58 protein-coding genes and 6 pseudogenes (2 of these 64 only partly in view) are annotated in these 54,716 nt (G+C 61.4%); 32 read left to right on the top strand and 32 right to left on the bottom strand.

Annotated features, from left to right (window positions below):
- From RHE_RS13055 to RHE_RS13040, 4 genes are all read left to right on the top strand, one after another.
- Positions 1–429, top strand: the 3' portion of a protein-coding gene (locus tag RHE_RS13055) for an NmrA/HSCARG family protein (RefSeq protein ID WP_011425805.1). The gene continues 453 nt to the left of window position 1, outside the view; the window shows 429 of its 882 coding nt (coding positions 454–882); its start codon lies off the left edge, out of view; the stop codon is at positions 427–429.
- A gap of 151 nt (positions 430–580) precedes the next feature.
- Positions 581–1,381 (top strand): class I SAM-dependent methyltransferase, encoded by an 801-nt coding sequence (locus tag RHE_RS13050; protein ID WP_011425804.1) that lies wholly within the window; start codon positions 581–583, stop codon positions 1,379–1,381.
- Between the two features lie 208 nt (positions 1,382–1,589).
- Positions 1,590–3,101 carry a DUF1800 domain-containing protein gene (locus RHE_RS13045; protein ID WP_011425803.1) on the top strand — a complete coding sequence of 504 codons (1,512 nt, stop codon included), beginning with the start codon at positions 1,590–1,592 and terminating at the stop codon, positions 3,099–3,101.
- Between the two features lie 10 nt (positions 3,102–3,111).
- Positions 3,112–4,284 (top strand): DUF1501 domain-containing protein, encoded by a 1,173-nt coding sequence (locus RHE_RS13040; RefSeq protein ID WP_011425802.1) that lies wholly within the window; start codon positions 3,112–3,114, stop codon positions 4,282–4,284.
- Between the two features lie 285 nt (positions 4,285–4,569).
- Here the strand turns inward: RHE_RS13040 and RHE_RS13035 are convergent, their stop codons facing one another.
- Positions 4,570–5,154 carry a hypothetical protein gene (locus RHE_RS13035; protein WP_011425801.1) on the bottom strand — a complete coding sequence of 195 codons (585 nt, stop codon included), beginning with the start codon at positions 5,152–5,154 and terminating at the stop codon, positions 4,570–4,572.
- 18 nt (positions 5,155–5,172) lie between these two features.
- Entirely contained in the window at positions 5,173–5,559 is a 387-nt protein-coding gene (locus tag RHE_RS13030; RefSeq protein ID WP_011425800.1) for an acyl-CoA thioesterase, read from the bottom strand.
- A 272-nt stretch (positions 5,560–5,831) separates the two neighbouring features.
- Between RHE_RS13030 and RHE_RS13025 the strand changes: the two genes are divergently transcribed.
- The 3 genes from RHE_RS13025 to RHE_RS13015 all read left to right on the top strand — a co-directional run bounded on the left by RHE_RS13025 (position 5,832) and on the right by RHE_RS13015 (position 9,600).
- Complete coding sequence (locus RHE_RS13025; protein ID WP_042118649.1) at positions 5,832–7,652, top strand: methyl-accepting chemotaxis protein; 1,821 nt, start codon at positions 5,832–5,834, stop codon at positions 7,650–7,652.
- A gap of 151 nt (positions 7,653–7,803) precedes the next feature.
- Positions 7,804–9,126, top strand: a complete 1,323-nt coding sequence (locus RHE_RS13020) for an extensin-like domain-containing protein (protein WP_011425798.1) — start codon at positions 7,804–7,806, stop codon at positions 9,124–9,126.
- Positions 9,127–9,252: 126 nt separating this feature from the next.
- Positions 9,253–9,600, top strand: coding sequence for a CAP-Gly domain-containing protein (locus RHE_RS13015; RefSeq protein ID WP_042118646.1), 348 nt, complete (start codon positions 9,253–9,255; stop codon positions 9,598–9,600).
- A 92-nt stretch (positions 9,601–9,692) separates the two neighbouring features.
- On the opposite strand, the pseudogene RHE_RS13010 reads toward RHE_RS13015, so the two are convergent.
- A pseudogene (locus RHE_RS13010) lies at positions 9,693–10,207 on the bottom strand (class I SAM-dependent methyltransferase); the annotation flags it as partial.
- Between the two features lie 246 nt (positions 10,208–10,453).
- On the opposite strand from RHE_RS13010, the gene RHE_RS13005 reads away from it, so the two are divergent.
- Both RHE_RS13005 and RHE_RS13000 read left to right on the top strand, forming a co-directional pair.
- The gene (locus RHE_RS13005) at positions 10,454–10,849 is read left to right on the top strand and encodes an Ohr family peroxiredoxin (RefSeq protein ID WP_011425797.1); all 396 of its coding nucleotides are present in this window, start codon (positions 10,454–10,456) and stop codon (positions 10,847–10,849) included.
- Positions 10,850–10,950: 101 nt separating this feature from the next.
- Positions 10,951–11,988, top strand: coding sequence for a DUF3095 family protein (locus RHE_RS13000; protein WP_011425796.1), 1,038 nt, complete (start codon positions 10,951–10,953; stop codon positions 11,986–11,988).
- A gap of 23 nt (positions 11,989–12,011) precedes the next feature.
- Here RHE_RS13000 and RHE_RS12995 read toward each other — a convergent pair whose 3' ends face one another.
- Both RHE_RS12995 and RHE_RS12990 read right to left on the bottom strand, forming a co-directional pair.
- Positions 12,012–12,428, bottom strand: coding sequence for an NUDIX hydrolase (locus tag RHE_RS12995; protein ID WP_011425795.1), 417 nt, complete (start codon positions 12,426–12,428; stop codon positions 12,012–12,014).
- A 27-nt stretch (positions 12,429–12,455) separates the two neighbouring features.
- The gene (locus tag RHE_RS12990) at positions 12,456–12,950 is read right to left on the bottom strand and encodes a MarR family winged helix-turn-helix transcriptional regulator (RefSeq protein ID WP_011425794.1); all 495 of its coding nucleotides are present in this window, start codon (positions 12,948–12,950) and stop codon (positions 12,456–12,458) included.
- 541 nt (positions 12,951–13,491) lie between these two features.
- Between RHE_RS12990 and RHE_RS12985 the strand changes: the two genes are divergently transcribed.
- The 5 genes and pseudogenes from RHE_RS12985 (at position 13,492) to RHE_RS12965 (ending at position 19,959) form a co-directional block, all read left to right on the top strand.
- The gene (locus RHE_RS12985; protein ID WP_042118643.1) at positions 13,492–14,937 is read left to right on the top strand and encodes an MFS transporter; all 1,446 of its coding nucleotides are present in this window, start codon (positions 13,492–13,494) and stop codon (positions 14,935–14,937) included.
- 129 nt (positions 14,938–15,066) lie between these two features.
- Positions 15,067–16,132: pseudogene (locus tag RHE_RS12980) on the top strand (sensor histidine kinase).
- A gap of 239 nt (positions 16,133–16,371) precedes the next feature.
- Positions 16,372–16,923, top strand: a complete 552-nt coding sequence (locus tag RHE_RS12975; RefSeq protein ID WP_011425791.1) for a DUF924 family protein — start codon at positions 16,372–16,374, stop codon at positions 16,921–16,923.
- A gap of 134 nt (positions 16,924–17,057) precedes the next feature.
- The gene (locus RHE_RS12970; protein WP_041678679.1) at positions 17,058–19,580 is read left to right on the top strand and encodes a mechanosensitive ion channel family protein; all 2,523 of its coding nucleotides are present in this window, start codon (positions 17,058–17,060) and stop codon (positions 19,578–19,580) included.
- 112 nt (positions 19,581–19,692) lie between these two features.
- A complete protein-coding gene (locus tag RHE_RS12965) occupies positions 19,693–19,959 on the top strand; it encodes a hypothetical protein (RefSeq protein ID WP_011425789.1) in 267 nt (88 codons plus the stop codon).
- A gap of 90 nt (positions 19,960–20,049) precedes the next feature.
- Here the strand turns inward: RHE_RS12965 and RHE_RS34345 are convergent.
- The 6 genes and pseudogenes from RHE_RS34345 to RHE_RS12940 form a co-directional block, all read right to left on the bottom strand.
- Positions 20,050–20,331 (bottom strand): annotated as a pseudogene (locus tag RHE_RS34345) (arsenite efflux MFS transporter ArsK); the annotation flags it as partial.
- A complete protein-coding gene (arsH, locus tag RHE_RS12960) occupies positions 20,328–21,053 on the bottom strand; it encodes an arsenical resistance protein ArsH (protein WP_042119257.1) in 726 nt (241 codons plus the stop codon). The gene arsH and the pseudogene RHE_RS34345, both read right to left, overlap by 4 nt.
- On the bottom strand, positions 21,028–21,450 hold the full coding sequence (arsC, locus tag RHE_RS12955) for an arsenate reductase (glutaredoxin) (RefSeq protein ID WP_011425787.1): 423 nt from the start codon (positions 21,448–21,450) through the stop codon (positions 21,028–21,030). Before arsC ends, arsH begins: the two co-directional genes overlap by 26 nt.
- Entirely contained in the window at positions 21,447–22,145 is a 699-nt protein-coding gene (locus RHE_RS12950; protein WP_011425786.1) for an MIP/aquaporin family protein, read from the bottom strand. Before RHE_RS12950 ends, arsC begins: the two co-directional genes overlap by 4 nt.
- Entirely contained in the window at positions 22,145–22,675 is a 531-nt protein-coding gene (locus RHE_RS12945; protein ID WP_011425785.1) for an arsenate reductase ArsC, read from the bottom strand. Before RHE_RS12945 ends, RHE_RS12950 begins: the two co-directional genes overlap by 1 nt.
- Positions 22,672–23,028, bottom strand: a complete 357-nt coding sequence (locus RHE_RS12940) for an ArsR/SmtB family transcription factor (protein WP_011425784.1) — start codon at positions 23,026–23,028, stop codon at positions 22,672–22,674. The genes RHE_RS12945 and RHE_RS12940 overlap by 4 nt, the downstream gene beginning before the upstream one ends.
- A 42-nt stretch (positions 23,029–23,070) precedes the next feature.
- Here RHE_RS12940 and RHE_RS12935 point away from each other — a divergent pair, with 42 nt between their 5' ends.
- Positions 23,071–23,598, top strand: a complete 528-nt coding sequence (locus RHE_RS12935; protein ID WP_042118640.1) for a DUF6428 family protein — start codon at positions 23,071–23,073, stop codon at positions 23,596–23,598.
- A gap of 86 nt (positions 23,599–23,684) precedes the next feature.
- Here the strand turns inward: RHE_RS12935 and RHE_RS12930 are convergent, their stop codons facing one another.
- Positions 23,685–24,668, bottom strand: a complete 984-nt coding sequence (locus tag RHE_RS12930; RefSeq protein ID WP_011425782.1) for a hypothetical protein — start codon at positions 24,666–24,668, stop codon at positions 23,685–23,687.
- A gap of 822 nt (positions 24,669–25,490) precedes the next feature.
- Here RHE_RS12930 and RHE_RS12925 point away from each other — a divergent pair.
- Together RHE_RS12925 and RHE_RS12920 are read left to right on the top strand one after the other, a co-directional pair.
- A complete protein-coding gene (locus RHE_RS12925; RefSeq protein WP_041678678.1) occupies positions 25,491–26,321 on the top strand; it encodes a response regulator in 831 nt (276 codons plus the stop codon).
- Between the two features lie 186 nt (positions 26,322–26,507).
- A complete protein-coding gene (locus RHE_RS12920) occupies positions 26,508–27,839 on the top strand; it encodes a diguanylate cyclase (RefSeq protein WP_011425779.1) in 1,332 nt (443 codons plus the stop codon).
- Positions 27,840–27,972: 133 nt separating this feature from the next.
- Here RHE_RS12920 and RHE_RS12915 read toward each other — a convergent pair whose 3' ends face one another.
- Both RHE_RS12915 and RHE_RS12910 read right to left on the bottom strand, forming a co-directional pair.
- The gene (locus tag RHE_RS12915) at positions 27,973–28,992 is read right to left on the bottom strand and encodes a GlxA family transcriptional regulator (protein WP_042118637.1); all 1,020 of its coding nucleotides are present in this window, start codon (positions 28,990–28,992) and stop codon (positions 27,973–27,975) included.
- Between the two features lie 293 nt (positions 28,993–29,285).
- Entirely contained in the window at positions 29,286–29,486 is a 201-nt protein-coding gene (locus RHE_RS12910; protein ID WP_020921565.1) for a hypothetical protein, read from the bottom strand.
- Between the two features lie 551 nt (positions 29,487–30,037).
- On the opposite strand from RHE_RS12910, the pseudogene RHE_RS12905 reads away from it, so the two are divergent.
- Positions 30,038–30,405: pseudogene (locus RHE_RS12905) on the top strand (hypothetical protein).
- Between the two features lie 77 nt (positions 30,406–30,482).
- Here RHE_RS12905 and RHE_RS34340 read toward each other — a convergent pair.
- From RHE_RS34340 to RHE_RS12870, 8 genes are all read right to left on the bottom strand, one after another.
- Complete coding sequence (locus tag RHE_RS34340; RefSeq protein WP_244425739.1) at positions 30,483–31,232, bottom strand: adenylate/guanylate cyclase domain-containing protein; 750 nt, start codon at positions 31,230–31,232, stop codon at positions 30,483–30,485.
- A 17-nt stretch (positions 31,233–31,249) separates the two neighbouring features.
- The gene (locus RHE_RS34335; RefSeq protein WP_244425738.1) at positions 31,250–31,831 is read right to left on the bottom strand and encodes a division plane positioning ATPase MipZ; all 582 of its coding nucleotides are present in this window, start codon (positions 31,829–31,831) and stop codon (positions 31,250–31,252) included.
- Between the two features lie 73 nt (positions 31,832–31,904).
- Positions 31,905–32,189, bottom strand: a complete 285-nt coding sequence (locus tag RHE_RS12895; protein WP_011425775.1) for a copper-binding protein — start codon at positions 32,187–32,189, stop codon at positions 31,905–31,907.
- A 22-nt stretch (positions 32,190–32,211) separates the two neighbouring features.
- A complete protein-coding gene (locus tag RHE_RS12890; protein ID WP_011425774.1) occupies positions 32,212–32,691 on the bottom strand; it encodes a cupredoxin domain-containing protein in 480 nt (159 codons plus the stop codon).
- A 34-nt stretch (positions 32,692–32,725) separates the two neighbouring features.
- A complete protein-coding gene (locus tag RHE_RS12885) occupies positions 32,726–34,072 on the bottom strand; it encodes a multicopper oxidase family protein (protein ID WP_042118634.1) in 1,347 nt (448 codons plus the stop codon).
- 14 nt (positions 34,073–34,086) lie between these two features.
- A complete protein-coding gene (locus RHE_RS12880; protein WP_011425772.1) occupies positions 34,087–35,553 on the bottom strand; it encodes a TolC family protein in 1,467 nt (488 codons plus the stop codon).
- Complete coding sequence (locus RHE_RS12875) at positions 35,550–35,777, bottom strand: hypothetical protein (RefSeq protein WP_011425771.1); 228 nt, start codon at positions 35,775–35,777, stop codon at positions 35,550–35,552. The genes RHE_RS12880 and RHE_RS12875 overlap by 4 nt, the downstream gene beginning before the upstream one ends.
- Before the next feature lie 93 nt (positions 35,778–35,870).
- A complete protein-coding gene (locus tag RHE_RS12870) occupies positions 35,871–36,278 on the bottom strand; it encodes a hypothetical protein (RefSeq protein ID WP_187331687.1) in 408 nt (135 codons plus the stop codon).
- Between the two features lie 152 nt (positions 36,279–36,430).
- Here RHE_RS12870 and RHE_RS12865 point away from each other — a divergent pair.
- Positions 36,431–36,870: pseudogene (locus RHE_RS12865) on the top strand (YqaA family protein).
- Here RHE_RS12865 and RHE_RS12860 read toward each other — a convergent pair.
- A complete protein-coding gene (locus tag RHE_RS12860; RefSeq protein ID WP_011425769.1) occupies positions 36,838–37,356 on the bottom strand; it encodes a cytochrome b in 519 nt (172 codons plus the stop codon). The pseudogene RHE_RS12865 and the gene RHE_RS12860 sit on opposite strands and share 33 nt — an antisense overlap.
- Before the next feature lie 503 nt (positions 37,357–37,859).
- On the opposite strand from RHE_RS12860, the gene RHE_RS12855 reads away from it, so the two are divergent.
- The 5 genes and pseudogenes from RHE_RS12855 to RHE_RS12835 all read left to right on the top strand — a co-directional run.
- Positions 37,860–38,294 (top strand): DUF305 domain-containing protein, encoded by a 435-nt coding sequence (locus tag RHE_RS12855; protein ID WP_011425768.1) that lies wholly within the window; start codon positions 37,860–37,862, stop codon positions 38,292–38,294.
- Positions 38,295–38,305: 11 nt separating this feature from the next.
- A complete protein-coding gene (locus RHE_RS12850; protein WP_011425767.1) occupies positions 38,306–38,638 on the top strand; it encodes a four-helix bundle copper-binding protein in 333 nt (110 codons plus the stop codon).
- Between the two features lie 92 nt (positions 38,639–38,730).
- Positions 38,731–39,282 carry a cytochrome c gene (locus RHE_RS12845; protein WP_011425766.1) on the top strand — a complete coding sequence of 184 codons (552 nt, stop codon included), beginning with the start codon at positions 38,731–38,733 and terminating at the stop codon, positions 39,280–39,282.
- A gap of 589 nt (positions 39,283–39,871) precedes the next feature.
- The gene (locus RHE_RS12840; protein WP_011425764.1) at positions 39,872–40,222 is read left to right on the top strand and encodes a hypothetical protein; all 351 of its coding nucleotides are present in this window, start codon (positions 39,872–39,874) and stop codon (positions 40,220–40,222) included.
- A pseudogene (locus RHE_RS12835) lies at positions 40,174–40,812 on the top strand (hypothetical protein); the annotation flags it as partial. The gene RHE_RS12840 and the pseudogene RHE_RS12835, both read left to right, overlap by 49 nt.
- A 78-nt stretch (positions 40,813–40,890) precedes the next feature.
- Here the strand turns inward: RHE_RS12835 and RHE_RS12830 are convergent.
- The 4 genes from RHE_RS12830 to RHE_RS12815 form a co-directional block, all read right to left on the bottom strand.
- Positions 40,891–44,061: an efflux RND transporter permease subunit gene (locus RHE_RS12830; RefSeq protein ID WP_042118631.1), complete on the bottom strand. Its 3,171-nt coding sequence runs from the start codon at positions 44,059–44,061 to the stop codon at positions 40,891–40,893.
- The gene (locus RHE_RS12825; RefSeq protein ID WP_157700404.1) at positions 44,058–45,488 is read right to left on the bottom strand and encodes an efflux RND transporter periplasmic adaptor subunit; all 1,431 of its coding nucleotides are present in this window, start codon (positions 45,486–45,488) and stop codon (positions 44,058–44,060) included. Before RHE_RS12825 ends, RHE_RS12830 begins: the two co-directional genes overlap by 4 nt.
- Positions 45,485–45,904 (bottom strand): FixH family protein, encoded by a 420-nt coding sequence (locus RHE_RS12820; protein WP_011425760.1) that lies wholly within the window; start codon positions 45,902–45,904, stop codon positions 45,485–45,487. The genes RHE_RS12825 and RHE_RS12820 overlap by 4 nt, the downstream gene beginning before the upstream one ends.
- A gap of 113 nt (positions 45,905–46,017) precedes the next feature.
- Positions 46,018–46,398 (bottom strand): hypothetical protein, encoded by a 381-nt coding sequence (locus tag RHE_RS12815; RefSeq protein ID WP_063503082.1) that lies wholly within the window; start codon positions 46,396–46,398, stop codon positions 46,018–46,020.
- 238 nt (positions 46,399–46,636) lie between these two features.
- Between RHE_RS12815 and RHE_RS12810 the strand changes: the two genes are divergently transcribed.
- Positions 46,637–46,870, top strand: a complete 234-nt coding sequence (locus RHE_RS12810; RefSeq protein ID WP_011425758.1) for a DUF2171 domain-containing protein — start codon at positions 46,637–46,639, stop codon at positions 46,868–46,870.
- A gap of 79 nt (positions 46,871–46,949) precedes the next feature.
- Entirely contained in the window at positions 46,950–47,135 is a 186-nt protein-coding gene (locus tag RHE_RS12805) for a DUF3008 family protein (RefSeq protein WP_020921551.1), read from the top strand.
- A 21-nt stretch (positions 47,136–47,156) separates the two neighbouring features.
- On the opposite strand, the gene RHE_RS12800 is transcribed toward RHE_RS12805, so the two are convergent.
- A complete protein-coding gene (locus RHE_RS12800; RefSeq protein WP_020921550.1) occupies positions 47,157–47,876 on the bottom strand; it encodes an MgtC/SapB family protein in 720 nt (239 codons plus the stop codon).
- Positions 47,877–48,117: 241 nt separating this feature from the next.
- On the opposite strand from RHE_RS12800, the gene greA reads away from it, so the two are divergent.
- Positions 48,118–48,600 (top strand): transcription elongation factor GreA, encoded by a 483-nt coding sequence (greA, locus tag RHE_RS12795; RefSeq protein ID WP_011425756.1) that lies wholly within the window; start codon positions 48,118–48,120, stop codon positions 48,598–48,600.
- A 27-nt stretch (positions 48,601–48,627) separates the two neighbouring features.
- The gene (locus RHE_RS33605; RefSeq protein WP_157700403.1) at positions 48,628–48,771 is read left to right on the top strand and encodes a hypothetical protein; all 144 of its coding nucleotides are present in this window, start codon (positions 48,628–48,630) and stop codon (positions 48,769–48,771) included.
- Between the two features lie 64 nt (positions 48,772–48,835).
- On the opposite strand, the gene RHE_RS12790 is transcribed toward RHE_RS33605, so the two are convergent.
- On the bottom strand, positions 48,836–49,729 hold the full coding sequence (locus RHE_RS12790) for a LysR family transcriptional regulator ArgP (RefSeq protein ID WP_011425755.1): 894 nt from the start codon (positions 49,727–49,729) through the stop codon (positions 48,836–48,838).
- Positions 49,730–49,829: 100 nt separating this feature from the next.
- Here RHE_RS12790 and RHE_RS12785 point away from each other — a divergent pair, with 100 nt between their 5' ends.
- A complete protein-coding gene (locus RHE_RS12785) occupies positions 49,830–50,438 on the top strand; it encodes a LysE/ArgO family amino acid transporter (protein ID WP_011425754.1) in 609 nt (202 codons plus the stop codon).
- Positions 50,439–50,539: 101 nt separating this feature from the next.
- Here RHE_RS12785 and RHE_RS34330 read toward each other — a convergent pair whose 3' ends face one another.
- The gene (locus RHE_RS34330) at positions 50,540–50,752 is read right to left on the bottom strand and encodes a hypothetical protein (protein WP_041678675.1); all 213 of its coding nucleotides are present in this window, start codon (positions 50,750–50,752) and stop codon (positions 50,540–50,542) included.
- A gap of 114 nt (positions 50,753–50,866) precedes the next feature.
- Between RHE_RS34330 and RHE_RS12775 the strand changes: the two genes are divergently transcribed.
- A complete protein-coding gene (locus RHE_RS12775; RefSeq protein ID WP_011425753.1) occupies positions 50,867–51,766 on the top strand; it encodes a LysR family transcriptional regulator in 900 nt (299 codons plus the stop codon).
- A gap of 98 nt (positions 51,767–51,864) precedes the next feature.
- Complete coding sequence (locus RHE_RS12770; RefSeq protein WP_011425752.1) at positions 51,865–52,020, top strand: entericidin domain-containing protein; 156 nt, start codon at positions 51,865–51,867, stop codon at positions 52,018–52,020.
- A gap of 45 nt (positions 52,021–52,065) precedes the next feature.
- Here the strand turns inward: RHE_RS12770 and RHE_RS12765 are convergent, their stop codons facing one another.
- Positions 52,066–52,413, bottom strand: coding sequence for a hypothetical protein (locus RHE_RS12765; RefSeq protein WP_011425751.1), 348 nt, complete (start codon positions 52,411–52,413; stop codon positions 52,066–52,068).
- A 32-nt stretch (positions 52,414–52,445) separates the two neighbouring features.
- A complete protein-coding gene (locus tag RHE_RS12760) occupies positions 52,446–53,444 on the bottom strand; it encodes a glycine betaine ABC transporter substrate-binding protein (RefSeq protein ID WP_011425750.1) in 999 nt (332 codons plus the stop codon).
- 650 nt (positions 53,445–54,094) lie between these two features.
- Between RHE_RS12760 and RHE_RS12755 the strand changes: the two genes are divergently transcribed.
- Positions 54,095–54,716 carry the 5' end (the start) of a cobyric acid synthase gene (locus RHE_RS12755; RefSeq protein WP_011425749.1) on the top strand. It continues 833 nt past the right edge of the window, so only the first 622 of its 1,455 coding nucleotides appear in the window; it begins with the start codon at positions 54,095–54,097; its stop codon lies beyond the right edge, outside the window.

The raw sequence follows: 54,716 nt of genomic DNA, 5'->3' as shown, positions 1-54,716 counted from the left end.
AACACTGTGGCGCCGTGGGCTCTCGACGGGCTGCGCCAGGGCGTCTACGCCGCGGCCCTGCCGCCCGGGCGCGTGCTGCAGCAGATCTGCCTTGCCGATATCGGCGCCTTCGTCGCGGCCTTGGCCGAACGGCGTGAACAGGTGTTCGGCAGGCGTTTCGACATCGCCGGTGACGAATTGTCCGGCGAGGATCAGGTGAGGATCCTGTCGGAAGTGCTCCGGCGTCCGATCGGCTATCAGGAATTGCCGATTGCCGCAATGCGGCAGCAGAGCGAGGATGCGGCGCGGATGTACGAATGGTTCGACCGCACCGGCTACGACGCCGACATCGCCTCGCTTCGCCGCGATTTTCCCAAGATCGGCTGGCACCGTTATGCCGATTGGGCACGCGGGTTTGATTGGAGCGTTCTGGATAAAGCTGGCGGCTGACGCGCTCCGCGGCGGTTGACGGGTGGCAGATCCTCGGCGCAGGGCCGAGGATGAGGGAGAAGCAGATCCGGCGGACCGCCAGCGATTATCCGCTTGCGGCCGTCGGCGGCGCGTTCATAATCAGCCATCGTCCTTGGGGGAGGAGGCTTCAATGCCGTCGAGTTTTCATGTCGAAAGTGCGGATGGTTACGAGCGGCTGATGGGCCGATGGAGCCGGAAGCTGGCGCCGATGCTCATCGATTTTGCCGGGCTGGCGGATGGCGATCGCGTGCTCGACGTCGGCTGCGGGACCGGCAGCCTGGCTTTTACGCTAGCGCAAACGTCCGGCCTGCGGGAGATCGCCGCCATCGATTATTCTCCTGTCTTCGTCGAGGCGGCGAAACGAGCCAATACCGATCCACGCATATCGATCCAACAGGCGGATGCTTGCGCGATGCCTTTCGAGGACGACCGTTTCGACAGGGCGATGTCGCTGCTGATGCTGCATTTCGTGCCGGAGGCCGGCAAGGCGGTGGCCGAGATGGCCCGCGTCGTCCGCCCCGGCGGCGTGGTCGCTGCCGCCGTCTGGGACCATTACGGCGGTATGTCGAACATGCGGATGCTGTGGGATACGGCCGTCATGCTCGACGGGGACGCGCTGCCGCTGCGTCGCCGATATTGTTTCCAGCCGATGATGCGGCCGGGGGAAATGAAACAGACCTTCATCGCGCAGGGCCTTTCCGATGTTGAGGAAACCTCGCTCCTGGTGCGGATGGACTATCTTTCCTTCGACGACTATTGGCAACCGATCGCAGCCGGCGAAGGGCCGCTCGGCAGGTATGTTGCGGGACTCGAGCCGGACAAGAAAAAGGCCGTCGACGCCGCCATTCGGGCCGCCTATGAGGCCGGCGAGCCGGATGGGCCGCGATCGTTTGCTTCGGTCGCATGGGCGTGCCGGGGCAGGGTGGCTTGAGACGAATGAAATGCCGGAGCCGTCGGCGGGTTGAAACTGAAACCGCCTACCGCAACAAATCGAGCATTCTCATTTTCAGCGCATGAAACCTGAACCTTTTCAGTAGATTACAAATCGTCCATGTCGTGATATCGCCGCATTTCCTACAGATTCCCGTCGCAATCGGCTGTCAGCCTGTCACCATCAAGTGATCAGGAGGTGATCGGGCATGAGCCTCTCTTTCCCGACGATGGCGGCGATCCGGTTCGGTTATGGTTTCCGGCCGGGCGAGGTGGCGCCGCAAAGCAAGGATGAACTGATCGGGCAGTTGTCCAAAGGGGCGGCGGCGACGCCGGACTTTCCGCTCGGTGGCCCCGACATGCGTCACCGGGCGATCCTCAGCCTGCAGGACCAGCTGAAGCAGATCCGGGAAGATGCCAAGACGGTCACCGACGATCCGACGCGGCGCGAGATGCGCAAGGCTGTGCAGCGCCAGGCGCAGCAGCAGTTTCAGCACGATGCGAACCTGCGGCTGATGCAGGCGGTGCTGTCGCCCTACGGCTTTTACGAGCGGCTTTCGACCTTCTGGACCGGTCATTTCTCAACCAGCGCCAACAAGAGCCTGCCGATGCGCCTTATCGTGCCGCTCTACGAGGCCGAGGCAATCCGGCCATTCATTACGGGCAGGTTCGGCGATCTCCTGCGTAGCGCCACCGCTCATCCCGCCATGCTGATCTACCTCGACCAGGCGGATTCGCTCGGGCCGGATTCGGCCGGCGGCGTCAAGCGCAACAAGGGGCTGAACGAAAATCTCGGACGCGAGCTCCTGGAACTGCACACGCTCGGGGCCGGCAGCGGCTATACCCAGGCGGATGTTACCGCCGCGGCCATGGTGCTGACGGGGCTCACCATCGACCGCAAGGAGATGGATATCGCCTTTCGGCCGAACATTTCGGAGCCCGGCGAGCATCAGGTGCTCGGCGTCAGTTATGGCGGGCGCCGGCGCTCGCGCGAGGATTATCTCGACATGCTCGATGACCTCTCGGTCCATCCGAAGACGGCCGCCCATATCAGCCGCAAGCTCGCGGTGCATTTCGTCTCCGACCAACCAGACGAGGGAATGGTCTCCGATATGGCGGCCGCGTGGAAGAAGACCGATGGCGATCTCACCGCCGTCTACACCGCCATGCTCGACCATCCGGCCGCCTGGCAAAACGAGGGCGCCAAGGCGCGTCAGCCGTTCGATTTTGTTGTTGCCGGTCTGAGGGCGCTGAATGCGGGGCCGGTCAACGGTGTCGTCGGCAGCTTCCTGGCAGCCAATCAGCAGGGAACGGATGAGGGCGATATGGCAGCCAACACGCCTGGCATGGCCGGAGCGCCAGTGACGACGGATCCCGCCGGAGAGGCGAGGGACAAGCGGCTCAAGGCCTTTCGGGCGGCGCGGGCATTGGGGCAGGGGGCGCTGAAGCGCATGGGCCAGCCGACCTGGCTGCCGCCGAGCCCTGCCGGTTTCGAGGAAGGCTTTTCCGCCTGGATCACCGGCAGCCAGCTCGCCGAGCGCCTCGCCTGGGCAAGGCGGGCCGCGGCGCAGTTCGGCCGCGACGAGGATCCGCGCGCGTTCCTGAGATCGACGCTTGCCGATGCCGCGCGCGATGAAACGATCCGCGTGGTGTCGCAGGCGCCGAACAAGATCAGCGGTTTGACGCTGGTGCTGGCATCGCCGGAATTCAACCGCCGATAGGAGGCTCCCAATGAACCGGATTTCGCTTTCCCGCCGCGGCTTTCTGACATCGGCCTGCTGTCTTGCCGCCGCCCCCGTCTTCACGCCGGTCACCTTCGCAGCGATGCCGGGCGATAATCGTTTCGTCACCATTGTGCTGCGCGGCGCGATGGACGGGCTCGACCTGGTGCAGCCTTTCGGCGACGCCGGTTTTGCCGCGCTCAGGCCGACCCTGGCATTGACGCCGGACAGCGGACTTCTCGATCTCGACGGGCATTTCGGCCTCAATCCCGCCGCCGCCGACCTGATGCCGCTCTGGAAGAGCCGAGAGCTCGCCTTCGTCCATGCTGTATCGACGCCCTATCGCGACCAGCGCAGCCATTTCGACGGGCAGGACATGCTGGAATCCGGCGGCGAACATGTCGCCGAGGAAAAGACCGGCTGGCTGAACCGGGCGCTCGCTGTCATTCCCCGCTCGGATGCGCGCAAGGCGATCGACGTTAACACGTCGACGGAGCTGATCCTCTCCGGGCCGAACAATGTCGACGTCTGGGCGTCGGATTCCAATCTGGCGCCGGCGCGTGACGAGATGCAGTTCCTGGCGCGACTCTATGCTGGCGATCCGCCCTTTGCGGCAGCACTTGCCGAGGCAACGCGAGCCGACAGCGCTGCGATGATGGTCGAGGCGGACGGCGATCACGGCGAGAAGATCGGCGACGTCGCGGCGCTTGCGGCCAACATGCTGAAGGGCGATTACCGCATCGCCAGCTTCTCAATCACCGGGTGGGACACCCATATCGGTCAGGCCGGCCAGTTCAAACGGCCGGCAGGGGATCTCGCGCAGGCGATCAACACGCTGAAGGCGACGCTGGGCTCGGAGATCTGGGCAAAGACGGTGGTGCTCGCCATGACCGAATTCGGCCGTACGGTCCGCCAGAATGGCTCCGCCGGCACCGACCACGGCACGGGCGGCTGCGCTGTCCTTGCCGGCGGCGCCATCAACGGCGGCCGCATCCTCGGCCGCTGGCCGGGGATCGGCGATGGCCAGCTGCTCGACGACCGCGACCTGATGCCGACGGCTGACGTGCGCGAGGTGGCGGCGGCGATGCTTTACCGGCAGTTCGATGTGGGCGTGGATGATCTGACGCGGAAGATATTTCCCGGGCTGGGGTTTGATAGGGGGTCGCAGTTTTTGAACGTGTGACGCTCTCGCATTTCTGCTCCGCCTTTCATTTGCGTTCAGGATGTTCAATGTAGCGAGCGGAAGCGAAGCGTCGGGTAGCGGCTTGCTCCATCCATCTGTAGCAGGGCTCCAACCTCTGCTACCTCCAGTAAAGCATAGATTTGAGAAACAATTCCTGTGCTTGTCACAGGAATGAGGGAGGAGAGGTTGTGCAGTGTCGCGGCCCGGCCCTTCGCTTTAGGCTCAGGCGTTCGCCGCTGCAATCGATTCACTGGATCGATTGCTCGGGCTGCGCCCGATCGCTCCTCACCCCAACACATCATAAAGTCTGAAGATGAAGCTCACCTGGTAGAGCAGATTGGCGATGACGAAGATGGTGTGGAAGCGGCGGTTCGCGGTCCAGGCAGCCAGGGCGCAGAGCAGGATGTAGACGATATTACGGGCGGGATATTCCCAGCCGAGCGAGAGGATGCGCTCCGGACCTTTGATCGCCGTATCGAGGATATCGACGGCGTAGATCAGGCCGAGGATGCCGAAGAACCATTTGCGCCGTGAAATGAAATATTCCTCGTAGCCGCCATATTCATCGAGGCTCGCCGGGAAGAGCAGGGCGCAGAGCAGGAAGAACAGGCTGCAGAAGCAGACGAGGAAAAGATAGATGCCGAAGCCGATGAGGGGAACGGCTTGCAGGCGATATTCCCACCACCAGATATGGATAATGAAGAGGAACAAGGACAGCGCCCAGCCGAGATGGATGGGATAGACCTTCGCCTTGGCCGGATGCTGGACGATACCGGCAACGCCGGTCAGAAGCCTCGCAAGCGAAAGGCTGATGACCATTCCCATCACCACCTTGATATGAAGGAAGACTTCCGGCGAGCTGACTTCCATGGTGTTGATTCCGGCCTGTCACTCCTCGGGGACTCGCTTGGGCTTGCCCTCTTCGTCGAGCGCCACCATGATGAAGGTGGCGGCGGTGACCTTTTCCATCTTGGCATAACGCGAGCGGTGCGCCCACGCTTCGACGATCAGCGTAATCGATGTGCGCCCGACGCGGTCGATATCGGTATAGACCGAAAGCGTGTCGCCGATCTTGACCGGCAGTTCGAAGGCCATCTCCTTGACGGCGGCCGTGACGACGCGGCCCTTGGCGCGCTCGGCGGCGCGGATGCCGGAGGCAAGGTCCATCTGCGCCATGACCCAGCCGCCGAAAATATCGCCGGCCGGATTGGCATCGCCAGGCATGGCGAGCGTGCGCAGCGTCAGTTCGCCTCTCGGCTTGGCGGCATCGGTCATGGAAGGTTCCTTCAGGCTGGGTGTTGCGATCTGCAGCCACGTTAGGCGAACTCGTTGTGTGGACCAATCCTTTTCGGTCCCAGCGAAGGCGGCGGTGCAAATATCGCGGCCTTAATCGAGCTGAAATCTCATTCGATTTCAGTGGGTTGAATTTAACAGCCGACACTTCACCCTACATTATTTAACTATGTTCTAATAAAACTTTACGCTCCAGTAATTCCGGTGGTTCACAATGAAAGCGGTCTCATATCCAAGAATCGCCGGGAACCCTCATGCGTAACGTCAAGATTTCCACCCGTCTTTACTGCCTCATCGGCTTCACGCTTGCCGTTCTCTCGGCGGCAATGGTCTTCTTTCTGAACTATTCCTATTCTGAGCTGGAAGCGGAGCGGAAGGCGGGGCTGGAGAAGATGGAGGCGACGGCGCTCGGCATTTTCGACAAATATTACAAGATGGAACAGGCGGGTACGATGACCCGCGAGCAGGCGCAGGCGGCCGCCAAGGACGTGATCGGCGCCATGCGCTACGGCGCCGATGGCTATTTCTGGATCAACGACATGCGCCCCGCCATGGTGATGCACCCGATCAAGCCACAACTGAACGGCACCGATATCTCCCAGATGAAGGACCCGACCGGCAAGTTCCTGTTCGTCGAGTTCGTCAACAAGGTGAAGAAGGACGGTAAGGGCTTCGTTGATTATTACTGGCCGAAGCCGGGCGCTGATGAGCCGGTGCTGAAATATTCCTATGTCGCCGGTTTCGAGCCCTGGGGCTGGATCGTCGGAACCGGCGTCTATGCCGATGACCTGGCGGCGCTCTATCGCCAAAATGCGATCTGGGCTGCAGCGCTTTGCCTGCTTGGCTCGGCCGCCACCATCGCGATCGCCTATGCCATCGTCCGCAGTGTGACGGCGCCGATTGCCCGACTGAAGACGGCGATGAATGCGATTGCCGCCGAGGAAGTATCGGTCGAGATCGCTGGCGCTGACCGTCGCGACGAGATCGGCCAGATGGCCAAGGCGCTGCTGGTTCTGCGCGACTCTGTCGACGAGCGTAGCGCATTGCGCGGGCGCGAAGACGAACGGCAGCGCCAGATCGAGAACGAGCGCCGCGGCAACGAGGCGAGCCTGCGCTCGGCCTCCGAGCGGCAGAGCCGCGCCATGCAGGCGCTCGGTATCGGCTTGGAGAAGCTTGCAAGCGGCGATCTGACGGTTTCGATCGGCGATATCGGCGAGGACTACGCGAAGCTGCGCAGCGACTTCAACGCCGCCGTCGATGCGCTGAATGGCGTCATCCACGCGATCGCCGAATCGAGCCGGGTCGTCAACGACAGCGCCTCCGACATCAGCGAGGCGACCGGTAATCTGTCGAAACGGACGGAACAGCAGGCGGCCGCACTTGAAGAGACGGCCGCGGCCCTCGACGAGATCACCGCCACGGTCAAGACCGCATCCGAGCGGGCGAACGAGGCGCGTGAGATGGTGGCCGAAACCAAGGCGAGCGCCGGCCGCTCCGGCGACATCGTCCGCAACGCCGTGACCGCGATGGGCCGGATCGAGGAATCCTCTAGCCGCATCAACCAGATCATCTCTGTTATCGACGAGATCGCCTTCCAGACGAATCTTCTGGCGCTGAACGCCGGCGTCGAGGCTGCGCGGGCCGGCGAGGCGGGCCGCGGCTTTGCCGTCGTCGCGCAGGAAGTGCGCGAACTTGCCCAGCGTTCCGCCAATGCGGCCAAGGAGATCAAGGAACTGATCAGCCGATCGGCTGCGGAAGTCGAGGGCGGGGTTGCGCTGGTGCGCTCGACAGGTGACGCGCTGCTGGAGATCGAGGCGCTGGTCAACCAGGTGAACGACCACGTCGCCTCGATCGCGACGGCGGCGCGCGAACAGTCGACGGGGCTCAACGAGATCAACAGCTCCGTCAATCACATGGACCAGATGACGCAGCAGAACGCTGCGATGGTCGAGGAGACGACGGCGGCCAGCCGCACGCTCGCCGACGAAAGCACCCAGTTAAAGTCGCTGCTTTCGAATTTCCGCCTGCGGGAGGCGGGGCGGCAGGCCGAGACCCGCTACACACGGGCAGCGTGAAGAACAGCAAAGATCAAAGGCCGGGCGACCGGCCTTTTCTATTTCTGTCGCCTTCAGATTGTGCCGGTAAGTTTTCATTCACCGTTTTTAATTAAAATTGGACCGAGTTTTTTCGGTCACTCTGCGGCCGGCCTATGGAAGCGATAAGAGTATGGCGTTTGTTTCCTTTCCTTGGCGAGCCTTCCTGCCCGTGCTGCTCTCGGGGGCGCTGACGACCTGTTCGATCAGCGATGGGCTGGTGCCGCCGGCCAATGTCGACAACGGCACCCGGGTCAGTTCCATTTCACCCTCTCGCGGTGCCGCGCGCATGGCGCGGGCGGAGCGCCTTGCGCCCGCGGAAACTCAGGCCTCCTATCCCGTTTCCAGTGGACTCGTCGGCAGTAGCCAGGGCTCGGTCGATTACCTCGATACGCCGGACCTTGCCGGCACCCATCACACGGCGCAAGCGCCGCAGACGCTGTCGGCGCCGACAAACCACGGCCGCAAGCTGCCGATGATCGACAGTGACGAGGCGATGGCGGCTGGCCAGCCGAACAACTGGGGCGGCATGCAGAACCTCGCCGTCCCATCCGGCGTCAACATGGATGAAGAGCTCGGGGCCGAACCGGTCGTCGGGCTGGCGCAGGAACAGCAGCAGCAGATCGCCGAGGGCAACGCCAGCGAACCGGTCGTTGACGGCATCGGCACCGATAATCCGGCTCAGATCAATCAGCCAATGCGCCAGTCGGCGCCACGGGCAATGCCGCAACCGGCAGCGCAGGCCGAGATGAGCCGAGCTCCCGCTTGGAATGACGGCCGCCCTGTCTTGGAGCCGGCCCGCGTTCCCGAGGAGGACGAGAGCGAAGAAGTCGCGATGCTCCGGCCAAACAGCCCGATGATGAGCCAGCCCGCAGCGCCGGTCGACCCGAGCGTCATGCCGGCTTCCGAGCTCGCCTGCCGGCGCGAGCTGAAGCGCATGGGCGTGCTCTTCGACGAGAAGCCGCCGATCTCGCAAGGGCCGGCCTGCCAGGTCCCTTATCCGGTCTCGCTGAAGGGCCTTTCCGGCAATATCGGCGTGCAGCCGGCGGTGACGCTGAATTGCCAGGTGACGCTCGCCTTCGCCAAGTGGGTGAAGAACGAGTTGGCGCCGTCGGCCCGCTTTCGCTACTGGAGCGGCATCAAGACGATCCAGCCGCTCGGCGGCTATTCCTGCCGGCGCATGAACAACAGCCGGCAGAGATATAATCCGATGTCGGAACATGCCCGCGGCAATGCTATCGACGTCGGCAAGTTCGTGCTGAAGAACGGCCACGCGATCGACGTGCGCAAGAAGGGCCTGTTCTCCTATCGCGAGGGCCGGCTCTTGAAGGCGGTGCGCACCGATAGCTGCCGCTATTTCAACACGGTGCTCGGGCCAGGCAGCAACCCTGAACACTGGAACCACTTTCACTTTGATTTGCGTTCACGCAAGAGCGGCAAGGTTTATTGCGACTGAGCTTGTCGCATTGTGGGGCAGAGGCGAAGTAACGCCGCATGACGTCCGCCGGCAGAAAAAGGTTCATCCCCGTCGCCGGGCGCGCTATAGATCGGCGAGGCGGATTGCCGTTTGAGAGTTTGATCCATGAGCTATGAATTTCATGTCGGCCAGAAGGTGGTCTGCATCAACGACACCTTCAAGCATGTCAGCATCGACCAGCTGATCCGCAAGGGCGAGATCTATACGATCCGTTGGGTGGGCGAATATACCCATTATGTCGACGGCACGTTCATCGGGGTGAAGCTCGAGGAAATCCATCGCGGCAACGATGACGGGCCGGAAGGCTACGGTGCGGCCGACATGCCCTATCGTGCGACGCGCTTCCGGCCGCTGGTGAAGGACAAGATCGCATCACTGCGCAAGCTTCTGGCGCCGACGCCCGATGCGCCGGCCGAGCCGAAGGAAAAGGTCAGGAAGAAGGAGAAGGTCTGAGGCCGCTTTGTCCCGGCTGGCCGCGTTCCTGAAAGGCGGCGATCCGATCGGGCCGTCTTCCTGCTGAGGAACAGCCCGGTCTGCTTGCTGACATCGGCGGCCGGATCGGTCGGCGCGCTGCCAAAGACGGCCGTCAGGCGATAGATCTCGCGCATATTGCCGATGCCGTTACCCGGTTTCAGTACCCTCGCCATCGCCGCGATGCCTGTGGCGGGGTCGGGCAGGTGATAGAGCATATGCATGGCGATCACAAGATCGAAGGCGCCGTCTTCGAAGGGAAGGGCGGCGGCATCGGCTCGGCAGCCTCGAACGGAGCCGAAGGGCAGTGCGCGGCAGCGCGCCACTGCCTCATTGATTATGCCTGACGAAAGGTCGGCGAGCGTCAGGTGCAGATTCTCCGGCAGCAGATCCGCCGTTGCAGCCCAGAACCATCCGGCCCGCGGCCGATGTCGAGGACGCGATCTGCCGGTTTCAAAGGCAGCTGCGCGGCAACCCACGGAAACCAGCCTGTTTCGGCGATGGTATATTCGGTATGGAGCCTAGCGCGGGCGGCGAGCTTGCGGCTGTCGCCATATTGTCTCGCATTGCCTTCGGTTATGGAGGACATCTCAACTCTCCGTCTTCCTCGTGAAGCCCCGAGCCTTGAGACAAGCCTATAGGCGGCCTCCTTCCCGGACAAGACGTGAATGCGCAACCGGTCCAGCCTGCCTGCGCGGCTGGCTCAAATCTTCCGGCAGGATAAATCGCATCCGATTAAATCGGAATGGTATTGACATCGAACTTGGACCGGGATATTAAAGCGCATCCGATTTGATCGGATCCGCGTAAAACTATCAACGGAAAGGATACGACAATGACAGAGAAGCTTCTTTTCGCCGGCAAGACCCACATCGCCGGCGGCCGCAACGGCTACGCACGCAGCAGCGACGGTACGCTCGACATCAAGCTGCCGCAGCCGCATCCGGCGGCCGAAAACCTGTTCGGGGCCGCGTGGTCGGCTTGTTATATCGGTGCCATCGAGCTCGCCGCCGCGCAGCGGAAGATCACCTTGCCGGCCGGTCCCGAAGTCGATGCCGAAATTACGCTCAACGGCGATAACGGCTCCTACTTCCTGCGTGCACGACTCAATGTCAGCCTTGCCGACATCGACCGCGAGATCGCACAGGAGCTGATCGAGGCCGCCCACGGCATCTGCCCTTATTCCAAGGCTGTCCACGGCAATATCGACGTCGAAACCAAGCTTGTCTGAAGGGCCGGCCTCGCGCCGTCACCTTCAAGCTGGGGTCTGCCGATCGGCGGCAGACCCGCTTCTGAGCCAGCAGCCAAACCTGCCGATCCGGAGAACATGCCATGAGCAACAGCCACGCGGAGCCGCGCCGGGCCTATGACGAGTTTTCGCTTGTCCTCGATCCCGATGTCTACGAGCCGTTGCCTGACGATTGGCTGATCGGCATCACCGATGTCGTCAGCTCGACCGCGGCGATCCGATCGGGACGCTATGAAGACGTCAATTATGCCGGCGCATCGATTATCGCCGCCCTCGGCAATGCCTGGGGTTCGTTCGATTTTCCCTTCGTGTTTCGTGGAGACGGAGCAGCCTTCGCCTTGCCGGCGAACGGCATTATGGCGGCGACCTCGGCCTTGCGTGACGTCGCGGGCTTCGCCAAAGCCGAGCTTCATCTCGACCTGCGTGTCGGGCTCGTCACCGTCGGCGAAATCCGTGCCACCGGGCGCGACGTCAGGATCGCGCGCTACGCCGCTTCCGAGAGCGCGACCTATGCGATGTTTGCCGGAGGCGGGCTCAAATGGGCGGAGCAGCAGATCAAGAATGGCCGCTTTCTGGTGAAACCCGGCCGTTATGCGATGCGGCCTGACCTGACGGGCTTGAGCTGCGACTGGGCGCCATTTCCGAGCCAGCGAGGCGAGATCCTGTCGTTGTTGGTCGAGCCGCGCGACCACACGCGCCCGGAGGTCTTTGCGGCGCTGGCAAGACGCGTGCTCGCGGTATTCGATGCCGGGCCGCGCCGGTCCCATCCGCTTTCCGGAAGGACGGCTATGGCAAGAGAGAAGCAGGTCAGCGCGAAACGCTGGTCGAAGGTTGCCTCCAGTTCGGATTTCCGCAAGTTCGATGACGGCCTGCGCCTCACGCTGGACTGCGCGCCGGAGCAGATCGACAGCGTCGAAGCCATGCTCGTTGCAGCGCGGGCGCGCGGCGAGATCGATTTCGGGCTGCACCGCCAGTCGCACGCGCTGATGACCTGCCTCGTGCCGTCGGGCCGGCCGGATTCACACCTGCATTTCCTCGACGGAATGGGCGGCGGTTATGCCAAGGCGGCCGAGATGATGGAGGAAGGCGCGCTTGAAGAGGTCCGGCAGCGCGCGCTGTAGGGGGCGCCACTTCTCCTGCGTCATCATGCCTTTTGGTTCGTTTTGGGTCTGAGCAGGTTTAAGAGCATTTCAGCAAGCTGAGGCGGCGCCAGTTCGGTTTCGCGTTCTATCTCCGCGGCGGTAAACCATCTGAGCGCCGTGTGCTCATCACCGATAAGTCGCGGAGAGTCCTGCCATCGGTCGACGCGATAGACATGGAAGGTGGCGAATGCCCCGGGCGGGCTTTCCGAAACGAACTCTCCGGCCAACAGCCAGTGCTGCGGCGTCACGCCGATTTCTTCCAGCAATTCCCGGCGCAGTGCCGTCTCGGCATCTTCGCCGTGTTCTAGGTGACCGCCCGGCAGGCTCCACTGATCCGGGTGCGTGCTGCGCTCCGAACTTCGCCTGGCGAGAAGAACGCTGCCATTTTTGATCAATGCGCCGATTGCGATCTCGGGCATGTCACCAGGTGCCGACATGTGCTGCGATCATGACTTTTGCGGCTCCGCCTGTGCCCGTAGCAGATTGTCGCGCAGCCGCGTCACCGATTTCTGCACGACAGGGAAGTCGTCGCCGAGGCCGACGGCGTCGATCAGGGCGGAGCTGGGATCGGTTTCGAGAATTTCGCGTCCCGCTGGCGTCAGGCTGACACGCACCTGCCGTTCGTCGGCTGGATCGCGGTGGCGGGTGATAAAGCCGGCCGACTCCAGCTTCTTGAGAATGGGCGTCAGCGTGTTGGATTCGAGGAACAGTTTTTCTCCCAGCGTGCTGACCGTCTGATCGTCCTCCTCAGAGAGGGCCACCATGGCGATATACTGGGTGTAGGTCAGGCCGAGCGCGTCCAGAATCGGCTTGTAGGCGCGGCCGAAAGCGAGATTGGCCGAATAGACCGCGAAGCACAGGAAGGTCGAAAGCTTGCGCCCGTCACCGCCACTTCGAGGAGAGGCGGATGCAGACTGTTTTGCGGCTTTGGACGTGGGCATAGGCTTATCCTGTCTCGGTTGCTAGCACGACTACATATATCTCGCATCCGATTAAATCGCAATGGTGATGGGTGATCCTCAGCTCCGGCGGTCGCCCGTAGAAATGTTGCGGGCGGCGACCAGTCTTCGGCGTCGGACGGATCAGCCGAATTTTCCGTGGTATCTGCCATGCCGAGCATCCAGTAGCCGGAAGCCTCCTCTCGGCTATTCTTGGCGAATCGCAAAATTTCCATCGTAAGCGTACCGCTAGGAAGAAATCTGACCTCGCTGGCGGATGGACAGAGGGTTATGGACCTCTACGTCGCTCCTGTTTTCCCGGGAGCGGATCAAACTTGGGCCTCGCTTCGGCGGGGCTTTTTTCTTGGCTGGCCAGGGCGGTCAGGAATATTCTCGCCCAGTGCTAGATTTAGCCTTTCCTGCCTGTTGCAACGGGCGTATTCAGCCAGTGTGTGGTTCACTTCACGCTCCCTCGCGGCAGATCTCCGATCGGCTTCCTTCCCGCTTCCCTGCCGCGTCATCCGGAATTTTCATTGGCGGATCCATGACCACGGCAGAGACGAGCGAGCAGGGGCAAGAGGCGGCGGGGGGCCGTCAGGCAAAGATCGTGGCTCTGGTCGTTGCCGTTTCCTTCTTCATGCAGATCCTCGACGGCACCATCGTCGCCACCTCGCTGCCGCAGATGGCGGCAAGCTTCGGCGTGCAGCCGGTGTCGATGAGCATCGGCATCACGGTCTACATGCTGACGATGGCGGCTTTCATTCCGCTGTCGGGCTGGCTCGGCGATCGTTTCGGCGCGCGCCGCGTTTTCCTGGCGTCGATCGGCGTCTTCACCGGCGCCTCGTTGTTCTGCGGGCTCTCCGGCAGCCTCACGGAATTCGTGCTGTGGCGTGCGCTGCAGGGGGCGGGCAGCGCGTTGATGACACCGGTCGGGCGCATCATCGTGCTGAAGAACGCCCGCAAGTCCGAACTTGTCCAGGCAATCGCGCTCATCACTTGGCCGGCGCTGACGGCGCCCGTGGTCGGCCCTGTGCTCGGCGGCTTCATCACCACCTATGCCAGCTGGCATTGGAACTTCCTGATCAACATTCCGATCGGCATCATCGGCATGGGGTTGGTGCAGCGCTTCGTGCCCGAGCAGCGCGAGGCCGATCCTGGCCGGCTGGATATTCTCGGCTTCATCCTGAGTGCGGCCGGATTGACCCTGCTGCTCGCGGCCTTGGAGCTTTCGGTCAAATGGGAAGGCGGGCTTTGGCCGGTCATCTCAATGCTTGCGGCCGGCATTGTACTATCGGTCGTGGCGACGCGCCATTTCCTTGCCGTCGACAATCCGCTGCTCGATCTTTCGGCTTTCCGCGTCCAGACCTTTTCGATGTCGACGCTTTCGGCGGGCACGGCTTGCCGAACGGCCATCAATGCGACGCCTTTCCTTCTGCCACTCTTGTTCCAGCTCGGCTTCGGACTGAGCTCGATTGCCGCCGGGACCTATCTGCTCGTCTATTTTCTCGGCAATTTCAGCATGAAGGCGGTGACGACGCCGCTCTTACGCTTCTTCGGCTTCCGCACCGTTCTCGGGCTCAACGGGCTGATTGCAGCGCTTTCGATCGTTGCCTGCGGTTTCCTGACGCCTGAGACGCCGCCGTTCTTCATCCATGCGCTGCTTTTTCTCGCGGGTCTGTCGCGGTCGATGGAATTTACGGCGCTGAACACGCTTGCCTTTGCGGATATCGGCCCGGCGCAGCGAAGCTCGGCCTCGACGCTGTCAAGCATGCTGCAGCAGGTATCGATGTTGCTCGGCGTTGCGATGGCAGCGGCCGTGCTCAACATTTCCTCGGCTCTCAGAGGCGCGGCCAGTCCCGTCCTTGCCGATTTCCGCTGGGCCTTCGTCGTGGTCGGCGCGATCGGCATCGTCTCGTCGCTGCGCTTCCTGCAATTGCCGAAGGAGGCGGGCGCCGAAGTTTCCGGCCACCGGAAATTCCAGGAGCGCTAACGCGGCCTGCGACAAGAGCGAGGGACGAGCGATGTTTACCTCAGGCGGTCAATGCAATACGACATTGCCATGCCGACGACTCGGACGCTTGCGGGCGATCGTCGCTTAGAGAGAATGCCGGGAGATGGAATGAGCAATTCTAGCGGCGATGCGGATGCCCTGATCCACATCCTCTATATCGATGACGACGAGGGACTCGCCCTCCTGATGCAGAAGAACCTTGCGCGGCGCGGCTTTTCGGTCGAGTGGGCGCAGAATGGTGCTGCCGGCCTTGCGCGGATCGCCGAGGGGGGGCATCGACGCCGTCGTGCTCGATCATCTCCTGAGCGGCGAGACCGGACTTGACATTCTGCCCTGCATCACGTCCGTGCCGGATCATCCGCCGGTCATCTATGCAACGGGGTCGGACGACACCAGCATCGCGGTCGCGGCGCTGAAGGCGGGTGCCGATGACTACATGCTGAAGGGGATTTCAGCCGATTATTTTGACCTGCTCGCGGCCGCCCTCGAACAGGCGCTGGAGCGGGCGCGCTTCCGCCGCGAAACGGCACAGGCGCAAGAGGTGATCCGCCAGCAGCGCGACCATGCCGAGTTGCTGCTTGCCGAAGTCAATCACCGTATCGCCAACAGCCTCGGCCTCGTCGGCGCGCTGATCCGCATGCAATCTTCCATGACCAGGGACCAAGTGGCGATTGACGCGCTGCACGAGACGCAGATGCGCATTAACGCGATCGCCAGCGTGCATCGCCGACTCTACACCAATCGGCAGGTCGGCTCGGTGCAGGTCGATGAATATCTGAACAGTCTGCTGACCGAGCTCGAAGCTTCGATGCGCGACGACAAGCGGCCGCACCGCATCGTGCTGAGCGCAAAACCGGTCAATCTAGCGACCGACAAGGTGATCACGCTCGGGCTGATCGTCAGTGAACTCGTCACCAATGCGTTCAAATATGCTTATGCGGAAGCGGTGTCGGGCGAAATCCGCGTTTTTGTCGACCAGACGGACGGGGAATTGCGCGTCATCGTCGAGGATGACGGCGCGGGATTCGATCCAGAGAGTCCGGCCAGGGGGACGGGGCTTGGCACACGGATTTTGACGGCGATGGCCGCGAGCTTGAAATCGGATTTCGCTTACGATCCCGGGCATGATGGGACGAGGGCGACGCTGGTGTTTTCGTTGCATGAGGAGAAGTAGGTACAGGTCGAGGAAATTAGGGAGGGTGTGCCGAGTGGCCCACTCATCCGGCTGCCGCCGCCTTCTCACCGTTGGGGAGAAGAGATTCGCTGCAACGTCTCGATACCCTCTTCTCCCCAGCGGGGGAAAGTGACCTTAGTGCGGACGAGGCGGCCACACGGCACCCTCGTCCTATTGCACAACAGCTTGTACAACAGCTTACCGACATAACATCAAACCTAACGCTACGGGAGGAAGGCATGGCAACGATCCGCACACCTCGCGAAGTCTACGATTTCTGGTTCGTTCGATGTGGCCGCGACCTTTGGTTTCGCCCGCCGCCGGAGCTCGATGTCGAGATCCGTGGTGTTTTCCGCGATACGCATCTGGCGCTTGCCGCAGGCGTCGGCGATGAATGGCGAGCCGATCCGGTGAGCCGGCTGGCGGCCGTCATCGTGCTCGATCAGTTTCCCCGCAACATCTATCGCGGCACGGGGCTTGCCGTTGCTACCGACGGGCTGGCGCTTCGCGAAGCCAAGCTTGCGCTTGCGGCCGGCGCCGACCAGGCGGTGGAACATGCTTGCCGAACCTTCTTCTACCTGCCGTTCGAACACGCCGAGAACCTCGACGAGCAGGACCGTTCGGTAGCCTTGTTCACCGCGCTTGGTGACGAGGAATATCTCGATTATGCGATCCGACACCGTGAGGTAATCGCCGCCTACGGGCGCTTTCCTCACCGCAATGCCATGCTCGGGCGCGAATCGACGGCAGCAGAACTCGACTATCTCTCCAAGCCCGCCGCGGGGTTCTGAGCTGTTTGGAGGAACGTGCGCGGCATGGACAAGTTTCGTGCAGGGCGCTTTAGGCATCTCCCGCCTTTCTGTCGCCTTTCTTTGCGATGAAAAGCGAGCATTCAATTTCGATGACAACCTTTCCGGAGGCCTTTTTGCGGCTGAGATACATCCTGCTTCGCACCATTTTTCTTGTGACGCTGGCGCTCGCCGGTGCGCGTTTCGAGAGCGCAGCAGCCTTCGCGCAGGAACCGCAGCCGCAGGCGCGAGCAGAGGCGCCGCTTGTCGATACGCCTTCGGCCCTGGCGGCAAAGGAGATCGAGAAGGCGAAGGTCCAGCTTGGCTCGCTTCAGGACAGCGTCAAGGAGAACGCCGACAATGACGATGCGCTAGTCGGGCTTGCGACGAAGGCCGACGAGCTCAGCCGCGCCGTCATCACCATATCGGTCAACCTGAGGCCGCGTTTCGACCAGATCAAGAACCGCCTGACCGAGATCGGTGAGCCGCCGAAGGATGGGCAACCGCCCGAGGCGCAGATCGTCACCGACGAACGTAACGCGCTTGCCGCCGAGCGCGCGCAGATCAACGCGGTGACCGGTGACGCCGAAAACCTGTCGATCGCGGTGACGAAGCTCATGAACGAGATCATCGCGATGCGGCGGCAGCTTTTTGCCGATACGCTTTTCAGGCGCACGGAAATCTCCATCTCGGTGCTTGACGATGCCGCGAGCGCCTTCGTGCACGAGATCAGCGAATTCTCACAGGCTTTGGCGAGCTGGGCCTCCTTCGTCTGGAAGTTCAAGCGGTTCCCGCTGTTCGCCGCGATCTTCCTGTCGCTTGCCTCAGCACTCATCCTGCTTTCCGGCAGCTACCGGCTGTTCGGCTCGTATTTGCGCCGCGATGAGGCGGTCGAGAATCCGTCTTATATCGGCAGGCTGTCGATCGCCTTCTGGTCGACGCTGATCCGAACGCTGGCGCTGGCGGTGCTGCTTGTTACCTCCTTTTTCTTCCTTAACAGTTTCAATGTGTTGCGGCCGGATATCGCTCCTGTAATCGGCGCGCTGTTCGGCACCATCGGTCTCGTCTATTTCGTCGGCCGCTTCGTCAACGCGATTTTCGCGCCAAGCGAACCGCACTGGCGGCTGGTGAAGCTCTCCAATCTTGGCGCTCGCTCGATCGGCTACTGTCTCTCGGCGATGGCTGTCGTCAACGGACTCGACTATCTCTTCGGCACGGTCAGTGAGGCGATGGGATCGCCGCTGGTGCTGACCGTCGTTCGCAGCCTGATCGCTGCGCTGATCATTGGCATCATCCTGATCGCCGTCTCCTTCAGCAAGCCGATGCTGGCGAGAAGCGGCGATCCCGACGCGCCTGGCAGACATTGGCCGCGCGGCATGGCGATCATCCTGCGCGTCGTCGGTGCCGCTTTGATCGTTACGGCACTTGCCGGCTACGTCGGACTTGCCCGCTTCGTCGCCACGCAGCTCATCATCACCGGCGCGGTCGTCGCCACCATGTATGTCGGTCTGCTCTCCGGCAAGGCGATCTCGCGGCAGGAAAGCTTCGGTGACACCTTCTTCGCCCGCTTCCTGGCGCGACGCTTCAATCTCGGGCCGGTGGCGATAGACCAGGTCGGCCTGCTCGTCGGCCTTGCCATGTATGCGGTGGCGCTGCTCGTCGGCATTCCGCTGATCCTGCTGCTCTGGGGCTTCCATGTCCAGGATCTGCAGCTTATCGCCTTCCGGCTGTTTACCGAGGTCAAGCTCGGCGGCATCAGTATCTCGCTGCTCGGAATCTGCACCGGCATCCTGCTCTTTGCCGGCGTCTATCTGCTGACGCGCTGGCTGCAGCGCTGGCTCGACGGCAATGTCATGGCTCGAAGCCATGTCGATCTCGGCGTGCGAAATTCGGTCAAAACGGGCATCGGCTATCTCGGCGTCGGCATTGCCGCGATCATCGGCGTTTCCGCCGCCGGCATCGATCTGTCGAGCTTCGCGCTTGTCGCCTCAGCGCTTTCGGTCGGTATCGGTTTCGGCCTGCAGAACATCGTCTCCAACTTCGTGTCGGGCCTGATCCTTCTGGTCGAACGGCCGTTCAAGGTCGGCGACCATGTCGTCTCCGGCACGGCCGAAGGTATCGTCAAGCGTATCTCGGTGCGCGCGACCGAGATCGAGACTTTCCGCAAGCAGGCGATCATCGTGCCGAATTCGGAACTGATCAACGGCCTCGTCGGCAACTGGACGCACCGCAACAAGATCGGTCGCTCAGAAATCCCGGTTTCCGTCAGCTACGACGCTGATCCGCAACAGGTAATGGATATTCTCTTGGAGTTGACGGCGAAGATACCGCTCGTCATGCGCAATCCCGAGCCGCATGTCGAATTCCTGCGCTTCGGCCCCTATTCGCTCGATTTCGAGCTTCGCTTCTTCCTCGCCGACATGGGCGACGGCCTGACGGTGCGCAACAATCTCAGGATCGAGATCCTCAAGCGCTTCAAGGCGGAAGGCATAGAAATCCCGCTGCCACAGAGCGACCTTACCATCCATCGGGAGGCTGCCCCCGTCCTTGCCAGTGCGGTTAAGCAGCATGCGGACGCCCATGAGAACTCCAAGGATAGACCGGTGGAGGAAGAGGAGCGGCCGGTGCGCCAGCTGCGCGGGCGGGCAGCGGAGAGCTGAACAGCTTATTCAGCCATCATTCACAGGTCTATGTGCATGATCCCTTCCATCGGGATCGCTGCCGAGGGCAGCACCGATCTTTCGAGGGGAGGGCGCGTCAGCGCCGCCGCACATGATGGCAAGATTTGCCGCCGTTCTGCTTGTCCCGCTGCTTGCCGCGCCGGCGGTCAATGCCGCTTCCATCACCAACACCGACCCTGCCGCCGTGGTGCTCATCATCACCGAGGGCGGCCAGCGCGTCGAGGTCGTCGTCGATGCCGGGGCTTCGGAAAACCTCTGCCCCTCCGGCTGCTTCATGACGACGCCCGACGGCGACCGTATTGGCCTCGATGGCGGCGAGACGATCGACATCATCAAGGGATCGGCCGTCGTCAAGTAAGGCTGCGGCCCCACGGAGCTACGGCTCTCCGCGCGCCAGCGCCGTTTGCGCCGGCGCCGACGTCCGCATCAGCGGCCGGATGGCGAGGAATGCCGCCACGGCCGCGGCGCCGAGCGCGGCGGTAATCGACAGCGACCAGGACACGCCGATACGATCGATCCACGTGCCCATGGCGGGTGCCGCCAGGCCGCCGATCAGCAGCGCCGCCGACAGCGCGCCGAAGATCCATTGCGCCGACTAATCGAGCCCGCGCGCCATGTCGGGCGTGAAGATGCTGAAGCTGTAGTAGAGGGTGCCGTAGCCGATAATCTGCGTCAGACTGAGCGCGAGGATGGCGGCAACCGGCGGCCGCTCGGAAGCGGCGGACGTCATATGGATTTGAGGTCCACGCGTCGTTCGAGCTTATCGGCCTCTTCCCTGCGTTCGCTGTAGCGGTCGGTAAGATAGGCCGAGGCGTCGCGTGTCAGCCATGTGAATTTCACCAGCTCCTCGCAAACGTCCACGACGCGGTCGTAAAAGGATGACGCCTTCATGCGTCCGTCGCTGTCGAACTCCTGGAAAGCCTTTGCCACCGACGACTGGTTGGGAATGGTGATCATCCGCATCCATCGGCCGAGGATGCGCATCTGGTTCACGGCATTGAACGACTGTGACCCGCCCGATACCTGCATGACGGCGAGCGTCTTGCCCTGCGTCGGCCGGACCGAACCCACTGATAGCGGTATCCAGTCGATCTGCGCTTTCATTATCCCGCTCATTGCGCCGTGCCGCTCTGGGCTGACCCAGACCTGGCCTTCCGACCACGCTGACAGCTCGCGCAATTCCTGCACCTTAGGATGGGCGGCCGGAGCGCCGTCCGGAAGGGGAAGGCCTTCGGGATCAAAGATCCGCACCTCGCAGCCGAAATGCTCGAGCAGCCGTGATGCCTCATGCGCGAGGAGACGGCTGTAGGATACGGCCCTGAGCGAACCGTAAAGGATGAGGATGCGCGGCTTATGCGTGGAGAAGGGCGGCCGCAGGGCCGCCGGATCCGGTTGGCGAAGATGGGCCGGCGAAGTGGCTGGAAGGTCAGACAATGCGCTTGCCTTCAGCATCGAGCACCTTCTCGCCGTCCTCCTTGGTGAAGGCGCCCTTGTGCGTCTCCGGCAGGATTTCCAGGACCAGCTCGGAGGGGCGCGACAGGCGCGTGCCGAGCGGGGTGATGACGAAGGGCCGGTTGATCAGGATCGGGTGGGCGAGCATGGCGTCGAGCAACTGGTCGTCGGTCAGGTCGGGATTGTCGAGGCCGAGTTCGGCGTAGGGCGTGTCCTTCTCGCGCAGTGCTTGGCGCACGGTCAGGCCGGCATCGGCGATCATCTTGACCAGCTCTGCACGCGACGGCGGCGTGCTGACGTAGTCGATGATGGCAGGCTCGATGCCGGCATTGCGGATCATCGCCAGCGTGTTGCGCGAGGTGCCGCAAGCGGGATTGTGATAGATAGTGACGTTCATAATCTTGCCTCGGAGGATAGGGTTGACGATGTCTCGGCTGGCTGCAGCAGCCAGTTGAACAGGAGGAGGGCTGCGACCGCACCTGATATTTCAGCAAGCCAGAAACCCGGAAGGTCGACCGGACGAATACCGGAGAAAGTGTCAGTCAGGGAGCGGGCGAAAGCCACGGCCGGATTGGCGAACGAGGTCGATGCGGTGAACCAATAGGCGGCGGTGATATAGAGCCCGACCAGCCAAGGGACGGCCTTCTGTTCGAAGCGGATGCCGGCGAGGATGACCGCGACGAGGCCGAAGGTCGCGATACCCTCGGAAAACCATTGCGCGCCGCCGGTGCGGGTCTTGCTCGACAGGTCCAGGAGCGGCAGGTTGAACATCAGATGGGCGCAGATCGTTCCGGCTATGCCACCGCCAAACTGCGCCAGCATGTAGAAACCGAGATCGCGTTTGGGCAGTGAACCCGACATTGCGAAGATCAACGAGACGGCCGGGTTGAAATGGGCGCCGGAAATCGGCCCCAGCACGGTGATCAGCACGACCAAGATCGCGCCGGTCGCGAGTGTATTGCCGAGCAGGGCAAGCCCGACATCCCCGGTGAGCGATGCCGCCATGATGCCCGAACCGACCACGGTTGCGACCAGCATGGCGGTGCCGAGGGTCTCTGCGACCAGTCTGCGCGATAGATCGTAGGAAGCCATCAGCCGGCACCTGCCGGTTTTGCGGTCGTGCCTTCCATCGCGCCGATCTGGCGCAGGTGCTGCTCCAGGGCCAGCTTGTCGATCGAGAACAAAGGCAGGCTTAGGAAGGCCATAATCCTGTTTTTCAGAAATCGGGCGGCCTGTGCGAACGCACGGCCTTTCTCGACCTCGCTGCCCTCGACGGCGGCCGGATCCTCGACGCCCCAGTGGGCGGTCATCGGGTGGCCGATCCAAACCGGGCAGGCTGAGCCGTGGGCGGCATCACAGACGGTGAAGATGAAATCCATTGCGGGCGCTTGGGGCTTGGCGAATTCGTCCCAGCTCTTCGAGCGGAAGCCGGTTGCGGGATAACCCAGCGTCTGCAACTCCTTCAGCGCCAATGGATTGACTTCGCCCCTCGGCTGACTGCCGGCGGAATAGGCCTTGAACCGGCCCTTGCCCTCGGTCCCGAGGATCGATTCCGCCAGGATCGAGCGCGAAGAATTGGCGGTGCAGAGAAAGAGAACATTGTAAACGCGGTCTGAGATCATTGCAGTTCCTCCTTGATTGCAGGTGCACAGCATGCGGCAACGGCGGCGGCGGGCGCGCAGATCTCGGCATTACCGCCGCAGCAATCCTCCATCAGGAAGCGGATCAGGCCGCCGAGCGTTTCGTAGTGGGCGGTGTAGATGATCGAGCGGGATTCTCGCTGCTGCGTGATCAGCCCCGCTCGTTCCAGCTCCTTCAGGTGGAAGGAGACGTTGGACGGGGAAACCTCCGCCTTTTCCGCGATCAAGCCTGCCGCCATTCCGTCAGGACCCGAGACGACAAGCATGCGAATGATGTGGAGGCGCGTTTCCTGCGAAAGCGCGCCGAACGCGGTCAGGGCTTGACGTTGATCCATATTTCAATAGTCCTTGAATCGTTGAAACGAGGATTAGCGCAGATGAACGCCATCGACAACAATAAAATTCAGGCAGAGGAGATCAGCCTCGGTCAGCTGCTTGATGCGCTCTCCGGCGACAAGGACGCGTCGCTGATTTTCCATTACGATGGCAGGCCGGTGAATCCGGGCTATCATATCACCGAGGTCAAGGCGGGCCAATTCTCGGCACTTGATTGCGGTGCCAATCCCGAGGCCTGGACTGAGATCTTCATCCAGCTTTGGGACATCGAGGAGGGCGGCGAACGCACGCACATGCCGGCTGGAAAATTCCGTGCGATAGTCCGTAAGGTGTCGGAGCATGTGCAGCTCGACGGTTCGGTCAAGCTTACCTTCGAAGTCAGCGACGGCGTGCGGCCGCTACAGCTCTATTGCGCCGCAATGCCGGTTCTACGCGGCGAGGCTGTGCATGTCGAACTTTCGCCGCGGCCGGCAAGCTGCAAGCCGCGCGACCGCTGGATCGCCGAGGAGAGCAGAAAGGCTGCGGCTTGCTGCGGTCCGTCGGCGGCGAGGAGCGGCTGCTGTGCGTAGAGACCCGTAGGGATCGGGCAATGGTGGGCCGCCCCGAATTGCTGCGCGCGGTCGAGGCGCACGCCTTGCGCTTGCGGGGCTTGGTGTCACGCATGGACTGAGTGATGGGCATCCCACCATCGGAGCACCCGCATCGCCCGAAGCGTGATCCAGCGCGAGGGCTGACCTTCTCCCTCGTCGATCTCGAACCAGACGCGCCCAGGCAGCGTCCAGTCGAGCGGCCATCTGCTATCCTGAAGGCGGCGGATGCGAAGATGGGCGATCGCCTCGCCGAGGCGCGGATCGGGGGCGGAGCCGGTCAGGAGGGCGCTTGACCGGAAATAATCGAGGGAGCGGAGGATGTCGTAGCGCCAGCGGTTCGGGTGCAGGAAATGCAGGAAGCGTTCGTCGGCTGGCTCGCCGGTGCCGAGACGGCGGAAGAGGTCGCGATTGAGCAGGAATTCCTCGCCTGTTCCGCGTGCCTCCCGTGATTGCGGCGTACCACCGGTCGCTCGCTCGAACTCCAGCAGGCCCTCCAGCACGTTGATGGTGCTGGCAAAGGACGACCGAATCGAGCCGCTGCAGCGTTCGCAATTCCAGCCGCCATCATCGAGGCGCTCGCCGGTCAATCTCTCGACAATGGAGGAGACGTCGATACCGAAATAGGCGCCGTCAGCGACCGTGCGGCCATTGATGCATTCCTCGACTTCGCCTTGCCAATAGGGCTGACCGCCTTCCTCCCAATGGGCATTGGCGCCGATCAATTTGACGGTGCGCCTGGCCTGCTCGCAGGCGGCATCGAGACCGAATTCGCGCAATTGCGATAGCGAAAAATTGGTCGCCGTCCACGGCTGGCCGCGCTCGCGCCACTCGCGCGGGTCGAAGCCGGCGGGAAGAAAGGCGCCGCCCGCCCATTGGCCGTCCTCGTCTTGGCAGGCAAGCAGCCTCGCGCCCCAGCCTTCCGTCTCCACCTTGACCCGCTCGGCTATCCATTCCGGCTCCGGCGCGTCGATGAGGTCGCGCATCACCTGCCAGCGGATGGCCGGGTCGGAATCGAGAAGCCATTCGATCACGGGATCGGATCGGGTCATGGAAACCTGTCGGCGTTTCGGATCGCTGGCTCTTTATAACTGCTTCGCAGGAGGTCGGCCAGCCGGATGAATTCTTAGAGCCTGTTCGAAAACTGCGAGCTTCGAGGCGAGGCTCCAAAGGGGCAACCAGTTCGGGCCACGCAACTTAGGGGCGCTCGGCGGGCCTAAATCGCCGCCCATCGAATTCAACTAAGACGACGCCACGGAAGGGAAGCCCAGCCACCGCCAACTCGGAGGTTAGGCCATTGTTTCAAACTGCCAATTTTCGCTGATCATCAAGATCGCAAGACACTTCGGTTTGACCAGGAACCCGGTACCTAAACTTTTCAACCTTGAATGAAATTGTCGCGCCATCATCTGAAAATACCGGGGGCATTCTGGCGCAACCGGAGAGCAGTCCCGCTGCCAAGACCGTCAGCACGCTAAGAAGGCTCGGGGTTCTGAAACCAGCATAGGCTATTGATCTGGTTTCCTGCATCGCGATCTCATGCCGTATTCGCCAACGACGCATAACATGAATGTCTGGAAATTCCTCCAGTGCGACAAACGGGGAGAAATGATCTGGACACCCGCTACCACGCGTCAACATGTAGAAGCAGCATGCGCTACGTTCATCCAGGCTGCAATGATCAAGCTCATGACACGAAGGCCGGCCCGCTATCCGCTTTCTCGAACAGACTCTTAATCATATTTGCAAGGAAATCGCAGGGCCACCATTGCACCGCTTCTTCATATCGTAACGGCAGGTGCTGATTAATAATTATTCAAATCAATTGATGTATCAGTTTGAGCCGGGGACAGAATTTACATCAAAGGTTTACCATGGCGTTTTTGGGTATTTCGGGGATGCAATATTCCGGAGAGATGTTTGCCGGCGCGCGTATTATCGTCGCGGAAGATTCAAACGTCTTCACCTCGATGATCAGCAAACGCCTCAAGGAATTGTTCGACATTAATGTCGAGATCTGCCGCAACTTCGAGGATTTGCAGTTTGCCTACGACAAATCTTCCGATCCGATCACGCTGGCGATCTCGAATATCAATCTGCCCGGCGCCGAAAACGGTGAGGCGTTGGAATATCTGGTCGATCTCTCCATTCCCACCATCGTCTTTACCGGCACCTTCCATGAAAGCATGCGCGACAAGCTGATGGCCAAGGATATCGTCGATTATATCCTGAAGGACAACGTCTTCGCCGTCGACCTCCTGGCCGAATCGATCTGCCGGTTCTTGACCAATCACCGCCATCACGTGCTGATCGTCGACGACAGTGCGACGGCGCGCGCCCTGCTTTCGAGCCGACTGAAACGCTATAATTTCCGCGTCAGCACCGCCGAAAACGGCGCCAAGGCATTGGAAATCCTGAAGGCCAACCGCGACATCGGCCTGATGATCACCGATTACAATATGCCCGATATAGACGGCTTCGAGCTGACCCGGCGCATTCGCGCCAATATAGGCTCACATGAACTGCGCATCATCGGCGTTTCCTCCTCCTCGAACCGGCTGCTTTCGGCGCGGTTCCTCAAAGCCGGCGGCAATGATTTCATGTTGCGCCCCTTCATCGACGAGGAGTTCTACTGCCGCGTCAATCAGAATCTCGATACGCTTTTGCAAATCCAGTCGATGCGCAAGGAGCGGGCGGTTGCCTGACGGCTCACCCAGCTTGAGTATTGCCAGTGAGGCGGGGATGCCGGTCGGGGACCGGCATCGAATTTTTGCAATTACAAGTAACACCATCATTTGTCCCCTTCACGCGCACAGGCCGCTCGGTTATCGTCCGCCCCGCCGGGGGGAGGGCCGAGTCGAGCCCGTGAGGCGCAGGGGGGAATAGCGGCTGTGGCTTTTCAAGCGGATTTTCAGCGGGATGGAATCGGGCTGCGCTCCGGCGGGCTCAAAATACTTCTGGTTGAAGATTCCCGGATGTTTTCCGCCGTGCTCTGTCACCGGTTCCAGACGGAACTTGGGCTTGCCGTCAAATCCTGCTCGTCGCTGAAGGCGCTTCGCAGGGAGCTTGCCGAAGACGGTCACGGCTACACCATGGCCGTCGTCGATCTCAACCTGCCGGATTCGCCCTATGGCGAGGCGCTCGACTGCACGATCGAGCACGATATTCCAGCAATCGTCTTTACCGCCACGTTCGATCTCAATACGCGCAACAGGATCATGGAGCGCAATGTCATCGATTACGTGCTGAAGGATAATGAATTCGCGCTCGACAATCTGGTTGCCACCGTCCGCCGGGCGATCTCCAACCGCAAGACGCGGGTCCTCGTCGTCGACGATGTCGTCTCGGCACGCCAGGTGCTCGTCGATCTCTTGAAGGCGCAGCAATATCTCGTCGTCGAGGCAAGCTCGGGGCTCGAGGCGTTGGCCGCTCTCGAAGCCTACAGCGACATCGAACTCGTCGTCACCGATCATCACATGCCCGACATGAGCGGCTACGAGCTGACGCGGCGCATCCGCCATCGCTTTGGTTCCGACAGGCTGCGCGTCATCGGCGTCTCTTCGTCCAACGACCGCATGCTGTCAGCCAGTTTCCTGAAGGCGGGCGCCAGCGACTTCCTCTACCGGCCATTTGTCGCCGAGGAGCTGCAATGCCGTATTGCCAACAATGCCGAGACGCTGGCGCAGATGCGGCAGTTGAGGGCAGCGGCGGCATGCGACTACCTGACCGGCCTCTATAACCGCCGTTACTTCTACGACAACGGCCCGAAGCTGGTGAACGAATGCCTGCGGCTGAAAGTGCCGAGTTCAGTCGCCATCCTCGATATCGATCATTTCAAGCGCCTGAACGATACCTATGGCCACGAGATCGGCGACAAGGTGCTGAAGGCGGTCGCGAACCGGCTGTTTACGATCTTCGAAGGCAGCGACAATCTTCTCTCGCGACTTGGCGGCGAAGAATTCGCCATCCTCTTCCCGCAGATGGACTCGGCTGCTGCGACCAAGCTTTGCGATGAGATCCGCTCGGATATATCGCGGTTGAAGGTCACCGCCGACGACGAGGACCTCGGCGTCACGATTTCGATCGGCATTGCCGAGATCGGCGGCTACGAGACCTTCGAGAATTATTTGAACGCCGCCGACCAATTCCTCTACATGGCCAAACACAGGGGCCGCAATCAGGTCTATTCCGACGCCAAGATGACGGAGGAGGCGGCGCAGTAGGGTGGCCTGTCACCACTGGTCGTCATCCTCGGCCTTGTGCCGAGGATCTGATGCCGCATCAACCTGTAGTTAGATGCTCGGGATAATCCCGAGCATGACGAAGGAACGGTCAGATCCTTGTGTTGCGGCCGCCTCAAGCCGCAACAGCCTGCCTTGCCGTCGCCATGGTCATCTTGCGCTCGGCGCGTTCCTGCTGCGGTGAGCGGTGGTAGAGTTCGCGATAACACTTGGAGAAATGCGAGGCCGAGACGAAGCCGCAGGCGACGGCGACCTCGACGACGGGCATCGAGGACTGCACCAGCAGGTGGCGTGCGCGGTCAAGTCGGATTTCCAGATAGTAGCGGGCCGGCGAACGGCCCATCTCCTGGCGGAACAGCCGTTCGATCTGGCGGCGGGAGAGACCGGCGCCATCGGCGATCTCGATCAGCGACAGCGGCTCGGCGAGATTGCCTTCCATCAGCTCGATGATGGACAGGACCTTGGCGTTCTGCACGCCGAGACGGGCGCGCAGCGGCAGGCGCTGGCGGTCGTGCGGGTTGCGCACGCGGTCGGTCAGGTGCTGTTCGCAGATGCGGTTGACTAGGCTTTCGCCGAAATCCTCGCCGATCAGGTTCAGCATCATATCGAGCGAGGCAGTGCCGCCGGCGCAGGTATAGAGATTGCCGTCGACCTCGTAGAGGTCGGCATAGACCTCCGCCTGCGGGAAGGCTTCAGAAAAGCCGGGCAGGTTCTCCCAGTGGATGGCGCAGCGCTTGCCGTTCAGAAGACCGGCCTGCGCAAGCACATGCGCTCCCGTACAGAGACTGCCGACCGCGACGCCGCGATTGTAGCATTCACGCAGCCAGGCATTGACCGACTTGTTGTTGAACTCTTCGATATCGATGCCGGAACAGACGAGCACCATGCCGGGCCGGTTTTCACCGCCGAGATGACGGCGCTCCTCGGCAAGCGAGGAATTCGCCTCGATGCCTATGCCGCGGGAAGAATAGACCTTTTCTCCATCTACGGAGGCGAGCCGCCAAGTATAGGCCTGGTAGCCGAGCATGCGATTGGCGATGCGCAAGGTGTCCACCGCCGCCGAGAAGGGCAGCATGGTGAATTGCGGTACCATAAAGAAGACCAGCGAACGCTTCTTGATCTGCATCCTGTTCATAGCGAAATCCATGCTCGAGGGACGATGACATATTCGTTGCGCGGAATGCGTCGCGCCGATGTCCTGAAAGCGACACTCGCATGGAAAAATGCGGCCGTGAAGAGCAAATATGCGACATTGACCGGGATTTGACCGGCCGAGCCGGAGGCGGGACCGCGGGCAGGGTGGAAAAGAGACTTACAGGCAACTGAAATTCAGGCCTGAAAACGTCTGGGAACGAGACAGCGGACGCGAAAAAGGCGGCGCTGCGTAAGGCAGACGCCGCCCTCATTTCGGGAGAAATGTCGCATTCATTACATGGTCCGGTGCTTGCTGTCGTCCGTGCTCGGCCAGCCAATGTCCTTGCGGATGTCGAACGGCATGGCTTCGATTTCGCGGGCGGTCCGCCAGCGTGTCCAGGCAAGTACGAGCCTGTGGGCATAATTTACCAGATCAAAGCGGCTTGCGCCGGAGGTGAAGGGCTTGCCGCCACCGCGATAGGTGAGCGTGGTCATTTTCCAGTTCCTTTCCTGGTCAGGGACATGGTCATCGATGGGAGGTTCGTCATGTCCATGTTGCAAATATGGGCTTGGGGAACCCATCATTCAAACGAATAGAGTTTATGGATAACATCAATAGTATTGAATTATGTCGGCGCTCGGGGATGGCTTATGGCGATTGATTTTTGTCGGCACCAATTGCTTTGACACTATCGGCCGCGCCATTGGAACTTCGCCAACTCCCACCTGCAACGGCATTCGAGACAGCAAGCTTCAGGGCGACCGCGACGTTCAATCACGAGGGCGAGGAATCGATCCCTGCCCACCCATGACGGTAGCGAAATCATCGAAGACACTAGCTGAACCATGTTGAACTGAGAAATCGGACGTTGAAGGCACAGGCGAACTGTTGAAGGCGTTCGTCCTCAGTGTCTTGAGCACAAAAGCAGGGGCCTGTTCGAGGATTCTTCATCCCATGTAGGGAGGCGATCCTGGCATCGCGTTGATCGCGGTGCGCCCGCGGATGTGCTAGGATAATTGCGCTGCATTGACCGTGGGAGGCGGAAATGCGCCGAATTCTTTTGACTCTGATCCTGTGCATCGTGCCGACGTCGATATCTTTCGCTTCCGGCCAGGCTGTGTTTCATACCGCCTCGTTCGGCGATGGCGGATCCGTGAGCCTCAGTATCGCTGAGGGAAGACCTTCCCGCTATTCCGCTTTCGATTTCGACGCCATCATCACGCTCTCGGAAGCCGACCGTGGGGGGCCGTCCTCTATCGCGACGGCGGACGGCATGAAGCAAGTGTGCGCTGCGCTGCGCCCGCGATGGTGAGGATTAGCGCCGTTGACTATCCCGTTGATGTTTCCATGGCATCCGGCGGTGACTGGAAGCATGATCTCTGGGCAGCGCTCTGCAACGCTCCGGTTTCCTGAGCGGCAGTGCGAAAAAGCTCGATCGATCCAAGGCGGGTCAAGTGTCAGCCCGCCCGGGTTTTCGTCGACCGCAAGGATTACCTCTCCGATGGGCGGGCGCAGGGCATAGTTGGTAAGAGAACCTGGAAGTCGCTCTGTATGCCGCCGGCTTCATAAACATCATTCGTTCGCGCCCTGGGGGTGGAGCTCCCGCGAATGTAAGCGATGTCGATCGGCTCGCGACGTCCGGCGAGCTTGACCGCCTGCTGTCGATACCAGTGGCTGCCGTTCAATTCGCCGGGGATCCTGCGCAACAGATCGTCGGAGACAACCAGAGGGACTGCCAGGGACTTCGCCAGCGCCTCAAGCCTTTGAGCGACGTTCACTGCGTCGCCGATGACGGTGAACTCGTCATGGAAGCCGCTTTCAAGGACGCCCCCGATGACCGTGCCGAAGTGAAGGCCCACACCTGTTGCCAATGCCGGACTGCCGCGTTTGGAATTGGAAAGGCGCCAGTCGTCGAGTGCCGTGGTCAGTTCCAAGGCGCATGCCAAGGCCCGGGTGGCGTCGTCGGGCTGCGGCTTCGGTTGCCCGAACACCGCCATCACGCCATCGCCGATAAACTTGTCGACCGTGCCGCGATAGGCAAATACGGTGCCCGCGACGATCCGACGATACTCCGCCAGGACACGCGCAAACTCGCGGGGATCGGCGATTTCGGAATAGCTGGTGAAGTCCCTGATGTCGACGAACATGATCGCCGCGTCTCGACGTTCAAGGTCGAGAACTGCGCTCGCATCCTGCAGATCTGAAACGACGGTCGGTGAAAAGAACCTCGACAGGTTCATGCGCCGCTCCTCGATCTTCAGTGCATGCCTGCGCGTGCGGTCGTGCTCCAGCAAGAGCAGATAAACTGCCAGCGCCGTGAATCGAAGCTGCTGGCCAGAACCAGGTCCTGGCTGAAGAAATTACCCAGCAGCGAACCGGCCGCATTTGCATGGTGTCGGTAGGCCATGATCGCCAGCATCATAAGCCAGCACGCCACCACGGTGCTCGAGAACAGCACGATCAGACGGTGGTCGAGCTTGAGTGCTATATGATTGAGAAGAATGAATGCAACGACCAGGCTGGATGTCGTGAGATTGTGGTTGTCGGTGATCGGGCTGGCCAGGATGTGTTCATAGAGAACGACGACCACCAGCACCGCATCGAGCGCGACAAAGCCTGCCTTCAGATTATCTCGTCCTGGGAAACATGTGGCGGTGATGATCGACGCGACGCTGATGCCCAGATACACCAGGGCTACGCTCATGTGGGTTGCGAAGCTGGACTGGCCGTCGCCGAAGACCAGATTGGCGAAGAGGATCAGAAGGACGACAAACCGCAGCGAAGTAGAACGAATCTCGCGGGCAGCATCTCCTTCTCCAAATGGTGTCATATAATCCATTGAACTGATTTGAGGCTTCGGATTGGTCAGGAGCGGGTAGGCCGGACCCCTGGAGCCCGGCCACCCACCAGGATTATTTCACCTGGGTGACAGTCAGCTTGCCATTCACGCGTTCGGCAACGAACTCGACGTTCGATCCTTCCTTCAGCTTTTCGAGAAGAGCCGAGTCGTCCACACGGAAGACCATCGTCATCGCGGGCATGTCGAGGTTCTTCAGGTCTTCATGCTTGATGGTGACCTTCTTCGCCTTGGCGTCGACCTTGGTGACCGCACCCTTGGTGAATTCCTGGGCGAACGCGCCGAAGGCCGCGCTGGCCGAAAGCAGAACGGCAAGGCCGAGTTTCATAGCGATCTTCATCTCTTTGTCTCCTTGGTTTCGATTACTTTCCAGCGACGGTGACGTCGCCGTGCATGCCTGCTTCGTAGTGGCCGGGAATCAGGCAGGCGAACTTGAACGCGCCGTCGGTGGTGAACTTCCAGACGATCTCGCCGGATTGACCGGCCGGGAGGCGGATGGAATTGGGATCGGCGTGTTCCATTTCCGGGAACTTCTCCATGACCTTCTTGTGCTCCAGGATCTTGTCTTCCTGATCGAGCACGAACTCGTGGTCGACCGTTCCGGCATTCTTGATGGCGATCTTGACCGTCTGCCCCTTGCGGACGTTGAAGACGGCAGGAGTGAACAGCATCTTGCCGTCGTCGGTCTCCTTCATCGTGACGCGGATAGTCTGCGTGGCCTTCGCCTTGTCGCCTGGCTCTCCGATGGCCATCTTCTCGCCATGGCCGCCGGGGTGATTGCCGGAAGCGAGCGCCGGGGTTGCTAGCGCCGCGAGCACGGCTGCGATTACGAGTTTCTTCATTTCAGTTCCTTTGCGGTTGGGAGGTGTCGAGCCGTCATCCTTTGACCGGCTGCGGGGTGATCTGCGTCTTTGCGTCTTTGGCCTTGGTCGCGTCGGGCAGTTCGCCGGTCCACTCCCAGGCCTGCGTTCCGGGCGGGTTTTCGTACCAGCCCGGATCGGAGTAGTCGTCCGCCGAGATGCCCTCGCGGACCTTCACGACCGAGAACATGCCGCCCATTTCGATGGGGCCGTACTTGCCCCACCCGGTCATCATTGGGACGGTGTTGTCGGGAATGGGCATTTCCATTTCGCCCATGTCGGCCATGCCCTTGGTGCCCATGGGCATGTATTCCGGTTGCAGCTTCCGGATTTTCTCAGCCACCTTCGACTTGTCAGCTCCAATGAAGGTCGGAATGTCGTGACCCATCGCGTTCATAGTGTGATGCGACTTGTGGCAGTGGATCGCCCAATCGCCAGGATACTTCGCGTCGAACTCGTAGGCCCGCATCGCCCCGACCGGGATGTCGATGCTGACCTCCGGCCATCGCGCTTCCGGCCGCACCCAGCCGCCGTCCGTGCATGTCACCTCGAAGTCGTACCCATGCATGTGGACGGGGTGGTTGGTCATCGTCAGATTGCCGACGCGCACGCGCACCCTGTCGTTCTTCGACACGACCAGCGGGCTGATGTCCGGAAACACGCGGCTGTTCCAGCACCACATGTTGAAGTCGGTCATCTCCATGATGCGCGGCACATAGGAGCCGGGATCGATGTCATAGGCGTTGAGCAGGAAGACGAAGTCGCGGTCGACCCGCATGAACTTCGGATCCTTGGGATGGACGACGAAGAAGCCCATCATGCCCATGGCCATCTGCACCATCTCGTCGGAATGCGGGTGATACATGAAGGTGCCGGACTTCACGAGGTCGAACTCGTAGACATAGGTCTTGCCGACTGGGATATGAGGCTGCGTCAGTCCGCCGACACCATCCATGCCCGATGGCAGGATCATGCCGTGCCAGTGGATGGTCGTGTGTTCCGGCAGCTTGTTGGTGACGAAGATGCGCACCCGGTCGCCTTCGACCGCCTCGATCGTCGGACCTGGAGACTGCCCATTGTATCCCCAGAGATAGGCTGTCATCCCGTCGGCCATCTCGCGTTCGACCGGCTCGGCGACGAGGTGGAACTCCTTGACGCCATTGTTCATCCGGTGGGGCAGGGTCCAGCCGTTAAGGGTGACGACCGGCTGGTAGTCCGGTCCCGAGGTCGGGTGGAGCGGCGGCTGCATGTCTGCCGAGTCCATTGTCGGCGCGTCGGGGAGGGCCATGGCCGAGGTCTTCGTCCAGGCGCCCGCCGCCAGCAGGGCCGCGCTTGCTCCGAACAGTTGTCGTCTGTTGAACATGGTGAGGTCCTTTCTCAATGGCCGCCGCTACCGCTGCTTTCGAAAGCAGCGGCGACTTCTGTTTCTGCTGACGCGTTCGACGCTCCGCCGCCATAGATCGCGGGCGCAAGATTGGCTTCGGCGAGCCAGAAGTCGCGCTTCGCGTTGACGGAGAGCAGGATGGAGTTGATCTTGTCGCGCGTGTCGGTCAGCAGCTCGAAGGTGTTGGTGATCATGCCGTTGTAGGTCAGCAGGGATTGCTCCTCGACCTTGGTGCGCAGCGGCACGACATTATTGCGGTAATGCCGGGCGATGTCGTAGTTCGAGCGATATGCCTCGTAGGCGGAGCGCGCCTCCGAGCGGACGTTGACCGCCTTCTCCGCAAGCTGGTTCGCGGCGCGCATGTACGCCACCTCGGCCTTGCGCATCCGGGCCTTTCCGGTATCGAAGATCGGGATGACAAACTCCAGCTCGACCTGGGCGGTTGTCCTTGTCTTCTTTTCGTCGTCCTCGATTTCCCGTTCCGTTTCAAAGCCGGTCAGGATCTCGAGATCGGTGACATAGCGTGTCGCTTCCGTCAGTCCGTAGGACCTGGCGGTGGCTTCGAGTTCGAGCTTCGCGACCTGGAGGTCGATCCGGTTCCTCAGAGCCTCGGCCTCGATAGTGTCCCGTTTGACCACGGATTTCGGTAGGGACGGCAGGCTGTTTGGAACCTGGTAATCAAGGTCGGAGCCCCATAGACCCATGAGCCGCGTCAGCTCCTCCTTGGCGAGCCGCGCAGCCAGGCGGGCCTTCGCCGTCTCTCCGGCGAGTTCGGCGACGAACACATGCTCGCGGGCCTGGGCGCCCTTGGTCATCGCGCCTGTCTCGCCCAGCTTTTCAGCGAGTTCCGAGGCTGCATCCGCCGCCGCCTGGGCACGCTGGAGCTGCCCGACGCTCTCCCAGGCCGCCACCGCGCCGATCCAGGCACGCCGCGTATCGGCGGCGACCTGCAGCGTTCTCACCGCCGCAGTCAACTGCGCCTGGCTAAAGCGGGTGTCGGCGATCGCGATGTCCCTGTTTTTGGTCGCGAGCGCCAGGATGTTGGTGGTGATCATCCCCTCGATGGTCTTGAACGCCTCCAGTTCCGGGGTGCCCATGCCCGTCGTGCCGATGGAGACGGTCGGGTTGATGAACATCGTCGACTGCCAGGCATCCGCCGCGCTGTCGCCGAGATCGGCGTAGGCCGCCTGCAGGCCCTTGTTGTTAAGGAGGGCGATCTGGACCGCCGTCTCCACATCGAGGGACTTCTTTTGAACAAGCAGGCTTTTGACCTGCGCCGACGCCGACCTGGCCTGGCTCTGGTTCTGGATCCAGACGGTCTGCTTCGCCGTGGCAATGGCGGTCTTGTTGGAAACGGTGGTAAAGCCCGCCTCTTTGCCGGAGTACTCGGTGCCTGTGACGCAGCCGCTCAGTACCAGCGGGAATGCCAGCACCGTTGTCAATTTCTTAAGGCCGATCATGAGCCGTCTCCTTTCGCGGGAGACTGCAGATCGTTCTGTCTGCGCCACGGCTTGGGATCGACGGGCTGCCTGGCGACGTAGCCCGAGATCGGCGACCGGAATGCCACCGGGCGGGCGGAAGGCTGTTCGATCGCGGCGGAGGATGCCACCACGTCGGGAGGAAGCGTGGATGCGCAGCCGCCAACAACAAGCGGCAGCCCCACCACGAAAAGCGAGGGTTTCATTATGAATTTCCGAAAAAGAGATAGCCTACGGAGGCGCCCGCCAAGATGCAGGCAGGCGACCGACTGGACCCGGTCAAGCGGGTGCGTCTCTAATCAGATATTCGGGGGACGGTGGAGATCCGGCAGTTCGCCGAGGGTCGTACGGTCGTCGGCGAACTGCCGGATCGAGGTCACGACGGGTCCGCCGACGTCGGGGCCCTCGCAGATGATGCCAAAGCCGCCGCAGAAGTCCTTGCAGCATTCCTGCTTGACGAGCTTCGACGCGCCATCGCCATTATGAGACATGCCGCCATGCGAATGATCGTGATCGGCAACCGCCGCCATGTCGTGACCTTCATGGGAAGGCATCACGTCCGTGGACACGATTTTGATCTCGGGAAACAAGGAGCCATGCATCGCGGCGTTGGCGTTCGACAGCGAGTACCCCGCCAGTGATACGATGATCACCAGCCGCATCATCAAGAGCAGCCTGCTCACTGTGATTCGGTACATTCTGTCCATTCCCAAACGAGCTACATGCAAAGCAGCGCGATTTCAATTAGGGAGCTATGTCTCGTCGATGTTCGAGTCCTTTATGTGGCGCGAACATCACGTTGTGCACAGCTAGGGCTTCCAACGCTGGCAAGGTCAATACGGGCTGTTCATTTTTGATGATGATCGATCTTGCATCCTACACAGGCCTTTTCACTGCCGCCCTTGGGGCGGCGACGATACTGCCGATGCAGTCGGAGCCCGTGCTGGTCGGCCTTCTTCTCACAGGCAAATTCTCCGTCCTGGTTCTGCTCGCCGTCGCCCGCGTCGGAAACACGCTTGGAAGCATCGTCAATTGGTTCCTCGGCCGGGGCCTCGAAAGGTTTCGGGATCGACGATGGTTTCCGGCCGGGAGGAGGCGCTGGAACGTTCGTCCCGCTGGTACAGGAAATACGGAAAGTGGACGCTGCTGCTTTCCTGGATGCCGGTCTTTGGAGACGCTCTCACGGTTGTCGCCGGAGTGCTCCGGGAGCCGCTGCTTCCGTTCACCATCATCGTGTTCGTCGCCAAGACGGGCCGCTATGTCGTTTTAACGCTGGCCACTTTGCAGTTCGTGGGCTGACGGCTTCCCGCGCGGGAAGACCATCCGATCGACTGTCGCGTCACGGGCGATGAGCGTGTGCCAGGCCGCCGCGGCGAGGTGCAGCGCGACCATCGCCAGGATGATCCTCGACCCCGCGACATGATACGGCGCAATTCCGAACCAGAAGTAGCTGGCGACGAATCCCATGCAGGCCTGCGCGATTATCGCAGCATAGAACGCATGATGAAGCACTGTTGCGGCCCGCCCGGTCCACGTGCCGGGTGCGCTTCCGTGGGGCGGCTGCACGAGACGGAAAACCAGACGCATGCCCATCAGCAGACCGATCGCCATTCCAGCGTAGTTGTGAAGGTGGTGCTGAACGGTGTCCCAGTACGACGGCCCCATGCCCATGTGCACGGCGTTGTGGGTTCTCTCGATGCTGCCGCCCGTCAGGTACTGCAGCGGCACCAGGAGGGCGACCAGCCAGTGAAGTCCTATCTGGGCGAGCGAATAGCCGCCTTTCATCGATCCCTCCCACGTGAGAAACGCAGACTAGCCGAAGGCGGTTAACGTTTTCTCGATCTGGGCACCGCCCAGATCACCGGTCCTCGGAACATTTCTGCTGCCCTTCGGTTCTATGACGGAAGGGAAAACCAGCCGAATGATACTTGGGAGAATATCTCGCTACGCTCAGATCGTCGCAGTCGCGCTACTGGTGATGGCGAATCCATTCGGCATGAGCGCGGAGCCGGCCGCCCCTCAGAGCCAGCACTGTGCTGTCGCCGCGGAGCATCATCGCTCCGCCGAACCCGCATGCGGGCAGCAGAGTGCGTGCTGCTCGCCAGTGCACTGCTGTCCGATCCTTCCGGACTCTGCCGGGCTCGCGGCTCCGCGCTTCGAGCCGGGGCCGCATGAAAGGATGCCATCCGTGCATCGGTCGCTGCTGCTGATCCGCGCGATCGATCCGCCGCCCCGATCTCCGCAAGGCTGAGACAGACCATCCTCAACCAAATTTCGGAGATCGAAACATGAAGACGTTCACCAACGTTGCCCTGTCCATGGCGACCGCCGCTGCCTCCTTCGTAATCCTTCCGTCCGGCGCGTCTGCTCAGTCGACGATGGCCTATCCGGAGAAATGCAAGTCCCATGGCATGGACATGCCGAAGACGGACATGTCGGCGGCGGGCATGCAGATGGGAGAAATGACCGACTACCAGAAGGCATCGATGGAAGGCATGAAGAACATGGGCATGAACATGATGCAGGGAATGATGAAGAAGGACGCCGACGTCTCCTTCGTCTGCGGCATGATCGCCCACCACATAGGCGCGATCAGCATGTCGGAGGCTGAGCTCAAGTACGGCGACAACGACGAGGCCAAGCAGATGGCCCGGAAGGTCATCGAAGCCCAGAAAAAGGAGATCGAGGAGATGTCCAAGTGGGTCGACAAGGAAGCCAATTAGGAGATTGAGCCATGCATCACATGTCGACTGAAATGAAGGCCTGCATCGAGAACTGCCTAGCCTGCTATAGCGAATGTCTGTCAATGGCGATGGGCCATTGTCTGGAACTCGGCGGGGAGCACACGAAGCCCCCGCACTTCAAGCTGATGATGGTCTGCGCGGAGATCTGCCGGACCTCTGCGCATTTCATGCTGATCGGCTCGGAGCACCACAAGCATGTCTGCCGGGAATGCGCCGAAATCTGCGCCCAGTGCGCCGACGACTGCGAACGGATCGGCGACATGCAGAGCTGCGTCGACGCCTGCCGCCGCTGTGCCGAGAGCTGCCGCAAGATGGCGGCCTGACCGGAGGAGGGCATTCGCCCTCTTCCTGCCCAGATGGCAACTGATATCCGTTGCACGCATAATGGAATTCGATTAGTGACGGCGGCGGGTCGATGAGGCAGGTCAATCATTGGAAAAGACTCGGACTGCTCTCCTTCGCGGGAGCAGTCCTGACTGCCATCTCGTCGACGGCTGCGGAGGACGTCGTCGCCGTCCGGCAGGCGGACATGAAGGCCATGGCAGCCGCAGCGAAGACGATCGCCGGCATGTTCAAAGATCCGACGAGCTACAAGGCCGCCGAGTTCCGACTGGCAGCCGATGTCATCCGCGACAAGTCCGGCGCCGTTCTCTCCGGACATTTCGCCTCGGAGGCCGTCAGCACGCAGTCGAAGGCCAAGCCGAACATCCTCGAGGAACGAGAGCGGTTCGACCGCATTGCCAACGACTTGCGCGACTACGCCGTCGCGCTCGACGCCGCCGCGGAGAAGAATCCGGGACCGATTACGGCCGGCATGCGGATGAGGCCGGGCGAGGCCATGGGCGGCGGGCCGCTCGGCACTCACGTCAGCACCGAGCAGGCACTCTTGGCGATGCCGGCGGAACATGCGTTCCACCTCATGCTCCAGACCTGCACGACCTGCCACGCCAGATTCAGGATGGAATGAGCGGCAAACACTTGGAACCGGGAATTGCCCGCCTTGTTCAAGCTTCCGCCTGGGCCAAGCCTGACGTTAGATCCATGCGGCTCGCGCCCGTTATGCTCCGCCTTCAGTCCGTTTAATCCGAAGCGGGCGTTGATCGCGAGAGTCGGCGCTTCGTCGTCGGCATTGGCAAACTCCTCGGGGTGGGTCTCCGCCGCCTTTCGGCCCGCGATGCCGGCCGTTGTCACTTCTAACCACCTACGAGCGTGTGAAGCCACGATAGCTGCGAGGAAGGCGGCGACGATAGCCGAAGCATTGGCCTTTTCCAAGACACGGGAGCGCACCCTTCGTTTCGGGCGAAGACAATGCCGTCGAACAAGAGCGATATGGAACGGGCGCGCTTCTTCTTTCCGGACGTCAGGGCCTCCCTTTGTTCGAAGAAATCTTCAGTTTTTCGGCAGAAAATCGCTCTGAACCTCCGAGTCAACACGATTTCGTAGCTGACTCCTGGACGTCCTTCACTGGAAACTAGGGCCTTCTCGTTGACCGAAAAGTCGAACTTCATCATTATGACGCCGCCGAAACAGGAGCCAGTCCTGCAAGAATGGAGCCTATGCGCCTTCTGATCAACGTCTTCGTCGCGACCATGATGTTGCTGGGTTCGCTTGCCGCGTCCTGCATCGCCGGGCCTGCCGATCATGGTCACGCCGCTCCCGTCTTCGTCAGTGTTCCTGCGACCTCCGAAGGCCACCATCGCAGTGATGGTCGATCCATCTCGGGAACGCACTGCCAACAGGACGGCATCATCGCGCAGGCGTCAGAAGCCCATTATTCGCACCCCGACACCATCACGTTTATCGTCGTCGCTCCCATCGCCCTCGTCGGCACTCTTGACCCTGTCGAACAGCGTCCCCCTATCGCTTTTTCAACCTCGGCTATCCGAACAGACTGGAGGCCGCGCTAGGTTATTCCGGCGAGGCTCTCATGGTGCATGGCGCCTGCTCGTCCTCGGGGTGCTTTGCCCTGACCGACCAGGGAGTTGGTGAAATCTACGCCGTCGTCGAGAAAGCCCTGAGGGGCGGGCAGCAAGCGTTCCAGGTGCAGGCCTACCCGTTCCGGATGACGCCACAGAACCTGGCCGCCCATCGCGACGACCCGAATTTCGCCTTCTGGAAAAACCTCAAGGAAGGCTACGACATCTTTGAAGTTCGACGCCGCGAGCCGAGGGTCGCCGCCTGCAGCAGGAAGTACATCTTCGACGCCGAGTTCAAGGACGGCGACCCACCGGATCCGCTCGCAGCATGCCCTCAGCGCATCGATCAGCCCGATCCGGCAGTCGTCGCGAAGACGTCCGCCGATGACCAGAAGTACAAGGAACTGGAAGGCAAAAGCTTCATACCGCTCGCCTACCAGGATGGCGGGATGCACCCGACCTTCCGTACGCTACTCAAGGAAAACGGCGGCGAAAAGCTCGCAGCGAAGGTCTCGGTCATCAAGTGCCCGATCAGCCGTCCAGTGGCTGCGCTGGCCGATCCATTCGATGGAGGGGAGTGACGAATCCTGTCGGGATAGTCTGCGCCGCCACTTGGATTCTAGGGGCGGAGAACCTTAAACACCCATCATCACTTCCTTTCATTCTGCCGCCTCGAGACTGCGCTCGTCCTCCGCGATCGACTGCTTCTGCGCGGACGCGGATGGCAGCCCCCATCCCTTGACCAATGCGTAGACTGCCGGGATGACGATCAACGTCAGCAAAGTCGACGACACCATGCCGCCGATCATCGGTACGGCGATGCGCTGCATGATCTCCGAGCCGGTGCCCGTCCGCCAGAGGATCGGCACCAGACCGGCCATGATGGCGACGACCGTCATCATCTTCGGCCGGACGCGCTCGACCGCGCCGACCATAATCGCCCTGTTCAGGTCCAGCTTCGAGAAGGGCCGGTCTTCTTTTTCGCAGGCTTCGCGCTGTTCCTTCAAGGCGTGCTCGAGGTAGATCAGCATGATCACCCCGGTTTCGGCGGCCACTCCTGCAAGGGCGATAAAGCCGACTGCGACCGCTACCGAGGCGTTGAAACCCATCCACCACATCAGCCAGATGCCGCCGACGAGCGCGAAGGGCAGGGACAGCATGACGATCATCGTCTCGGTCAGCGCCTTGAAGTTCAGATAGAGCAGCAGGAAGATCAGCGCCAGCGTCAGGGGGACGACGATGGCGAGGCGCGCCTCGGCGCGTTGGAGATATTCGAACTGACCGCTCCATGCGACGGAATAGCCGGGCAGCAGCTTCACGCTCTTGGACACCGCCTGCCGGGCTTCCGCAACATAGCCGCCGAGATCGCGGTTGGCGATGTCGACGAAGGTGTAGACGGCAAGCTGGCCGTTCTCGGTGCGGATCGTCGTGGCACCGCGGGTCAGCCTCACGTCCGCGACCTCGCCGAGCGGTACCGTTCCGCCGCCGGGAAGCGAGACCTGCACGTCCCTGGCGATCGCCTGCGGATCGCTGCGGAAGGCCCTTGGATAGCGGATCGCGACTCCGTAGCGTTCCCGTCCCTCGACGGTCGAGGTGACGACCTCGGAGCCGAGCGCCATGCCGACAACGTCCTGGATGTCGCTGACCGTCAGGCCATATCGGCCAAGCGCGGTACGATCAGGAACGATATCCAGATAATAGCCACCGATCACCCGTTCCGCATAGGCGCTCGACGTTCCGGAGACCGTCTTCAGCACGCCCTCGATCTGGCGGGCGATGTTCTCCATCTCGCCGAGGTCGGTGCCATAGACCTTGACGCCGACTGGGGTCCTGATCCCGGTTGAGAGCATGTCGATGCGGGCTCGGATCGGCATCGTCCAGGCGTTCGAGACGCCCGGAAACTGCAGGGCAGCATCCATTTCCTGTTTCAGGCTTTCGGTGGTCACCCTGGGCCGCCACTGCGATTTCGGCTTCAGGGTGATGATCGTCTCGAACATCTCGGTTGGCGCGGGGTCGGTGGCGGTGAGCGCACGCCCGACCTTGCCGAAGACGCTTTCAACTTCCGGAAAGGACTTGATGATCCGGTCCTGCGTCTGCATCAGTTCGGCAGCCTTGGTGACGGATATGCCGGGCAGGGTGGTCGGCATGTACATCAGCGTGCCCTCATCGAGATTGGGCATGAACTCGCTGCCGATATGGTGCGCCGGCCAGACGGTCGCCGCCAGGATGGCGACGGCGGCGAGGATCGTGAGCGATTTCACCTTGAGCACCCCGGAAATGGCCGGGCGGTAGAGCCAGATCAGGACACGGTTCACCGGATTCTTCTGTTCGGGCACGATATGCCCGCGGACGAAGACGACCATCAAAGCGGGTACCAGCATCACCGACAGAAGTGCTGCGGCTGCCATCGAGAAGGTCTTGGTGAAGGCGAGCGGCCCGAACAGGCGGCCTTCCTGCGATTCCAGAGTGAAGATCGGGAGGAACGACACGGTGATGATCAGCAGGCTGAAGAACAGCGGCGGGCCGACCTCGCTGGCCGCCTCCACAAGGATCTCGGTCCGAAGCTTGTCGGGCGGCGCCCGCTCGAGATGCTTGTGGGCGTTCTCGATCATGACGATCGCGGCATCGATCATCGCGCCAATGGCGATGGCGATGCCGCCGAGGCTCATGATGTTGGCGCCGAGACCAAGCAGCCGCATGGCGATGAAGGCAATCAGAATGCCGACCGGAAGCATGACGATGGCGACGAGCGCGCTTCGGACATGCAGAAGGAAGGCGATCGTCACCAGGGCGACGACGATGGATTCCTCCACCAGCGTGCCCTTCAACGTCTCGATCGCTGCTTCGATCAGGGTCGAGCGGTCGTAGACGGGCACGATCTCGGTTCCTGCCGGAAGACTGCCCTTGACCGACTCCAGGCTCTTCTTGGCGTTGTCGATGACGGTGAGCGCATTGGCACCGAAGCGCTGGAGCACGATGCCGCTTGCGACCTCCCCTTCGCCGTTCAGCTCGGTGACGCCGCGCCGCTCATCCGGCACGAGCTCGACCTTCGCCATATCCCCGAGCTTGAGCGGCACACCATTCTGGCTCTTGAGTACGATGTTCTCGATGTCGGGGATGCCCTTGAGATAGCCGCGGCCGCGCACCATGAACTCGAATTCGGAGAGTTCGACGGTACGGCCACCGACGTCGATATTGCTGGCGCGCACGGCATTGGCGACATCGTTGAGCGATACACCTTGGGACTTGAGGCGGGCCGGATCTACGACGATGGAATATTGCTTGACGAAGCCGCCGACGCTCGCGACCTCGGCCACTCCTTCGGACTTCGAAACCCCAAAGCGCACTATCCAGTCCTGCAGCGAGCGCAGCTCGGCCAGGGACAGCTCCTTAGCGACCACTGCATACTGATAGACCCAGCCCACTCCAGTCGCATCCGGACCGAGCGTCGGCGTGACACCCTGTGGCAGGCGGCTCGAGGCCGCGTTCAGATATTCGAGGACACGGCTGCGCGCCCAATAGGGATCGGTGCCGTCGTCGAATATCACGTATACGAAGGAGACGCCGAAGAAGGAGAAGCCGCGCACGACCTTCGACTTCGGCACTGTCAGCATCGAGGTGGTTAGCGGATAGGTAACCTGGTCCTCGACCACTTGCGGGGCCTGACCGGGATATTCGGTGTAGACGATGACCTGCACGTCGGAGAGGTCGGGAATGGCGTCGAGCGGCAGAGAGCGCAGCGCGTAGATGCCACCCGCCACCGCGACCGCCGCGCCGACGAAGATCAGCACGAGATTGTGAGCGGACCAGGAAATGACGCGGGAGATCATGGCTTGGCCTCCTCGGTCATGGCACTGAGGGCCGAGTTCAGGTTGCTTTCGGCGTCGAGAAGGAAGTTGGCGGAGACGACGACCTTGTCGCCGGCGGCAACGCCCTGCCGGATCTCCGTGCTGTCGTCGCCGCGGACGCCCAGGGTCACATCCTTCGGCTCGAATTTTCCGTCGCCCCTGTCGATGAAGACGACCTGACGGTCGCCCGTGTCGACGACGGCGCTGTTGGGCACGGCGACGACAGGATTCGGCGCGCCCGCCTCGATCTCGACATCGGCATACATGTTGGCGCGCAGCATGCCGTCGGGGTTGGAAAGTTCGATGCGGACCTTGGTCGTGCGCGTCTGCGTCTCCACCTCGGGATAGACGAGGTCGACGGTGCCGCGGAAAGTCCTGCCGGGAAGGCTGCGGATCGTAATATCCGCCTTCGCGCCAAAAGCGACGGAGGCAAGATCGTATTCGGGAACGTCAGCGATCACCCACATGTTGGAAACGTCCGCGATGCGGAACAGCACGTCGCCGGGCTTGGCCATCATGCCCGCAGCCGCCGTGCGCTCGAGGATGATGCCATCGCGCGGGGCGGTGTAGGTCATGCTCGTCGGCACCTGGCGTGTCCTCGCGATGCCTTCGATCACCTCTGGCGGCACGCCGAGATTCTTCAGGCGCAGTGCCGAGGCTTCATCATTGCCACGCGAGCCATTCAGGCCTGCAGCGTATTCCGAGGCGGCCGTCGCGACTTCCCTGGAATAGAAGCGGAAGAGCTTCTCGCCCTTGCCGATTTGGTCGCCCGTCGTGACATTGGCGACATCGTCGACGAAGGAATCCGTCCGCATCGAGATGATGCTGACAAGGCGCTCATCGAGTGCCACAGTGCCCGGCACGCGCACCGCGCGGCCGACGCTGGCCATCTCGGCGGTTGCCGTCTTCACGCCCGTGCGCTGCAGCTTGCCGAGTGAGACCTTGACGGTCGAGGCGTCGGACTGCTCGCCCTCGTAGACGGGAATGTAGTCCATGCCCATCGAGTCCTTTTTCGGCACCTTCGAGGTGTCGGGCAGGCCCATCGGATTGCGGTAGTAGAGGATGCGGCCTTTGGCAGGCTCTGTCGGCGCGGCATCGGCCGCCTTGGTAGATGAGGGGGCTTTCGCCTCGTCCTCGAAGCTCACGTCCTCGCTTGCATGCACGGCGACGAAGGGACGGCTGTCGTCGGTGTTCTTCGGGGTCGGGGAGAACTGCGGCAGCCCGTCCGGATGGCGGTAGTAGACGATCGCTCCGGTTGGGACGGCCATGGGCGCGGGCGTGGCGAGCGCCGTTACGGCCAGATCGAAGGGAAGCGACGAGACCAGGTTGTTCGTGCCAGCCCAATAGCCTCCCCCGCCGAGCAATACGGCGAGGGAGAGCGTGGCTGCCACGCGCGATGGAGTGCTCAAGGAGCAGCCTTCAGGACGAGTTCGCCCTGGACGGTGTCCGGCTCGCCCTGGACCTTGGCGGCGAGCTTGAAGCGCCAGCCGCCGGCCATGGTGAAGTCCGTCTTGAAGGCGTAGACGCCAGGTTCCGTCGAAGCCGCCGCCTCGACGGGAGTCGTCATCATCTCCATGCCCTCGGGGGCCATGTCCATGCGGGTGGTGAAGATGACGGCATCGGGAACGGGCTTGCCCGTCCGCTTGTCGACCAAACGGACGGAGACCAGCGATCCCTGGCCCTGGTTGACCTCGGTCGAAATCGGTTGAAATTCATAGTCCTGCGCGGCTGCGTAGGACGCGGTGGCGGAGCCGACGATCAGCGCGCCGGCAAGGAGCATCGCTCCTGCTGAAAAGGAAGTCTTGTTCATGATTTCCGATCTCATCGGGACGGATCTCCTGATCGCGTCCTCGGGCAAAATTGATGGCCATCGGATTCCAACGAACGCATATGCGCGTCCGGTGTGAACCGCAGGCGTGTTTCAAGAATGAATTGAGATCAGGCTTTTGGAGGGCGGGCGGGAGGATCGACAAAGGCCGACGTCAGTTGCGACGGGTGCATCAGATCGTAGCGGTGGGACCGCCATGAAACCGCGAATGACCAGCCGTGGCCGCCGGAGACGTGAGCGAAGATCGACGTCGTGCACACGAGTGACAGCGGGCAGCCCTTTGCACAGTCCGGCTTGACGGGCCGCTTTTCCGGACAGCACGGCATCTCCTCCGCCATCTTCATTCCGGCCATGGAATTCATGTCGCCAGTCATCGCCGGCGAAAAAGAGGCCATGGCGCTGCCTGCCAGCCCGATGCTGGCCGGGCCAAGGATGACCGCGAGCATCGTGACGAGCAGGAATAGGCGATGGAGGGCCTTCAGGAGATTCATAGACCACATACTGGCATGACGCTTCCGGGATTGGAAGCCCGGGTTCACGGAGATGTGTTGGGTGAGGGCAGCTGAAATGTGAATCGTTAACCGCATATCCGTGTCAAATTTCGTTGTTTCCGACCTCATCTGTTTAGTACCGACAGTCACAATGTGGTCTGTGGCAAGATGGCTTGGAACCAACTCCGCTCCCCATCGTTGGCGCTTGGTAACTGCCAATGATGCAAAGGAGGAAACGATGATTTCCGCAGATCAGATCCGTGAACATATGGAAGTGCGGGCTGCCGACGGCACACACGTCGGAACGGTGGATCAGCTTGACGGTCCGACCCGCATCAAGCTGACGAAAACTGACTCGGAGGACGGCAAACATCATCTGATTCCACTCGATTGGGTCGATCACGTCGACGCCCATGTTCACCTGTCGAAGAATGCCCGGGATGTTCGCAGCCAGTGGGCCACCATCAATTGAGGAGTGAGAGGCTGCGGCTCAGGCTGCGGCCCTCCTGCAACGGGGCCTCCAGCCTCGTCCGGACGAGAGGAGATCGAGTATGCCAGCCAAATCCAAGGCCCAGCAGAAGGCGGCAGGTGCCGCACTTTCAGCCAAACGCGGAGAGACGCCTAAGAAGGAGCTCAGGGGAGCTTCGAAGCAGATGGAAGAATCCATGAGTGAAAAACAACTCGAGGAATTTGCATCGACCAAGACCAAGGGCAAACCCGAGCATGTCTCCAAGTAGTCGTTCAACAGCCGGCGAGACCTATGTCGAGGTCGAAAGCATCGAAAATCCTGCGACGTCATAGGCCTGTGAAAGGGCATCGAAAATCGCGCGGGCGGAGGCGTCGCGGTCCTTGGCCATCCATCGCAGTTCGAACGTGACGCCAGGTCGGCCCTCGCTGGTCTGCCCAAAAGAAACGAATTGGGCAGCGCAACCGAACGGTCCAAGCACCTCCGACGGTTCCGGCAACTCGGCTTCGGAGCTGTGAATGACGAGTGTTGCTTTCTGTTCGCAACGCAGCCACAGATCCAGCTGCTTCATCGGCGACAAGACGATGAAGGCGACCGCGGTCGCTGCCGTCCCGGTCAGCATCTGGCCGCCGCCGAAGCAGAGACCGACGACGGTCATGAACCACATGGTCGCGGCCGTGGTGACGCCGGTCATCGTGTCGCCACGCCTCAGGATCGCGCCGCCGCCGATGAAGCCGACGCCCGTCAGCACGCCCAGGGGAAAGCGCAGCACGTCCATCTGAGTGAAATAACTAAAGGTCTTTCCGTAGGTCGATAGAAGGAGGTTTGCCTGGATCATCGCCAGGCAGGCGGCAAGAGCCACCAGGATCGTGGTCCTGAAGCCCGCCGCGTGACCGCCGCGCTCGCGATCGAGGCCAATCAGTCCGCCCGCGATCACCGTCAGTATGATCCGCAGGGCGATCTCCCACCAGCTTGGCGTCAGCGGCATCGCGTCTGTCAGGAATGAAGGCATGGTCTGATCCTGACTGTGTCGCCGCTCTTTCGCTGCCGGCCGGGCATTCGTTCCTCCTGCGCTACAGTGCGTCTGGTCGATATAAACGCAACGTCCGCCAGGACGTTCCCGGAACGCCAGGGCCGTTGACGTTTGCAACAGATCAAGATTGGCGGTTTGTCGGCCATCGGTGTATGGTTCCGGCGGGGGCAATTCCCCCACCAATCATAAAAGTGCATAGCATCTAGAACGGAGACATTGATTGGCTGTTGCCTTCACCAAGGAAGAGAGTTTCGAAACCGCTTCGGAAACCCTGTTACCGGATCGGCCAATTTCGCCGCATCCCAACCTCGTCACGGAAGCTGGATTGAGGGCTCTCGAACTGCAGTTTCAGCAGGCTCGTGCGGCCTATGATACGGCGATCGCCATCGAAGATGTAAATGAACGACGGCGCCAGGCTGCCAACCCCCTACGTGATCTCCGATACTTATCGGCCAGACTTCGCACGGCCCAGCTCATCCCTGACCCTACGTCAGCCGACGTGGTTGCCTTTGGCCTTACCGTCACTTTCACCCGCGACGACGGACGCGTGCAGACCTATCGGCTCGTCGGAGAAGACGAAGCAGATCCCAAGGCGGGATCGATTTCCTACGTCTCGCCGGTGGCGCAGCTGCTGATGGGCAAGGCTGTCGGCGATGTGGTGGAGACAGGCGGCCAGGAGCTGGAGATTATTGCCATTTCCTAGTGAAGATCGAGACGCTGGAAGCCAACATTGCCAAGATCGAAGCGGCTGAGAGCGGCAGGGCTCAGGCACCGGCCCCAGTCCGCCGCCAAATTCTCCGGCGAGAGCGAGCGGATCGGCACGAAGAACTTCGACGAAACCAGCGGGTTCGGCAGCCGCACGGCCTACGTCTGATCGCTCCAACTGAATAAATCCCTCTGCCGCGGCGGACTCTGGAGAAAAGGCTGCCTGACGGTCATTAAAGACGGCGCATCGCCACGGCGACGACTTCCCGCGTCAACTCCCCCAGGCGGTCGGCGGCGAGGCGGTTTATCTGCCAGTAGAGCGGGACGTCCAGTGGCGTCTCGGCAACAAGTTCGATGAGCCGCCCCGATGCGAGATGATCGCGGGTGAGCAGGGTCGGGTTCATTCCCCATCCCATGCCGGAAAGAGTGGCCTCGAAGAAGCTTTGTGGCGCGGGCAGCCAATGTGTGGGGTAGTCCAGATCTTGACCAAAGGTTTGCCTAACCCAGCTGCTCTGGAGCTTGTCCTTCTGATTGAAGGTCAGGGCCGGAGCGTTGCGGATCGCTTCCGACGTAACGCCGTCCGGGAAGTGGCGGGCGACGAAATCGGGTGTTGCGGTGGCGTTGTAACGGAGAGTTCCAAGCGCGAAACGCCGGCATCCCCGGATCGGCTTCTCCAGGCTGGTGACGGCTGCGATCACCCGTCCTCGCTGCAGCCATTCGGCGGTGTGATCCTGGTCGTCGACGGCGACATTCAACAGATAGGAGGAAGTTTTGGAGAAATTCGAGATGGCCTCCACGAACCATGTGCCGAGGCTGTCGGCGTTGGTCGCGATCTGAAGCGTGACCCTTTGGCGTGGCTCGTCGGGATCGACGAGAGCCGGCAGCTGCCCGAAAAGCTCGGCCTCCAGCATGCCGACATTCTCGATGTGACGGCAGAGCCATTCTCCTTTTTCGGTCGCCGTACAGGGGGTGCCTCTGGCGATCAGGATCACGCCAAGGCGTTCTTCGAGCTGCTTCACCCGCTGCGAGACCGCCGAAGGCGTCACGTTCAACACGGTCGCCGCCCTTTCGAAGCTGCCGGTCTGGACGACGGTTGCAACGGCGCGAAGAGCGGGATAGTCGAGCATGGATTAATATCGCTTAATCAGGATAAGATAGATTAATTAGACTAAGCTAACTTCAGGCGATACCGCAACTCCATCGAAGCTGAGAGCGGTTGCCCAAACGATGAATTTTTCAATTTACGTGACAGGTCTGATGATAGGCCTCAGCCTGATAGTCGCGATCGGCGCGCAGAACGCCTTCATCCTTCGCCAGGGCCTGCGCAATGAACATGTTTTCGCCGTCTGCCTCACCTGCGCCTTATCCGACGCCGTACTGATCATGCTCGGCGTGACCAGCCTCCAGCAGATCGCCGGATTGCTGCCCTGGCTCAATCCGGTCATGCGCTACGGGGGAGCCGCGTTTCTGGCCTGGTACGGAGTCAAGAGCCTCTATTCTGCCTTACGGTCGTCCGCTGTGCTCACAGCGGCGGAAGCCGAAACGACAAGCTTTTCCCGGACGCTTGCGACCTGCCTCGCACTGACCTGGCTCAATCCGCATGTCTATCTCGACACTGTCGTGCTGCTCGGCTCGATATCGACGCGCTATCCAGGACAGCAGGCTTCCTTTGCTGCAGGCGCCGTGACCGGCTCCTTCCTATTCTTCTTTGTGCTCGGATACGGCGCGACGTGGCTGCGGCCGATCTTCTCCAGGCCGGCCTACTGGCGGATGCTCGAGACGCTCGTCGCTGCGACGATGTGGTTTATAGCCTTCAAGCTAATAGGCGGGATGTAAGCCGATCGCCTTGAGGCCATCGGCCCGGCCCTGTGTCGCCGAGTTCGAACGGCAATGCCGTCAGAAGACCTGATTGCCCTGATCCGAGCCAAAGATCGGCATTATGCACGCGATTCCACGATCCTCAGAACCCGCTTCGGTCGAGCTGCCGCGTTGAGGGGCGGCAACTCCATTTCACGCTGGCAATCAGCCAGCAGGTGCGACGGAAATCGCTTCAACTCCCGCAGCGCATGTTCGTGGTTCGCATCCCTGCGCCGTCTCGACTTGAATGCGGAAACGGCCTGTAGGATATTCCAGCTGCTTGATTGCGCCATGTCCAGTCTCCTTTGCTGCATCCAGTTCCGATACGCAGACTATGGGGAGCGATTGACATTCAATCAAACAAAATGATATGCGGTTAAAGATCAGAAAAATTGAAAGATGCGACGATGAGCCTTCCCTTTCGCCGTCCCATTCCTTTGCTTGACAACGATGTGCTGCGCACCTTCGTCGCCATTGCCGAGACGGGCAATTTTTCCACCGCCGCCGAAGCGGTGTTCCGCACGCCTTCGGCGGTTTCCATGCAGATCAAGAAGCTCGAGGAACAACTCGGCGCGACGCTGTTTTTGCGCGATGCCCGCTCGGTGACGCTGACGCGCCATGGCGAAATGCTGCTCTCCTACGCCCGCAATATTCTGGCCCTGTCGAACGAGGCGGTGTCGCGCTTCATCATGCCGGAACTGACCGGGGTCGTCAGGCTCGGTGCGCCGGAGGATATCGGCGAGCGGCTGTTGCCGAGAATCCTCAAGAGCTTTGCCGAAAGCTACCCCGGCATCATGGTCGACGTGACGATCGACATGAGCGTCGGGCTGAAGAAGCGCATGGAGGAGCAGAGGCTCGACCTGGCGCTGATCAACTGCGCGACCCGGCCGTTTCCGACCGGTGGCGAAGTCGTGTTCCGCGAGCGGCTGGTCTGGGCCGGCGCAAGGTGCGGCTCGGCGCATCGGCGCGATCCCCTGCCGATTTCGATCTGGGAGGATGGCTGCATCTGGCGGCAGGAGGCACTAGCCCAGCTTGAGCGCAACAAGCGGCCTTATCGCGTCGCCTATCTCAGCGGCCACACGATGGCGCAGCGCGCCGCCGTGCTTTCCGATCTCGCCATCGCGCCGCTGCCGCTCTCCTATGTCAGCGAGGACATGTCGATCCTCGGCCTGCAGGAAGGGCTGCCGGAGCTCGGCTCCTTCGATATCCGGCTGCTGACCGCCTCGCAGATGTCGGGACCGATCGAGACGGTGGCCGACAGCATCCGGGGCGCTTTTGCCGAGAGAGCGAAGGCTGTCGCCGCCTGAGGATGTCTTTCAACCGTGAACTTTTTCGCCACTTGTGCGTTAGGGGCGCGGATGGCATGAGTGCCGTTCGGGGTTGATTTCAAACAAGGATATTCGAAATGACGACAACGGCCAAAATTGCCGCAGCCTTCATGGTTCTTCTTGCTCTTTCCTCCTGCGGCAACACGATCCGCGGTATGGGAAAAGATACGGCGAACGCCGTCAACGCCACCCAGGATGCAGGCCGCTCGGTCGACCGGGCTGCGAGGAAGTAATCGGGCCGGCAGCTTTGCCGGACTGAAAGGCAATCCGAGGCCGGATCAAGGCCCCGGAGGATATGCCTTTTCGAGGCCGCCGGATCGGCTAAGACCGGTCCGGAAGGCTTGGTAGGCGGGATGCTGGCTTGAGCGAGCGGTTTCCATCAGCCGAATCTGCAGGCGATGCGGCGCCTTGGTCCCGAGCCACAATCCGAGATTTTCAAGCTTCAGCGAGTTCAGGAAATGCGACTTCGCGGCAAGGTCGAGATGGCGCCGCAGGCCGTCGAGCAGGTTGTCATCCTGGGCGGCATTTTCCATGAGCAGAGCCAGATATGATTTATCGGCTTCCGACAGCGCGGCGAGCTTTTCCGCAACGGTATCGCGGTCGGGAAAGGGAACGTTGCCTGTCATTCGAATCGTCCGGTGGTTGGTGCCATCTGCCGTTATAGGCTCGCTTTGACTTTTTCGGCTACATCGGCCGGCACCCATTTCATCCACAGGTTCTCGTAATTGCGCAGGAAATAGATGGCGGCATCCTCGTTGCTTTCGCGATTTTCATCCTGCCAGGCGAGCACCTGGTTGATCGTCTCATTGTCCCATTTGCGGGTCTTGAGATAGGTCGTGACAGGTCCGGCGCGGCTGGCGAAAGACCTGGTCATCAGCGTGAAGGCGCGCGAGACCGGATAGGAATTGAGCTGAGGCCTGATACAGCCGGCCACCGCAGTGCAGCGATCCCATTCGGCCTTGTTGTGACTGACGCCGAAGCTCAGCCGCGTCATGTCGTATTTGCCGAGGATGGCGGTTGGCGCCCAGTAATAACCGAGCCAGCCAATCTTGTTGTCGAAAGCCCGGGCGATCGAGGCGTCGAGCCGCTGTGGACTACCGGTCTCGACAAGTTCGAAGCCTTTTTTGTCGGCGGCGAGGGCCTTGAAGAGGCTGGTGGTCGATATCTGGCAACTCCAGTCGGCGGGACAGTTGTAAACCGCGCCTTTGGAGGGATTATCCTCGGCAGGAAAGAGTTCGGGGTGCTTCAGCGCGTCTTCGACCGAGCGAATATCGGGATTGGCGTCGGCAATGAATTTGGGGATAAACCAACCCTCGACCGCGCCATCGGCGAGTATCTCGGCGCCCTGCACCAGCCGGCCGGTGTTGATGGCCTGATCGAGCAGGGCCCTGACGGAGTTGATCCAGTATTCCGATGCGATATCGGGGGTGTTTTTCTCATTCATCGAGGCGAAGGTCGGAAGGGTGTCGCCGTCGACGATGGTGACGGAACAGCCGTAGCCCTTTTCCAGGATGATCTTGTCGAAGTTTGCGGCAATGCCGGCCGAGGCCCATTTCATCTCGGCGATCGAAACTTTGCCGCATTCGGCGGCTTCGGCCGGCGCGGTCGCACTAAAAAATGCCGCGGCAAAGACGGCCGAAATCAAAAGCGTCTTCATCGTCTTCCCCGAATTCTTCTTAGACAACATGCTGCCGCGATTCACCTGGCGGCGATGCCGACAACAGGCGTTTCCCGTTCACGGGCGCCGTCCCGCCGGCTCCGGCAACTTGTCGCAGACCATGTTTAGCAATGGCGAATTTTGTCGAAGCCTACGCGTTCGCTCGCAGAAATCAACCGTCTTCTGCTCGTGGCTGCGGTACTAAATTATTGAATTCGATGAATATAGTTCGCGGCTGAAATTTCCCCAGATCGAAAATGGACGCTGTCTGCGAACGCCGGCGCATTGGTGACGGAAATTCCGCCGGAGCAGATCAAAAAAAGTCAAAAATTAACGTTTGCGTAAGCCTTCAATAACTCTCCGGTAAGAATGTGCCGTTATCAGTTGGGGCGTAGCGGCAACGACCGCTGCTTCTCCGGTTCAGGTAGTGCGTACCGGAGAAAACGAGCTTCGCCGTGTAGTGGCGAAGACGCCTGAGTTCTCGGCAAACCGCGCAGAGCCAAGGCCATGCGCGGTTTTCGCATTTTTGCGAAAATATCCGAAGTCTTGACCCGGGATCGGCGGCCATTGTAGGCCTCCGGCTGGTGCATCGGCCCGAAAATCTGAACAGATTTTCGGAAGCGCGATGCCCTAGGGAAAGGCGGCCGCCCATGGCAAGAACGATCATGCTGCAGGGAACCGGCTCGGATGTCGGCAAGACGGTGTTGGTGGCGGGTCTCTGCCGGCTTGCGGCCAATGCCGGGCTCACCGTGCGGCCGTTCAAGCCGCAGAATATGTCGAACAACGCGGCGGTCGCCGATGACGGCGGTGAGATCGGCCGGGCGCAGTGGCTGCAGTCGATGGCTGCACGCACGCCCTCTTCGGTGCACATGAACCCGGTGCTGCTCAAGCCGCAATCGGAAAACGGCAGCCAGATCATCGTGCAGGGCAGGGTGTTCGGGCAGGCGAAGGGGCGGGATTATCAGCGGCTGAAGCCGCAACTGCTCGGTGCCGTGCTCGAAAGCTTCGAAAATGTGTGTGCGGGCGCCGATCTCGTCGTCGTCGAGGGTGCCGGCTCGCCGGCTGAAATCAATCTTAGGACCGGCGATATCGCCAATATGGGCTTTGCGACGAAGGCGGGCGTGCCCGTCGTGCTCGTCGGCGATATTAATCGCGGCGGCGTCATCGCCTCGCTGGTCGGCACGCAGGCGATTCTCGATGAGGGCGATCGAGCGATGATCGCAGGTTATCTCATCAACAAGTTCCGCGGCGACGTCTCGCTCTTCGACGACG

This window comes from Rhizobium etli CFN 42 (assembly GCF_000092045.1).
Lineage (GTDB): Bacteria > Pseudomonadota > Alphaproteobacteria > Rhizobiales > Rhizobiaceae > Rhizobium > Rhizobium etli.
This window is presented reverse-complemented; position numbering and strand designations above follow the sequence as displayed.

Coding starts and splice junctions, on each gene's coding strand:
- RHE_RS13050 (WP_011425804.1), top strand. CDS start 581: ATGCCGTCGAGTTTTCATGTCGAAAGTGCGGATGGTTACGAGCGGCTG.
- RHE_RS13045 (WP_011425803.1), top strand. CDS start 1,590: ATGAGCCTCTCTTTCCCGACGATGGCGGCGATCCGGTTCGGTTATGGT.
- RHE_RS13040 (WP_011425802.1), top strand. CDS start 3,112: ATGAACCGGATTTCGCTTTCCCGCCGCGGCTTTCTGACATCGGCCTGC.
- RHE_RS13035 (WP_011425801.1), bottom strand. CDS start 5,154: ATGGAAGTCAGCTCGCCGGAAGTCTTCCTTCATATCAAGGTGGTGATG.
- RHE_RS13030 (WP_011425800.1), bottom strand. CDS start 5,559: ATGACCGATGCCGCCAAGCCGAGAGGCGAACTGACGCTGCGCACGCTC.
- RHE_RS13025 (WP_042118649.1), top strand. CDS start 5,832: ATGCGTAACGTCAAGATTTCCACCCGTCTTTACTGCCTCATCGGCTTC.
- RHE_RS13020 (WP_011425798.1), top strand. CDS start 7,804: ATGGCGTTTGTTTCCTTTCCTTGGCGAGCCTTCCTGCCCGTGCTGCTC.
- RHE_RS13015 (WP_042118646.1), top strand. CDS start 9,253: ATGAGCTATGAATTTCATGTCGGCCAGAAGGTGGTCTGCATCAACGAC.
- RHE_RS13005 (WP_011425797.1), top strand. CDS start 10,454: ATGACAGAGAAGCTTCTTTTCGCCGGCAAGACCCACATCGCCGGCGGC.
- RHE_RS13000 (WP_011425796.1), top strand. CDS start 10,951: ATGAGCAACAGCCACGCGGAGCCGCGCCGGGCCTATGACGAGTTTTCG.
- RHE_RS12995 (WP_011425795.1), bottom strand. CDS start 12,428: ATGCCCGAGATCGCAATCGGCGCATTGATCAAAAATGGCAGCGTTCTT.
- RHE_RS12990 (WP_011425794.1), bottom strand. CDS start 12,950: ATGCCCACGTCCAAAGCCGCAAAACAGTCTGCATCCGCCTCTCCTCGA.
- RHE_RS12985 (WP_042118643.1), top strand. CDS start 13,492: ATGACCACGGCAGAGACGAGCGAGCAGGGGCAAGAGGCGGCGGGGGGC.
- RHE_RS12975 (WP_011425791.1), top strand. CDS start 16,372: ATGGCAACGATCCGCACACCTCGCGAAGTCTACGATTTCTGGTTCGTT.
- RHE_RS12965 (WP_011425789.1), top strand. CDS start 19,693: ATGATGGCAAGATTTGCCGCCGTTCTGCTTGTCCCGCTGCTTGCCGCG.
- arsH (WP_042119257.1), bottom strand. CDS start 21,053: ATGCTGAAGGCAAGCGCATTGTCTGACCTTCCAGCCACTTCGCCGGCC.
- arsC (WP_011425787.1), bottom strand. CDS start 21,450: ATGAACGTCACTATCTATCACAATCCCGCTTGCGGCACCTCGCGCAAC.
- RHE_RS12950 (WP_011425786.1), bottom strand. CDS start 22,145: ATGGCTTCCTACGATCTATCGCGCAGACTGGTCGCAGAGACCCTCGGC.
- RHE_RS12945 (WP_011425785.1), bottom strand. CDS start 22,675: ATGATCTCAGACCGCGTTTACAATGTTCTCTTTCTCTGCACCGCCAAT.
- RHE_RS12940 (WP_011425784.1), bottom strand. CDS start 23,028: ATGGATCAACGTCAAGCCCTGACCGCGTTCGGCGCGCTTTCGCAGGAA.
- RHE_RS12935 (WP_042118640.1), top strand. CDS start 23,071: ATGAACGCCATCGACAACAATAAAATTCAGGCAGAGGAGATCAGCCTC.
- RHE_RS12930 (WP_011425782.1), bottom strand. CDS start 24,668: ATGACCCGATCCGATCCCGTGATCGAATGGCTTCTCGATTCCGACCCG.
- RHE_RS12925 (WP_041678678.1), top strand. CDS start 25,491: ATGGCGTTTTTGGGTATTTCGGGGATGCAATATTCCGGAGAGATGTTT.
- RHE_RS12915 (WP_042118637.1), bottom strand. CDS start 28,992: ATGAACAGGATGCAGATCAAGAAGCGTTCGCTGGTCTTCTTTATGGTA.
- RHE_RS12910 (WP_020921565.1), bottom strand. CDS start 29,486: ATGACCACGCTCACCTATCGCGGTGGCGGCAAGCCCTTCACCTCCGGC.
- RHE_RS34340 (WP_244425739.1), bottom strand. CDS start 31,232: ATGAACCTGTCGAGGTTCTTTTCACCGACCGTCGTTTCAGATCTGCAG.
- RHE_RS34335 (WP_244425738.1), bottom strand. CDS start 31,831: ATGGATTATATGACACCATTTGGAGAAGGAGATGCTGCCCGCGAGATT.
- RHE_RS12895 (WP_011425775.1), bottom strand. CDS start 32,189: ATGAAGATCGCTATGAAACTCGGCCTTGCCGTTCTGCTTTCGGCCAGC.
- RHE_RS12890 (WP_011425774.1), bottom strand. CDS start 32,691: ATGAAGAAACTCGTAATCGCAGCCGTGCTCGCGGCGCTAGCAACCCCG.
- RHE_RS12885 (WP_042118634.1), bottom strand. CDS start 34,072: ATGTTCAACAGACGACAACTGTTCGGAGCAAGCGCGGCCCTGCTGGCG.
- RHE_RS12880 (WP_011425772.1), bottom strand. CDS start 35,553: ATGATCGGCCTTAAGAAATTGACAACGGTGCTGGCATTCCCGCTGGTA.
- RHE_RS12875 (WP_011425771.1), bottom strand. CDS start 35,777: ATGAAACCCTCGCTTTTCGTGGTGGGGCTGCCGCTTGTTGTTGGCGGC.
- RHE_RS12870 (WP_187331687.1), bottom strand. CDS start 36,278: ATGGACAGAATGTACCGAATCACAGTGAGCAGGCTGCTCTTGATGATG.
- RHE_RS12860 (WP_011425769.1), bottom strand. CDS start 37,356: ATGAAAGGCGGCTATTCGCTCGCCCAGATAGGACTTCACTGGCTGGTC.
- RHE_RS12855 (WP_011425768.1), top strand. CDS start 37,860: ATGAAGACGTTCACCAACGTTGCCCTGTCCATGGCGACCGCCGCTGCC.
- RHE_RS12850 (WP_011425767.1), top strand. CDS start 38,306: ATGCATCACATGTCGACTGAAATGAAGGCCTGCATCGAGAACTGCCTA.
- RHE_RS12845 (WP_011425766.1), top strand. CDS start 38,731: ATGAGGCAGGTCAATCATTGGAAAAGACTCGGACTGCTCTCCTTCGCG.
- RHE_RS12840 (WP_011425764.1), top strand. CDS start 39,872: ATGCGCCTTCTGATCAACGTCTTCGTCGCGACCATGATGTTGCTGGGT.
- RHE_RS12830 (WP_042118631.1), bottom strand. CDS start 44,061: ATGATCTCCCGCGTCATTTCCTGGTCCGCTCACAATCTCGTGCTGATC.
- RHE_RS12820 (WP_011425760.1), bottom strand. CDS start 45,904: ATGAGATCGGAAATCATGAACAAGACTTCCTTTTCAGCAGGAGCGATG.
- RHE_RS12815 (WP_063503082.1), bottom strand. CDS start 46,398: ATGAATCTCCTGAAGGCCCTCCATCGCCTATTCCTGCTCGTCACGATG.
- RHE_RS12810 (WP_011425758.1), top strand. CDS start 46,637: ATGATTTCCGCAGATCAGATCCGTGAACATATGGAAGTGCGGGCTGCC.
- RHE_RS12805 (WP_020921551.1), top strand. CDS start 46,950: ATGCCAGCCAAATCCAAGGCCCAGCAGAAGGCGGCAGGTGCCGCACTT.
- RHE_RS12800 (WP_020921550.1), bottom strand. CDS start 47,876: ATGCCTTCATTCCTGACAGACGCGATGCCGCTGACGCCAAGCTGGTGG.
- RHE_RS12790 (WP_011425755.1), bottom strand. CDS start 49,729: ATGCTCGACTATCCCGCTCTTCGCGCCGTTGCAACCGTCGTCCAGACC.
- RHE_RS12785 (WP_011425754.1), top strand. CDS start 49,830: ATGAATTTTTCAATTTACGTGACAGGTCTGATGATAGGCCTCAGCCTG.
- RHE_RS34330 (WP_041678675.1), bottom strand. CDS start 50,752: ATGGCGCAATCAAGCAGCTGGAATATCCTACAGGCCGTTTCCGCATTC.
- RHE_RS12775 (WP_011425753.1), top strand. CDS start 50,867: ATGAGCCTTCCCTTTCGCCGTCCCATTCCTTTGCTTGACAACGATGTG.
- RHE_RS12770 (WP_011425752.1), top strand. CDS start 51,865: ATGACGACAACGGCCAAAATTGCCGCAGCCTTCATGGTTCTTCTTGCT.
- RHE_RS12765 (WP_011425751.1), bottom strand. CDS start 52,413: ATGACAGGCAACGTTCCCTTTCCCGACCGCGATACCGTTGCGGAAAAG.
- RHE_RS12760 (WP_011425750.1), bottom strand. CDS start 53,444: ATGAAGACGCTTTTGATTTCGGCCGTCTTTGCCGCGGCATTTTTTAGT.